The following is a 53,093-nucleotide window of genomic DNA, read 5'->3' as shown; positions in this document are numbered from 1 at the left end:
GTTCCCGTGGAAGACGAATCTCGAGAACGTTGCCTTCGGCCCGATGATGCAGGGCAAGCTGAGCAAGAAAGAGATCATCGAGAAGGCGCGCAGCATGATGGCCGATGCGGGCCTCAGCGGCACCGAGCACAACTATCCGGGTGAGGTGTCATCGGGCCTGAGGCGACGGGTCGAGATCGTGCGCGCACTGATGAACGACCCCAAGGTGCTGCTGTTCGACGAGCCCTACCGGGCGCTCGATTCGCTGACCCGGTCGGTGATGCACGAGTCGCTGCTCGACATCTATTACAAGAACAAGGTGACCATCTTCTTCATTACCCACGACCTGGAAGAGGCGATCTTCCTCGGCCACAAGCTGGTGATCATGACGACGCGGCCGTGTCGCCCGAAGAAGGTGCTCGAGGTCGACATACCGCATCCGCGGGACTACAGCGTGCTGACCAGCCCGCGTTTCCGCGAACTGCTCGAGGAAACCGCGTCGGTCGTGCATGAAGAGGCGCGCAAGTCCTTTGCTTCCGGCGAGAAGGAGGGCTGAGCAATGAACATGAAGAAGATACGGCGTTCGCTGTTCAGTCGCACGACGCTGCGCGCCATCGTGTCGATCACCGTTTTCCTGATTCTGTGGGAGGCGGGATCGCGGTCGAAGGAATGGGCGGGCTTCACGATGCCCTGGATCGGGCTGGTACCGCCGCCGACCAGCGTGCTGTCGGTGTGGTGGGACCTGCTGGGTGATACCGGCTACTGGCAGAGCTGGTACCTGAGCCTGATGCGCGTACTGAGCGGCTTCGTCGCGGCGATGGTGATCGGCATACCGCTTGGCCTGCTGATGGCGGTCAGTCGAACTTTCAATTCGATCACCTTCCCGTCGTTCGAAATCCTGCGGCCGATACCGCCGCTTGCCTGGGTGCCGGTCGCCATCATCTTCTGGCCGACCGAAGAGCTGTCGATTGCGTTCGTCACCTTCCTCGGCGCCTTCTTCACGGTGGTGATCAACGTGCTGGGCGGTGCGCGGTCGATCGACATGCGCTTCTACCAGTCTGCACAGGCGATGGGCTCGTCGCAGTGGGACATCTTCAGGCGCATCGTGCTGCCGGCGACCGTGCCGTCCATCGTGGTGGGTTCATCGGTGGGCATGGGCATCACCTGGAACGTGGTGGTGGCCGCCGAGATGATTTCCGGCGGCGGTGGCGGCGGGGGATCGGGCGGCGGTCTTGGGTTCTTCATCTGGAATTCCTATGTCGGCGGCTCCTATGAGCAGATCGTCATCGGAATGATCAGCATCGGCATCGCCGGCTATGCGTGCAGCGAGCTTCTGCGCGGCATCGGTGGCTTCTTCACACCCTGGCTCAGAACACGGTAAGGAGGCGAATCATGGCAAGTGCACAACACGGTGCGATGGCGCCGATCACCAGCAAGATCGCGATCAGTGCCGGGGAAATGATCGTCAGCAATGTCTGCAAGTCCTACGGCACGGGGCTGTTCGAGAAGAAGGTGGTGAAGGACTGTTCGTTCAACGTCGAGCGCGGCAAGCTCACCGTGATGATCGGTCCCTCCGGCTGCGGCAAGAGCACCCTGATCAAGTTGCTCGCGGGTTTCGAGAAGCCGACGACGGGCAACATCCTGCTGAATGGCAAGCCGGTCACCGGGCCGGGTCGGGATCGACTGGTGGTGTTTCAGGAGTCGGCGCTCTTTCCGTGGATGACGTCGTACGACAACATCATGTATGGACCGATTGCGCGAGGTGAGGACGACAAGAAGGCCCGCGATCTCGCCGAGTTCCTGCTCGACAAGGTGGGCCTGCGCGACTTCCGCAGCAAGTATCCGATGCAGCTGTCCGGTGGCATGCAGCGGCGGGCGGAACTCGCGCGCGCGATGATCAACAACCCTGAAGTGATGATCCTCGACGAGCCGTTCCGCGGACTGGACGCGATGTCGAAGGAACTGATGTGGGAGTACTACTCCGCGCTGTACGAGGAGTCCCGCCGCACGACCTTCTTCGTTACCACCGACATCGACGAGGCGCTGTTCCTGGCCGACCGCCTGATCATCATGAGCAACATCCCGACCCGGGTGAGAGCCACCATCGAGGTGGACATTCCGCGTCCACGCAAGCTGGCCGACTTCTTCCTCGGCGACCGCGCCAATGAAGTGAAGATGACCGCGCTGTCACTGCTGCACGAAGAGGCCATGAGGTCCTTCGCCGGCGGCAGCAAGGCGGCGGCCGACTTCGTCGAATCCTACGCAAGGAGATCACAGAGGGCGTGACGCATCGCGCCACACGGCGCGCGGCGGAACACCTTGACGTGCGTGCCTGACGGTACGCGCGCGGGGACCGCTCGCGCCAAGAAAACGCGGATTCGCCTCAAGGCATTTCCGCGCAACAGCCGGACGGGGCTCTGCCCCACTCTCAACGACTCAAGACAGGCGGACACCATGACCCAGACCGTGATCGACATGCGCAGCAGACCTTCCTACCTGCATGACTTCTATGGCGCAACGCCGGACACCCCCTCGTTCGAGGTGGTGAAGTGGCTGAATCGCCGGACCGGATCCCAGGACGAATTGCATTTCACCCGCTCGAAGAACGCCAGTTCCTTCGTCCAGGAGATCCGCGCAGCGGGGATAGCCCAAGCTGTCGTGGTTGGCCGTGACACACCGGGGATCAAGCATTCGAACGACGAGATCATGAAGATGGTGTCGGAGCACAAGGAGCTCGTGGGCATCGGCTCGGTCGATCCGCACGCCAGCGGCATCAAGGCGGCGACCGACGAAATCGAGCGCGCGGTCGGCAAGCTCGGCCTGAAGGGCATCAACATCGAACCCGGCTTCTGCAATCCGCAGGTGGCTGCCGACGATGCGCAGCTCTATCCGGTGTACGAGGCCTGCCAGGCGCTCGGCGTGCCGGTGACCATCATGTCGGGTCCGACCACGCCGCGCTTCGAACTGACCGATCCCGCGTCGATCGGCCGCGTGGCGAAGAATTTTCCTCAGCTCAAGATCGTCTGCTATCACGGCTTCTGGCCCTACGTGAACGAGATGGTGGGCATCGCCTTCCGCTGGGACAACGTGTTCGTCGTCGCCGACATGTACATCTTCCTGCCCGGTGGCTCGCTGTATGTCGAGGCGGCGAATGGCTTCATGCAGGACCAGTTGCTCTTTGGCAGTTCCTATCCTTTCCGTGCGATGGCGCAGTCCGTCGAAGACTACCGCGCGCTCGGCTTCAAGGAGTCAGTCATCGACAAGGTGATGGGTGGCAACGCGAAGCAGGTTCTCGGACTCTGATGCAATGGGCGGGGAGGCGGCGATGAAGTCATTAGGGCAGGCCATATCGATACGAAGAGCGGGAGATGAAGATCTCGACTGGCTGCTCGACATGTACACATCGCTCGACTTCTCGCCCGAGCCATCATTGCCGCTGACCGAGGCGCAGGTGCGGTTCAGAAAGATCATGCGGTATCCCGATTACCGCATCTTCGTCGCCGAATGCGACGGTGACCGGGTGGGGACTTTCGCCCTGATCATCGTCGATGGCCTGGCGCACGGAGGGCGTCCGCACGCGGTCGTCGAGGATGTAGTGGTCGCCCCCGGACATCGCCAGCGAGGTGTCGGCCAGGCGATGATGCGCTACGCGATGGATTGTTGTGCCGAAGCGGGGTGCTACAAGCTCGCGTTGTCCAGCCACACCAGGCGTGAAAAAGCGCACCGCTTCTATGAGCTCCTCGGATTTGAGCGCCATGGCTACAGCTTCATGGTCGAGTTCTGATGTGTCCGCACGAACGCGGATCGGGCTCCGGCTCGCGCTGCGCCACATTTTCCATCCTGTCACGCACGGGGCGGAGCATGGAGTGCCGGTGGCGGCGGGCGATCGATGGTGGCGAGCCCGCGGCAAGGTTGCAGGGCATCGGCGAGTGATGACGGCTTCAGCCGATCGCCAGCATGCGGAGCGCCATCTCATTGAAGCGCTCGGAAATCGTCTCTGCGCCGAGCGAGCCGTCCGGACGCATCCAGAGGTAGCTGTAGAAATACATGCCCAGTACGCCTTTCAGCACGACCGGGTCGTATGGCCTGAAGAGACCCTGTTCGGCGCCGGCGATGAAGGCGTCCTTCCAGACACGTTCGTAGCGCGTGTGCAGCGCCAGCACTTCCGCGCGGCGCGTATCTGTCAGCGACTGGACTTCCCGAAAGCACACCGTCAGCTCCGCCTGATGGGACGCGATCATCGAGATCAGGTGGTGACCCAGTATGCAGATGCGCCTTCTCGGGTCCGTTTCCTGTTCTGCGGTCACTGCAAGTTCGTTCAGATCGGTGATGTACTCGCGGGCAATGTCGTAGAGAAGGTCGTCCTTGCTGCGGATGTGGTGGTAGAGCGCCCCTCGGCCAAGCTGTACTGCGTTCTGCAGCTCGGTCATTCCCACCGCGTGATAGCCGCGCTCGGCAAAAAGGCGGGCGGCCGCCTTGACGATGCGTGCCCGCTGCGAACGGTCGTCCTTCGTGTCGACGCTCATGAGGTCGGCCCCGGAGGGGCCAGAGTCCAAAGATCTGCAGATCATAAATTACCCGCTGTGCCTTGCGTTCAAAGCATCGTGCCCAAAGCGATGCGTTGAGCGACATCCACGCGGTGGGGATGCCACGGAGCGAGTTTCGTCCGCCGCCCGCAGGAATTGATTGATCCAGCCAGTACGCCGACGTAGTATACCGACCGATCGGTACAGTCCGGTCATCGGAGATTCCCAACCACCTGGAGGTCATCGTGGATCAGAAGATTGACGGAGTACGTTTGGTCGCGGCCGCTCGAACCGAACTCGAAGCCCACAGTTCGATTACGCACAATCCGTCGCGACGCGCGCTGCTCGCGAAGACGGCCGCCGCCGCGGTGACCGGGCTGGCTGGTGTCGGTGTCGCGCGCGCGGAGCCGCTGTCGGTGCCGGAGTCGAACAAGACACTCGGACGCCCGCTGCCCCCTGAAGAGTACGGTGTGCCATCGAAGTACGAGTCGCACGTCAAACGACGGCGAACCGACGTGCTGGTGAACAAGCAGAACTATTCGGACTGGAGCTTCACGCCCCTGCATCAGCAACTGGGTACGGTCACTCCGAACGGGCTGATCTACGAAAGGCACCACAACGGGGTACCTGACATCAACCCCGATCAGCATCGTTTCGTCATTCACGGCATGGTCCGCCAGCCCTTGGTGTTCTCCATGTCCGACCTGATGAAGTATCCGTCGGTGTCGCGCTTCCACTTCATGGAGTGCTCGGGCAATGGCCTGACTGACTGGCTGAAGCCGGCTGCCCGCACCGTGCAGCAGACACACGGACTGCTGTCATGCGCGCAGTGGACCGGCATTCCGGTATCGACGTTGCTCGACGAGGCGGGCGTCTCCCCTTCGGCGACGTGGGCACTGGCCGAGGGCGGGGATGGCGCGGCGCATGCACGCAGTATTCCGATGAAGAAGCTGATGGAGGACGCGCTCATCGTCTATGCGGCAAACGGCGAAATGCTCAGACCGGAGAACGGTTACCCGCTCCGTCTGTTCATTCCGGGCTGGGAAGGCAACGTCAGCATCAAGTGGCTGCGCCGGCTCAAGCTGGGCGACCAGCCCTGGCACCTGCGCAGCGAGACCGCGCGCTACACAGACCCGATGCCCGACGGCAAGTGGCGTCAGTTCAGCTTCGAGATGGAGGCGAAGTCGGTGATCACCTCACCTTCGGGCAGCATGAAGATCCGCCCGGGGCCGATCGAAATCGTCGGCTTCGCATGGTCCGGCAAGGGGAGCATACGTGCGGTGGACGTCACGCTCGATGGCGGTCGTACGTGGCGCCAGGCGCAACTGGAAGGGCCGGTGATGGACAAGTGCCTGACGCGATTCCGGCTGCAGTGGAACTGGAACGGTGGTCCGACAACGATAGCGAGCCGCTGCGTCGACTCGACCGGCTATGTCCAGCCGACGGTCGAAGACATCCAAAAAGTACGCGCGATCACCGGCTTCGTGCAGCACCACAACGGGGTGTTCCCGTGGTCCATCAACGAAGCGGGGGAGGTGAAGAATGCGATCGCTTGAAACAGTCACGATGGCTCTGGCCACTGTCATGCTGCTGGCGGGCTGCGCGGGAAATACCGTGAGCTCGACGACGGCATCGCCTCATGCCCGCTCGATGGCGCTCGGCGCCCCCGTCGCAGAAGCGGATCTCGTCGCGTGGAATATCGATGTCCGCGGCCCGGACGGGCAGGGGCTGCCGCCGGGTTCCGGCAACGCGCGGACAGGCAAGGCGCTGTTCGACGCAAAGTGCGCGTCGTGCCATGGCGCCGCGGCGGCTGGTGGTCCGATGTTCGGAACCATGGTTGGCGGTATCGGCTCGTTCAAGACAGACAAACGTCTGCTCACGCCGGGCAGCATGTATCCGTATGCCCCGGCACTGTTCGATTACATCCGCCGCGCAATGCCGCTGACCGAGCCGCAGTCGCTCAGTAACGACGAGACCTACGCGGTGACGGCTTACCTGCTGCACCTCAACGGGTTGGTGGACCAGGACGTGGAAATGAACTCGACCAGCCTGGCGGCGATCCGGATGCCGAACCGGGACGGCTTCATCGTCGACGACCGGCCTGATACGAGCGCAGCCCGGTGCATGCAGGACTGCAAGCCGCTTCGCACGAGCGTTGCAGCACCTTGAGGAGGCGATGGCAGATACGTTCGCCATCTACACGGCAGACAGTGATCAGGACTGCACTCGCTGATACTGACTGATGGATTGCCGGGGTAGCGTCGGCGTGGCCGACCGCTCCGACGCCAGGAGGTGTGTCTATACCCGGCCGATCTCATCCGCCCCACGGGATCTGGTCGGCCGGGTGACGTTGGTCTCGTCCCGCAGTCCGACATCGCCCGGCGGGGCGCTACACAGGCATCCGCTTCGCCGCAGCAATCGGATTCCGCGCGTAAATGGAAAAGGCCCGCATCGCTGCGGGCCTTTTGTGTCTTGGCTCCCCGACCTGGGCTCGAACCAGGGACCTACGGATTAACAGTCCGGCGTCGGAATGCCTTGAAAGCCAAGCCTGATAAGGAATAGGCGTTTCCGCAGTCTAATATTCTCTGGCTTGGCGCCGCCCGGAAACCCGCTTCCAGCCTTGGTCCAGTGCGCTCTATTAGACGGCCGCCTTGACCTTGTTCGGCTGCACAACACCCCTCCAGCGCTGCTTCACGTAGCGCTCTGTCGTGGTCACCGAGTCGTGGCCGCACAGCACCTGGATGACCTCCAGCGGAACCCCGGACTGCCACATGTCCGTCGCGCCCTTTCCCTTCAGATCATAGAAGCCGAAGCTGGCCACTTTCGCGGCGGCCTGCCGGCGCTTCAGCATCGCGCACAGCCCGTCGTAGGTGTATGGCTTCCCGTCGCGGCGATGCAGCAGGGTCATCCCGCGCAGCTTGCCGGCGCCGGCCTTCAGGTTGATCAGGATCTCGTCGATCTCGGCCGTGACCTCGATGTCGACCATTGCCCCGGTCTTCGCCTGGTTGTTTCTGATGACGCGCACCTCCCGGCCATCCGGCAGGCGGCGCCGCACGATGTCCCGCTCGGTCCAGGTGATGATGTCCTCGGGTCGCTGCAGCGTGCGATAGACGAGGTGGGCCAGCGCCCAGACCATCAGCGGCGCGTTCTTCAGGGCCTTCGACATCTCCACGTCTTCAACGTAGCGCTCCCGCTTCTTCTCCGGGTTGCGGCGGACGCCGCGGCACGGGTTGGTCGTCACGCCGGCATGCCCCTTGCGGATCAGCCACGTGAACATCGACGACAGGCAGGCCTTCTCCCGGTTCGCCCGCACGCCTCGGCCGCCCTCGAGGTTCGTGTCCAGGAACTCGCCGACGTGACTGGGCGCGACGGCAGCCGGGTAGAGCGGGCCGAAGAAGATCTTCAGCACCTCCGCGTCGGTGGTGTAGTCATCCAGCGTTCGCTGGGCGAGGTCGACGACAGCGACGCGCTTCCGGCACCAGATCAGAAACTGGTCCAGCCAGTAGGCGACGGTCCCGAACCCTTCGTCCATCTGCTGCCGGATCCGGTTGGCGCGCTCCTTTGCCTGGCCTACATCCGTGCCAAGGTGCTCCCACCGGCCGGCCGGATGCGATTCCGTGGGCCGATGAAAGTAGTAGAACGCCCCGTGCTTGGCATACACCCGGTCCGGTAGGTCGAGCGGGTTGTGCTTGCGACGACGACCCATGTCAGGCGGCTCGCCTCCGGTTGATGAACTCGATCAATCCTGAGCGGTTCGGTGCCGCAGCTGGCGCTGTTGTGCCCTGCTGAGGCTCGCTATGCTTCCGCCCGGACAGTACCGCTTCTGCATGGCTGCGGACAACCAGCGCGCGGCCGTTGGGCTTCGTGGCCACGGTGAGGCCCAGTTCGCGCAGGAACCGCACCTGTGCCGCAGGCTGGACCAGCGGTTCGCAGATGCGCGCGATCTCGGTGTCAGACAGGAAAAGTCCGTCGTGCATCAGCTCTCCTTCGGCCCCGGCAGCAGATTCGCCGCCTCGGCATGTTCCAGCACGGTCTTCCCGCTGGGCAGCAGGATCTGCCCGAGGAAGGCTCCCTCGAACGACAGGATGCCGGTCTCGATCGCGGTGATCTGCCCCTTGATCCAGTCGCGCAGGATCGAATAGACGGCGGTGCTGGCGATCTCCTTCGCGCGCGCCTCGTGCTGCTGCTTCGATGCCTTGGTGCGCGGGCCGTACGGGTGTTCCTTCAGCCACGCGGCGGCGTAGCCATTCACAGATGCGCGCACGCTCACGGGCCGGCCGCGGTATTCGAACTGCACCAGCAGCTCGCCGGCTTCGAAGTCCAGCATCTGGCCGAACTTCGAGCAGCCGAAGCCGCGCAAGATCTTCTGCATGTCCTGCACCGCACGCTCGCCGCTGCTGGTGTTCTCGTAGGGTAGGGTCATAGCGTCGCTTCCTCCGTGCCGTCGCCTTCGTCGAAAATTAGCGCAGCCAGTTGCTCGATCGTGCTGATGTCTTGCAGCGGTCCGCCGTTGACGCTGGCGCGCATCGGTCGGGCGCCGAACTCGTCTTCCGACCACCAATCTTCAAGCCATGTAGGCGAGCAGCCGATCAGCCGCGCCGTGTGATTGGTCGCGATGATCATCACGTGCTGCACCGACAGCATCAGGCGCGATTCAGGATCGGCGCCGGTCAGTTCGGAGAACTCGTCCAGCGCTGCGTCGCAAGCCTTCATGCGCTCGTGCCAGTCGCGCAGGGTCTGCAGCTTCTCGTCGCGGGTCACGGCAGAAGCCCCGAGTCGCGCATTGCGTGCAGCATGGCGACGTGTTCAACCATGCGCTCGGCGTAGATCATCCAACGCTGTCGATACGTGCCGTCCTGGACGCACACCAGTTCATGCGGGCTTTCGGACAGGCGGAAACACATCTGCTCGGCCGCGAACTGGAACTGGGCGAGTTGCCATTCTTCGATTGCCATCACGCACCGCCTTTCGGAAAGGCGTCATGCGTCCGACCGTCGAGCAGGCGGCCGGCGGCCTTCTTGCCGATGCGGTGCATCCACAGATCACGAGCCTCAAGCGCGCGAAAGTTCTCCCACGCGTATGTGTTACCGCTTACGGGCACCAGGCGTGACGTTGCTGGCCAACGTTCTCCGGGCTTCACAGAGGCTGGCGGCGCTGCCGAGAACTCTCCCCACTGCTTGAACAGGAACGGCACGCCGGCTGCTGCGCATTGGTCGCGCAGGTCGCGAGCCCACTCCGGATGCATCGGCCGCGCGTGCGGGCCGCTCTCGCCGCCGACGATGACCCAGTCGATGTAACTAGCGGTATCGGCCTCGTCGTCATCAGCGTCATACAGGGCGGAGAAATGGTCCTCAGTTCCGCCGCCATGGCGGACAACGATGTCCGTCAGGTCGACCGGCCCCAGCATCGGCTCGATGGACACGAACCGCACCGCGGCCGGCACGTCCAGCAGCTTCGGGATGTCGCGGTCGGCCTCGGCCTGATTGCAGATCGTCGCGCCCAGCCAGACGTTCGCCGGCCAGCCGCCGTGGATGTTGCAAGGGTCCGGGCCGTGCTGGACCGGGCCGCCTAGCCAAGACACCGGAGCCATGCTCCGAACGTTGCCGATGCGCTTCGTCAGCAGCAACCAGTCGAGGTTTGGGCTCGCTTCAATGAGGCGGAACAGGTCTGCGCGCCACTGAGGGTCCACCTCGTTGTCGAACACGTCGGCGAGGCTGGCGCAGAACACGCGGCGGCGGGCCTCGTTCATGCTCCGGCTATTGCATCGCGGGCAGGCGTATCCGCTATCGGTCAGCCCCATGTTCGGGCCGACTTCCCTCCACTTTTCGCCATCGCTGCGGTGTCCGCAGTCCTCGCACTGGAAGAACGGCTTCGCATTCCACTTCCCCGGCTTCTTCCAGTTGTCGTCACCGGTGCGCTTCCGCGCCTGGCCGGCGCCCCACTGCACGACGTGCCGGCGCAGGTCGAAATCGCGCTCTGCGTAGCAGTGGTCGCAGGCCGGCGAAACCTTGGTGCAGCCGATCCACGGATTGAAGGTGACGTCGCACCACTCGATGTTCGAGCGCTCAGCCATTGCTCACCTCCGGCACATCGAAGAACCCCAGGCGCCCGTTCATCGGTATGAACTCCATCGGCTGCGGATCGCGTAGGACGAACCCGAACGGACCGACGAACCACGGCGAATCACTGTCCGCAACGCAGTCGGCGATCTCTACGCTGCCGACAATGCCGCCGCGCTTGATGGTGTTGGCGGTGATCCCGGCAAGTACGGCCTTCGGGCTCGCGCCGCTGCCCTGCGCGAAGTCCCACGCGGCACCCCACTCCGCCATCGTCATCCCCTTGCTGGCGTGGATGAGCACGCGGCCGCGGAACTTGGTCTGCCAGCTCCGGTTCTCGATGTCTTTCCCGCCGTGCAGGATCAGCCACGCCCACGGCTGGCGAATGGAAAGTGCGATCACGTCCGCACCTCCGACACCCACTCCGTCCCTTCCTTCTCCCTCGTTTTCCACCCGCATGCGATCGAGAAATTGCAGATCGCCTCACCGTTCGGTGCGTAGCGCGTCTCAGGGTCGCGGCCCAGTCGCCCGATGAAGTTGCATTGATTGAGGTCGTTGGCCATCAGGCAGCACCTCCCTGCGCTACGGTCAGAGCAGCCAACGCCGGCTGAACCCATATCGGCGCGCTGCTCAGGGTAAAGGTTTCGCCGGACCACGCCAGCAGCAGCGTGCGGCCCATCTCGCCGGCGATAGCCCGCGCGGCGTCCGGCGGCACTGCGTTGCCGATGCGCTCACGCCAGTCGCTGTCGCTGAGACCGTCCAGCTCGAGCACTTCCTCCGGATCCACCAGCGACTGCAACGCGGCCAGCTCAAGCGTGGTGAAGGGGCGGTGCCACGTGCCGTCCTCGGCACGCCGGCCAGCCGGCTGAAGTCGCGGATCGATGCCGGGTCGACGTCGATGCCGCCCAGGCAGCGAAAGCGGCCGACCATGTTGCCTACCCGGGCGCTCGCCGCGTTGAAGCCGCGTGCACCGCCGCCGAGACCGCAGAACAGGTGGAAGTGCCGGATATCGCGCACGTCGTCGGGCGCGGTGGTGATGGCGTCGCGCTTCATGCCTCACCTCCGCCGATGTCCTCAATCCGGACAACACGAATCCCCAGCCGATGCGCGACATGCACCTCGAGGTGTGCGCCCTTGCTGTTCTCCCAGCCGGGCAGCATTGCAATCGTGTCGCAGTCGCACAGGGCCTTGATGTCGGCGCGCAGGCACTCTTCCCACGATAGGTCGGTGTCGGCGTTGATCTCGGCCGGATTCACGGCCTCGATGCCTTGCGCACGCACCTTTTCCGCGGCGGCGTGAAAGGCCGGGAAGTTGTGATTGGGCAGCCCGGACATCGGTCCGCTGATGTAGATGCGCTTCATGCGGGCTGCCCTTCCTGCTGGTGCTGAATGCCCTGCGTGTATTCGTAGCGTTCCAGGCTGATGACGAATCGCAGCGCCATGGCAGCCGTCTGAATAGCCTCAGTTCGCACATCGTCATGGCTGGACTTGTGGGGCTCGTAGGTGGTCTGCAGAGTGGCTTTCGTCAGTTCGCCAAATTCCTCGCCGAGCACTGCCAACGCGTGCAGCGGATCGGTCGGCCAGGTTGGGAACTTGGTGACGGCGCGGCGGAGTTCGTCGAGGATCAGTGCGATCGGTCCATCGTTCCAGCACTCCGGATCCGCGCATCGCGGCCCGCCGTGGTTGCCGTCGCACTTCGCGGGCTTCGCCTCGCGGCGCAGGGTGGCGAACAAGTCTGGTCGTGCCGTTTCCAAATAGCGTTCGGCCTCCGCCCACGCCTGCCCGTCATCCCCAACCAGTACATCAAAAAGACGGGCCTGACACTTAGAGAGGCTGGCGTCGTCTGCCGAAGCGGGCGCAGGAGCGGCGGCGATCAGGGCACGGTAGCCGCAGTGAAACGCATCGATGTGGTCGTGCCCGGAAAGCAGTGCAGCCGTCTCAGCTTCGCGGAAGGCCCGCGCCAGCTCGTACGATCCGTTGACGGGCATCGGTTTCCACCACTCCGGCACCGCTCCGCGCTTAGCCTGCGCCGCCTCGACCATCCTCTCCAGCAGCGACTGGTGCGGCTCAACCGGCACGCCGAGGGCGTTCCGCATCACATCCAGATCCGAACGCGCGCTGCCCAGCATGTCGCGCAGAGCTTCTGACTCTTCATCGGCGTCCGACCTGGCAGAGAAATCCTCGGCCGGATCGAACCAGTCGTCCTTCACGATGTGGCCGATTGCGTAGACCTTCCCGTTATCAGCGCGCACACGAATCGTCCGGCCAGCCATGTCAGCCCAGTTGTCGACGCCAGCCACTTCCATGCAACGAAACATGAAATGGCCGGCGACGCTTTGCATGCTGTGGTGCGCGAAGCTCTTCGGAAGGTAGAGCGCGTAGCCGCCGAATCCTTGGCCCGATCCGCCGTAACTCAAGTGCAGCCAGCACTGGAGGAGTCCGCGGTCGCCCTTCTCCAGCGTCACGCTTTCGATGACTGCGTTCTTGATCTCCATCACGCAGCCTCCCGCATCTGACCCACGACACCGCCATCGATCCAGTGCGCCTGCATGCTGTCCGGCAGGCCACCGGGCAGCGCTTTGAGCGTCCCGAACACCAGCGCCGTGTCGATCTCGTCGGCCTCGGTCAGTGCGTCAAGCCACTCCAGCGCGTCGGCGCGGCCGGCCAGGTCCAGCACGTCGAATCGATCGAGCACCAGCAGGCGCAGCCCGGAGAGGTAGCTCACGGCCTCCGCGATCATCGCGTCGGCGCGCCACTTCTCGGACTCGCTGAGCAGCGCGTACGAACGCGGTCGGTTATCTGGACCGTGGTAGGCGGCGCAGACGGACATGTCGTCACCGATATAGACCTGCATCCACTGCGCACGCATCGACGTCGTGTCCAGTCGGTTGTTGATCGGTCCGAGCGCCTCGGCGAGCATGTCGCCCGGGATGCCGTCCGGCGACAGCGCGTCCGCGATCTCCAGCCAGGCGAGCACGTCGGCGTGGTGCCGGCCGGCGTCGGCGACGACCTTCTCCTGCCGCGCAGCCAGCTCGGTCAGCGCTTTGTACTTCTCGACATCGGCACGCCACGCATCGCGCGCCTCGATCTTCTGCTGCACGTCCTCGCGCAGCTCGTCGAAGTTCGGCGCATCGCCGGCGGCGGCGGCATCAAGGGCCTGCAGGGCGGCCTCTGCAGCTTCGGCTGCCGCCAGATCGCGCCGACCGTTGGCGACGGCGCTCTGCATCAGGTCGCGCGCCTTCTCGTACTCGGCGAGTTTCGCGGCGGCCTGAGCATCTTCGGCCGGAGCCGTTGCGCTCTGTGCTCGGTATTCGGCGACGTGCGCGCGAGCGCGGTTCAGCAACGCCTGGTCCCATTCGAGGATCTCGCCGGAGTCGCTCACCACGATGCCGGTGCTGGCCTCGGCGATGCCGAGAAACTCGACGGCGACCTCTGCGAGGCCGCGGAGCACGGCGTCCTCCAGCACGGCACGCACCTTCTTCACGCCGCCGGCTGCTGCCTTCGCGTCGGTGACCTTCGCCTGCCAGTCGGCCAGTTCGGCCTCGTCCTTGGCGAGCTTCGCGCGGATGCGCTCGATACGGCCGGCGCGCTCCTCCAGCTGCACGCGCTGCTGCTCCTGCTCCTCGCGTGCCTGGGCGGCGGACCGCGCAGCACCCAGCGCCTGCTGGGCCGTGGCCAGTGCGCCGTCGGCCTCCGCCAGCTTGGCGCGGGCGTTCTCCAGCAGCCCCGGCGCCTTCGCGGCACCCTCCGGCAGCGCAGCCGGGCGCCAGCCGGCCGCCTTGTCCTTGCCCCAGGTCTCGCCACCGGTGACGGTCTTCCACGCTGCCTTCGCATCGCGGGCGCGGTTCTGGGCTTCCTTGCAGGCGGCATCGAAGCCGGCGCGGAGCAGCGGCATCACCAGCGCGACGCGGGCGTCGTCGAAGCCCTTGTCGGCCAGGCGCTTCTTCACCGCATCGCCGGACGACGACAGACCCATCAGCCCGAACAGGAAGGCGCGGCGCTCGTCCGGCGACAGGCTGGCGAAGCGCTGGGCGTCCAGCAGGTAGGGCAGCGCGGACTCACTGCTCGCCACGCCCTTGCCACTGGGCAGCGCCACCGCGAACGCGCCGCCATCGGCCACAACTTCCACGAAGCCGGACTCGGCGCCCTCGGTGAGCAGCGACGCGTATTCCTTCTTCAGGCTGACGCGGACCGTTTCACCGGTGAGCGCGTGGCGGACGGCCTCCTGCAGGCTGGACTTGCCGGCGAAGTTGCGGCCGGCGAACAGTTGCACCGGGCGATCGAGCGCGATGTCGGCCGCGCGGATGCCCAGGTAGTTCTGTGCGGAGATTCGGGTGATTTTCATGTGATCAGCCCTCGTCGGCACTGGCGTTTCCCGAGCCTTCGCCGTCCTGCTCATGCCAGTCCTTCCAGCCCTTCACCCACTGAATGCACAGCGAGCCCGCCATTTGCGGGCAGTCGGATTCCGGCTTGCCGTCGGCAGCCGCCTCGTATCCGTCCTCATACGCTTGGTCGAGCTCTTCCTGCAGCGGCTGCTGCTCGATTGCGAGTGCCTCACCCTCGATGACATCGCCTGAAGCGTGGCCCTCCATGCCGCCGCCGTCGTTGTCGTCGTACTCGTGGCCGAGATCCATCGCGCGCTGGTCCGCCTCGCCCTTCACGTCGTCCATTCCACCGGTGACGGCCGCGGCGTCGGCGACCACCACCAGTACTGCCTTGCCGGCGCAGTCGTAGAGCTCATGGAGGTTGGGTGCGCTGAGGCCGAACTTCACAACGGCCTTTACGCCGTCCTTGATCGTCAGTTGTTCCAGATCGCCGGCCACGACGACACGGCCTTGAGCGGAGAGCAGATGCACGGCCATGCCTACGTTGTGCTCCACACGGGCGCGGAGGCGGTCGATGATGTCGTTCTGCTTCGCTTCGGCCAGCTTCGCCCAGGGCTTAGGAAGGAGCTTGATTTCGGTGACCAGGGCGGAGAGCAGATCCTTGCCGATGGTTTCGGTGGTCATTGCGCGGAAGTCGTGCGGTGCATTCATGGGTGAGTGCCTCTCAGGAATATGGTCAATCCAAGGCCCACGGCATCCGGCCATCAGCCGGGGTGCGCTGAACACCGTGGGGTTTCTTGGACGCTGCTGCGGTAATGGGAGCGGTGGCCACGGCGGACGGAGTGCCCGGCATTTCCTGTTGCGCGGCTCCCCGTGGCAGGTACTGCCCGCGCGTCATGCTTTCACCAGCGACTGAGTGCATCGCCTCGCTCCCTCTCGTGGGTTCGTTACTCGATGCTCATCTGGCGCTGGCCACGACCGCGCGGCGCGTTGGCGCGCTGCTGGTCGGCGGCTGCCTCTTCGGCGACGCGGCGTTCCATCTCGGCGGCTTCCTCGGGGGACGGCTGCCATTCCCCGGCCGGCTGTTCGACCGACATCGGCGGCACGCGGGAGGACTGCGACTGCTCCAACGCGCGGAGATCCTCATCCTGCTGGTCGAAGCCAGCATCGTCCTGTGCACCCTGCTCGGGCGGAGCGTCATCCTGATTGGCACCGTCGAACACCACCTGCTCCAGCGGCGCGGGCTCACGGATCGCCTGACCATCGACGGCCGATGCGAATGCCAGCGACTCGATGCTGATGGGCAGGTACTTGAACAGGCGGCGCAGGACGGTCTTCCGCCCCATCTCGACGTAGTTGTCCGCCCACGGCCCGGTGATGATCGGATTGCCGGCGGCGTCCTTCTTCGCGCGGTTCTTCTCGGCCGCCTTGTCGCGGATGTGGTTCACATCATCCACGCTCATGAACTCGAACGAGTAGCCACCGCCGGTGAGCTTGGCCACTGCGTAGAAGCCGATCACCGGGCCGCGGTCCTTCATGGCCGGACGGTGGACCAGTTCCTCGTTCAGGCCGTAGGCGAAGACGAACTCATCGTTCTGGCACACCTCGTGGGCGGCGATGCTGACGATCTGACCGCTGCGGCGGGCGAGGTCCAGCATGCCCTTGTAGCCGATGATCACCTGCACTTGGGTCTCGACCGTCACCCACTGGTTGCCCTGCTTCTCGCGCTTATCGAACGGCAGCAGGTAGGCGTGGCCGAGAGGCGTGTTCGGCTCCAGACCGAGCTGAGCGCAGGTCACGACCGAGCCAAGCAGCGACGACAGGCTGGCATTGGCCAGCTTCGGCGTGGTGCGCAGCGCGCCCAGTGCGAGCTTCAGCATGCGCTCGCTGTCGAAATGGCGCGGCAGCAGCGCTTCCAGCGTGCCGCGGTTCGCCTCGAAAAACTTCTTCACCGTGGCGGAGCCGGCCTGCTGCGCGGTCTGCTTCGCGGCTGCAGCCAGTTCCGGACCGGTCATCGCGGTTGCGACCGCTCGGAGTTGTTGGTTAGCGGTGGACATGTTCTCTCCTGTCATTTCACGAGGAAGGGGCGGTCGCCCTCGGTGGTCTTGGTGTGGGTCTCGATCAGCTGTCCGCACAGCTCGCCCACGTTCGCGATCTCGCACACCTCCTGGAAGGCAGCCTTCCAATCGGTCTTCGTGCCGTCCTTGTTGGTCTTCCAGGTGGCCAAGGGCTTTCCATCGGCGCCCAGCAGCACCGCGGCTGAACCCATGCGCGCCTTGATCTTGGTGGTGAGGATCTCGATGTCGCCGTCGATGATCTTGGCGTCACGCTTGAGCGCCTTCAGGGTCGCGCAGGCGCTGATCAGCTCGTCATCGGCCTTGATGGAGACGCCGCTGTCCTTCGGGTACAGCCACTTCACGTCCTCGGGCGTGACCGGATCGGGCGGCGTGCCGTCCTGAATGCGCTGCCAGAACTCGACCTCACGCGCACGGATCGCGGCGATGGTTTCGTCGTCGCGGTCGAGCCAGCGCACCATGGGGCTCTCGTCGAAGCCGGTGACGGCTGCCACAACGGCACGACGGCGGGGCTTCACCATCAGGCCGTGCATGACCTGGGCGGCGTAATAGATCGGCACTTCGTTGCTGTCGCGATCGCCCCAAGCGCCGGATGCGAAGTAGCTGGCCGTCTTCATCTCGGCGTTCGTTTCCTCGCCGTCGATCAGCAGCTCGGCGTCCAGCTCGCACGCGAGGAACGGAAGCTCGGCGTCCTGGTAGCGCTGGCCGGTGGCGAGCACTTCCACGTCGTGGCCACGGTCGCGCAGTTCGTCGACCAGCATCTCCAGCACGATGGGCTCCCAGCGGTGGCCGCGATCGAGAATCCGCTGCTTCGCCGGCGTGATGTCCTCGACATAGGCGCCGGTCTTCTTCTGGAAGAGCATGAACGGCGTGACCCACGGCGAGACGCCGAGGATGGCGGCGACGTCGCTACCACCCAAAAATTTCGTTCTATCAGCGGAGAAGTTCATGCTTTCCCTTCCTTGCGACGCTGCGCATCCCAGCGTCGGTGGCATTTCACGCACAGTCGGAGGTAGTCGGCGGGGTCGTGGTACTTACCGGAAACGTTCGCCCATTCGTAGCGAGTCTCGGAGTTCGTCGTGCCGCAGTGCTCGCAGTGCGACGGCCGACCACGTGCTGCATAAACGCGGCTGTGCGCTGGCTTGTACGTGACGTCCTCGCCCTTCCACGTCGAATTCTTCTCTCCGCGCTGATCGCGTTTCGACGCGACGCGCGCTGCGATACCGGCGCGCTTCATGAACAAGCAGACGCTTCGCTGCGACGTGCCGATTTCCTGGGCAATTTCCGCCTGCGTCATTCCTTTCTCATAAAGTGCGGAGACGCGTTCAGCAGTCATGGCTGGAACACGAGTGCTCCCGCCGATGAACTTCGAGCGGTCCGGGACCGCAATCCTTTCAGGCGCATTCATGCGCGGTACTCCTTCAGGTGGTTGAGGGCGCGCCGGCAGCGGCGCAGCTGGTGCTCGATTTCGCGGAGGGCCTCGGCCGTGGCGATCTGGTAGCCGGTCGCGCGCATCTGGGCGAAGCCGTCGGCGCCGACTGCCGCGATCTGCGAGGCGATGCTGTCGGCGGCCAGCACGCGCATGGCGGCATGCGCACGGCGCCAGCGCAGCCCGAGGATTCGAGCGCGCAGGGCGGTGGGGGAGGGGCGCTTATTCATCGTCCGGGCCTCCCATCTCGTCGATGCAGCGGCCGGCGATCTGCGCGACGGTCATTGCGATGACGCCGTAGATCAGCACGCCGAGCAGGATCAGCGGGGCGCTCATGCCGCACCTCGCATCGGGTCGCTGGCGCAGTCGGTAGCGCCGGCCGTGCGGTCGGTGTATTCGTAGGCGTCCAGCATGTCGCGGCTGACGATCCGTTGCGCCGCCCAGTAAAAACCCTCGCTTCCGCGCTGGTGGCACGATCCGAGCGGGATGAAATCCGTCGCATCCAGCGCGCCGAGATCAGAGAGCGACACGCAGACGCCAGCCGGCTCGCTTTCTTCGATCGCGTGCGGCAACAGCTCTTCTTGCGGGTAGAGACTGAGCACGCCGAGAATAGGCACTGCTGCGTTCCAGTAGGTCATCACACACCCCCTGCCAGAAGTGCCGCGATCACGAGTCCGCCGACGACCACGACGGCGATGTCGATTGCCAGCTCGCGGAGTTCGCTGCGGCTGGCGCGCCGGGTCAGCGGGTTCATGACGCCACCCCGTATTGCTGGAAGTCGTTCAGACGGGCGCGGGCCAGACGGTCATCGGTCGCGAATTCGTCGGCCAGGTCAGCCCCGCGCAGATCGATCTCGACGCGGGCGATCTGCTCGATGATGTGGGTGTCGCGAGCCGCACGAATCGCGGCAATCTGCTCGTCCCACGGCGAGCCAGATGCCAGCACACGCAGCACGTCGCGCGAGAACGCCTCAACGTCCGCACCGTGCCATTCCAGCGACTTGCCATCCGGCATGCCGCCCGTCTGTTCGATCGATTCCCGGACTCGGGCCTCGATCACCGCCTCTGCCTGTGCTCTGCTGTCCATGACCCCTCCATCGCGTGGTGCGCCAGTGGTGGCCGGTCGCCTACGGATGCCAGAAGAGGGCAGAGCCGGATCGGCTTAGGGCGCTGGCCCGCTCGGGGCTTTTGCTGGTGCTGCGCAGCGGGTGCTGCGATGGGTTGAACTATACGAAAGCGCATAGTTCATGTCAATGCGAAAGCGCATAGTTTTTCAGGCTCATCCTTTCGGATGACGACGAAGGTCGTACTCGGAGAGGGGATGGGCGTAAAAAAGCCCGCTCGGGGCGGGCTGTGTGGGGCCAGTGGGCGGGTTAGAACCAGCCGAATCCCTTGGCCATGAGGCCAGCGAGGCCGAGGGCGGCGGCGATGATCATGCCAAGCAGTATCCGGATATCGACCTTGATGCTGGAAACGTCCTCCCGGATGTGCTCGATGTGCGCTTCCAGCCGTGTGATGCGTGCTTCCATTCGATCAGACTCCTCGGGCAGCGCGCGGTCGTGGGTGACGGCCCGCCTTCTTTTCATCCTAGGCTCTTCGGCATCGGCTGTCATCTCGCCTTCCTCCATTCCCACGGCGGCACCGGCGCCGGCTCTGACCACAGGCCCCTGCCGGCGGCGCGGGCCTCATCCTGCAGCCGGAACAGGCTCCGATCGCTCGCGTACCGTTCGAACACCCAGGCCATGCCGGTGCGCACCTGGTGAGCGCTGGCATCCTGACCGCGACACGTCACCCGTGCAACGGTCCGGCCGTACCTGTCCGTCTTCTGCGGCCTGATCTCAGCACGCTCGCGGAAGCACAGATCAGACAGCGACCGCTTCGCCGCCGCACCGAACGGCTGCCGGCTCTCCGGCGCGTCGATCTCCGCCACGCGCACCCGCAGCTGCTCGCCGCCGTCTGGGCGCACCGTGAGCGTGTCGCCGTCGGAGATGGCGACGACGAGGGCGAAAATCACGGTGTTGATTCCGCGATTTCCTTGTCAAGAAGAATGCATTTGTATCCAGCCAAAGAAGAAATCAGTTTGCGAATATGCTCGCAAAGAACATACACGTTTTGGCCTTTTGTGAGTTTGGCTGCCCTGTTTTTCTCTGTGTCATCCAGCTGCGCAACAACAATTCTATAGGGGTCTTCGACTGATCCTATTCTTACAACGGCTTTGTTTGTAATGCTCATATCGATGGAGGCAACCGAGCCGTTGATTTTAACCAATGAATTCCCGTAGAGCATGTCTGCAGACACTTCATTTTCATCGTAAGCTGAGTGGAGGCTATTTACGGAAACCGAAGAAATTTTCCGCGTGGGTGCCTCGTCTAGATGAACAACCTCAGCGGAAGAGGGCCGCGACTCACTCTCCGTCTTCACACTACTACGCTCCTGTGATGGCATCTCCATGTGGCTTGTAGAGATGGATTGAGCATCTTGCTCTGTGTGAAAGTACCCGACTACAAATGGGAATAACAGAATCGTCGCAGTTGCCCAAAAAATGGCCTTTGCCCTGACTTTCGTTTTCGGAACAGGCGCTCCGCATAACGAGCACCGTTCAGCCTTTGTACTTACCTTCCCACCGCATTCGTTGCACTTGATGATCGACATCAGAGCTTGATCCCTTTCCAGACCCAGACCACGCGGCCGAGGATCTCCAACTTGTTGCGGTCCCCGTTCTCGACCACCATCGGCTCGTAGTGCGGATTGTCCGACTTGATGATGATTGCCTTGTCTGGCAGCCGGCGCTGCACGCGCTTCACGTAGAGCTCGTCGTCCAGCGCGATGACGAAGATCCCGTCTTCCCGAATTTCGCTGACCCCGCGATCCACCAGCATGGTGTCGCCGTCCTCCAAGGTCGGCTCCATGCTCCGTCCGAAGGCAGTGAGCACAGCCAGCCGCGAGGGATGGCTGATGCGCGGCAGTGAGTGCCGAACCCAGTCCATGCTGACTGTCAGGCCAGAGACGATCGCCTCATGCTCAGGCTGCGGGGCTCCCAGCCCCATAGAACCCCACGCATCAGTGACCGGGATGGACAGCGAGTCTCCCCTTGATGGGGTGGAAACCGGCGCGCCTTCGCCCCTTCTGGTTAGGTCGTCGTCAAACAGAGCGTCGACCGACACGCCATAGTAATCGGCGACTGGTTGCAGGCTTGACCGGCGCGGTTCTCTGGATGTGCCATCTAGGATTCGCGCAAGCGTAGGCTGGGTCGGGCTGGTGCCGTACCGCGCCTTCACCTTGCGCGCTAAGGAGTAGGGGTTGTCACCGCTGCGTTCCATCAGCGCCGCCAGGTTCTCGATCAGTTTCATTCCCCAAGTATTCGTGAATGCATAATACGATGGCGCATTGACAAAGCTATGCGTGATCGTATAGTTTTGGTTCATGGATACCCAACAGATCATCGCCGCCCTGCGGCAAGAGTTCGGCCTGAGCCAGACCGAGATCGCCAGCCGCGTGAAGGTGCCTCAGCCGCGCATATCCCGATGGGAGAACGGGGAAGTCCCGACCGCCGCGGATGACGCGCTTGCGCTTGCTCGGCTTCTCGATGACCTCCGCGGCACCGCCGCGAAGGACGCGTCCGGCGCCGACCAGGCGACCGCGTGATGAACGCCCTTTCAATTCGTCTGGTCGCCGACGCCTCTGCCGTGGAGCCGTTGATCGAAGAGCTATCTGGCCTTGCCGAAGAGCTTCCGGATCTGCGCGTCGAGTTCGGCAAGCTTTGCGTCGAGCGCGCCCAGATAGTCCAGATCGACGCTGACCTGGTGCCCACAGTTGCCGCACTGGAATATCGGCTCTTCCTGAAGCCGACGGACTTCCTGCTTGCTCTCGTGACCGCAGCCCGGGCACGGGATGTTCAAGGTGTCGCTCAGGTGATCGCTGCTCATGAGTCCTCCGTGTCGTGTGGAGTGGAAGGTGGCACTCCCATTCTATCGACATGCGAGGGCTCGCCCATTCGAGGTGCTCAGCCGTGCTGATGCCCAACGTTTCAGCCAAACCCACGTCGACCTCCTCCGGTCGTGGCCTTCAACCCCTGCCTGTTGAGGTTTGCCGCCGGTCGGCTGATTTCTGTGGAGCGGGCAGAGGTCTTTCTCTTCCCCGTCGTCGAAAAAATTTTCGGCAGCTTCCAACCTGTAACGCAACCTGTAATCCGGGCGCGTTGCATCAATTCCGCTGATGGTGGCAGCCATGCAACGTGAAATGCCGTTCCTCGACGCCTTGCCGAAATCCAGATGGGTGGCCGATTCCATCGTTACAGGTTGGCAGACCTACCGTGACGCGGTGGTCTGGTGCTGGCAGAACCGCCGGCGCAACAGCCGCGACGAGATCGGTGATCAGTCGATGTTCGCGCGGTCGTCCGGTGCGCACCGCCCGCACGTCAGCCGCATGCTGAACCCGGGCACGAAGGCGCCGATGGATCTGCCGCCGGACCTGGCCCCGAGCTTCGAAGCCTTCACGGGCTGGCGCGGCCTGACCCAGTACATGGCCAAGATCGGGCACACCACCGTGATGGAGCAGGTGATCGCGGAAAGGAATGCGGCATGAGCCAGTTCCTGCGTCGATACCTCCAGGCCTTCATGGACGCCGGCTCGATGGTAGGGCTCGTGATCGGTACCGTCGGCATCCCCGTCGCGGCTCTGGCGTTCGTGTGCTGGAGGGTGTTCGGGTGAGCCACGCCGACCATGATGTGATCTCCGCCGCGCGCGATGGCGAACTGATTGACGACATGTCGGCCTTCTTCGCGCCGACGTCGACCGACATGGTCGACGGGCTGGTGGCCAGCTACCGACAGGACCGCGCGCGGATCGAAGCTGCAGCCGCCTTCATCAACGGCCCGGAGTGCGCCGGAGTCCTGAGCTACTTCCTGGACGGCAATTCCGACCCGGACCGCGGCCGCACGTCGCTGTCCTCGGCTGCGAGCCAGCTGTTCCAGGAGGCCGGCGCCGTCGCGGCGCTCAATGCCGCCTACTGGTCGAAGGCGCTGAACCTGACCGACGTCTACGACGCCATGCCGCAGGCACGGCGGAACCAGTGGAACGAGCAGATCCGCTATCCGCAGGGCCGGAAGGCCGCGCGGCACAGCGGCGAGCCGGATCTTCCTCCCCTGCCGGATTTCGAGGAACAGACCGTCCGCGCAACGCTGCTGGACCTGCTGAACAGCCGCGCCAAGTTCCTGGCCGAGCGCGTCGACGGCATCTTCCGCGCGCTGTCCGGCGAGCACGTGACCAACTGCCCCGAGGGCTTCGGCCGCCGAATGATCATCGCGCGCCTCATCAACGGCTACGGCAGCACGGACCACGACCGCGTCGGATACATCAACGACCTGCGCAAGGTGATCGCGAAGTTCATGGGGCGCGACGAGCCGGGCTGGAATGCCACATCCGGCGTGGTCGATATTGCCCGCCGTCAGCACCGCGGCGAGTGGCTGACGCTGGACGGCGGCGCGCTGCGCCTGCGCGCCTACAAGTGCGGTACCGCGCACCTCGAAGTGCATCCAGACATGGCGTGGCGCCTGAACTGCGTGCTGGCGCACCTCTACCCGCTCGCGATTCCCGCCCAGTTCCGCCAGCGCCCGAAGAAGAAGTCGAAGGATTTCGTGATGATGGGCCGGCCGCTGCCGTTTGCCGTGATCGACGTGCTGGGCGACATGGTGCAGGCCGTGCGTCTGGAGAAATCGACGGACTACCGGCGCGAGTACAACCGCATCGATATCCCGCGGGCACTGGAGTTCAGGCATGGCGGCAAGGGTGAGTCAGCCGTGCATCAGGAGGCGGCCCAGGTGCTGGCCTATATCGGCGGCGTGAAGGTCTCGAACGACCGGGGCGGCGTCCGCTTCGATTTCGAATACGAACCCCGACCGGTGCTGAACGAGATCATCGCCACCGGCTGCCTGCCTGACCAGAAGGCGCACCAGTATTACCCGACTCCGGCCAGCGTCGCCGCGGCGGCGATCGAGGCCGCGCAGATCGGGCCGGACGATGTGTGCCTGGAGCCGAGCGCCGGCACCGGTGCGCTGGCCGACCTGATGCCGAAGGATCGGACGACGTGCATCGAGATCAGCCAGCTGCACTGCAAGGTGCTGGAGGCGAAGGGGTTCAAGACCATCTGCCGCGACTTCCTCGGCGTCAGCGCCGATGCCGGCGGATACGACCGCATCGTGATGAACCCGCCGTTCAGCGAAGGCCGGTGGCAGGCGCACCTTGAGCACGCTGCGGCCATGCTGGCGCAGGACGGTCGCCTCGTCGCCATCCTGCCGGCCAGCGCCAAGGCCAAGGACGTCCTGCCGGGCTGGGCCTGCGAATGGTCGCGCACCTACGACAACGAGTTCACCGGCACCAGCGTGTCGGTGGTGATCCTCACGGCGGTGCGCGCATGAACCTGACCTACCAGCTCAGCATGCACCTGGCCGCCCACATGCGACAGTGGCCGCAGTCCGACCGCGAGCAGGTCCGCCGCGAGATAGCGCGCCGGCTCAACAGCGGCGACGCCTGGCTCTGGCCTGAGCCGATGCAGATGGAGATGTTCGCGTGATCAAGTGGTCTGAATCCGTGATCGCCCGGGCCATCGCGCTGCAGACGCTGGCCCGGAAGTGCGTCGTGATGGTCGATAACTGCGGATGGACCGGTCACGAGTGTGACGTGCTGGCCGTCACGAAAGACCTGCGCATCATTGATGTCGAGGTGAAGATCAGCCGCGCCGATCTGAAGGCCGACGCCCGGAAAGATAAATGGTGGCAGCGCACCTTTCTCGGCTACGGAGAGCGTAAAGAGGTGTTCAACGATGCCGGCAGGTTGATCCGTGTCGAGCGGCCCAGTCTGTATGACGTCAAAGCGCTGCAGCACCCGCGCAAGGTCTGGAAGCACTACTACGCCATGCCGGCCGATATCTGGAAGCCAGAGCTACTGGACTGCCTGCCGAGCCCGGCGAGCGGCGTACTGCTGTTGCGCGCGATGAGGTCGCGCATCGACGTGGAGTGCATCCGCCGTGCAACTCCGGACAAGGATGCCTACAAGCTGACGCCTGAGCAGGTGATGGACATTGCGCGGCTGGCGAACCTTCGCATGTGGGAGGCCTATCACCGGCGCGACCAGTCGAAGCAGCGGGAGGTCGTGAATGCGTGACTACGCGAAGGTCTCCCCGAAGTTCTGGTGCGGCGCCACCGGAAAGGCGCTGCGCGCTCAGGGCCAGGAGGCGCTGGTCGTCGGCCTGTATCTGATGACCAGCCCGCACGCGAACATGCTCGGCCTTTACTACCTGCCGATCACCTTCATCGCGCATGAAACCGGACTGGGCATAGAAGGGGCTTCGAAGGGGCTTCGAAGGGCCATCGAAGCGGGGTTTTGCCTCTACGACGAGGCCTCCGAAGTGGTGTGGGTGATGGAGATGGCGAAGTACCAGATCGCCGAGTCCCTGAAGCCCAACGACCTGCGGGTAAAGGGTGTGCAGAACGACTACGCCGCACTGCCTTCAAACCCTTTCCTGTCGCCGTTCTTCGATAAATACGCGGACGCGTTTTGCATGTCGTCGCGCCGCGAATCAGCCGTTTCGAGACAAGCCCCTTCGAAGCCCCTTCGAAGCCAAGAACAAGAGCAGGAACAAGAGCAAGAACAGGAACCCCTCCCTTCGGTCGGGGGTGCAGGGGGTGGTCAACCGCCGCAGCCCGTGCCAGCCGATGCGTCGCCTTCGGCTCCGCCAGCCACCACAACCACGCCGCCATCGTCGCCGTCCGAAGGCCACGATCCTCGCCAGCCGGGCGAGCAGACAGCCGATGCTGCGCGCGGGTCACGGTTGCCGCGGGACTGGGTGTTGCCGAAGGCCTGGGGAGACTGGGCGCTGAGCGAGCGCCCGGACTGGTCGGCTGACGACGTGCGCCGTGCTGCCGATCGCTTCCGCGACCACTGGCTGGCGAAGGCCGGCCAGCAGGCGCGGAAGGTCGATTGGCTCGCCACGTGGCGGAACTGGGTGCGCGACGAGCCCGGACCCCGCCGGCCGCGCGCACCGCCTGTCGCTCCGCCTCGAGGCACGGAGAACCTCAGCCCGGCAGGGCAACAGACCGCCGCAGCAGTGCAGCGCTGGCTGGCGAATTCCAACCCGCAGGAGGTGGTGTCCGATGATCGAAACGGATAAGGCGCGGTTCGCGCAGGCGCTGATGGCGCTGGCCGAGTACTACGGAAAGCCGCTGTCGGACGGCGTTGTGGCGCTGTACTGGCAGGGGCTGCAGGAGCTCGATATCGCCGCGGTCGAGTCGGCGATCGGCCGGCACATGTGCAACCCCGACACCGGGCAGTTCATGCCCAAGGTGGCGGACCTGCGCCGCATGATCGGCGGCCGCACGACGGACGCCGCTGCTGTGGCCTGGTCGAAGGTCGATCGCGCCGTGCGCTGTGTCGGGCCGTACCGGTCCGTGGCGTTCGACGATCCGCTGATTCACGCCGTCGTGACCGACATGGGCGGCTGGGTGCTGCTGACCGGCAAGAGCGAGGACGAGTGGCCGTTCGTGGCCCGCGAGTTCGAGAACCGATACCGCGGGTACGCCATGCGCAGCGAACGGCCGGCCTATCCGCCGGTGCTGATCGGCATGCAGCAGGCCGACGCCGAAAGACGGGGCTTCAAGCCCGAAGCGCCGACGCTGATCGGCGATGCCGGCACCGCCCGCCTGGTTCTCGCCGGTGGCTCAGCAGCTGGCGTGCTGCGGATCACCCACGAGGCGAGCGCGGCATGAGGCGCGAGGCATCGATCCCGAAGATGTCCGCCGACGCCGGCGACAAGGAATGGGCGAAGCGCCTGCGCCGGATGTACCTCGCCGGCGAGCGGCTGAGGTCGGCGCAGATCGCCATGGCGTCGGCGGCATTGGACGAGGTGTGGAGCGGTGGCCGGTGTGCGCCGAGGATCAGCGAGGAAGCGTGACGGACTGCGATTGCTGCGCGAGGGCGGTGGCGAACAACGGGAGATCGGGATGGTATCGGGAGGGATGCAAGAGATGCAGGATCAGATGGATTTCGGAACAGCCGCGGCATGTGAGGGACGCGCTGGCGGCCACGATGTCACCGGACGAGCTGGAGAAGGTCAGGGCGGCGGTGGTCGAGTTGTGGCAGGCGAGGAAGAAGCCGTGATCAGCTTTACCGTGCCTGGCGCCCCGGTCGGAAAGGGCCGCCCGAAGGTGGCGAGTCGCGGTGGAAAGTTCGCGCAGCTCTACACGCCCGAGAAGACGGCGAACTACGAGGGCCTTGTGGCGCATTCCGGGCAGGTCGCAATGAACGGGCGCGATCTGATCGCCGGTGCAGTGAGCGTGAGGCTGGATATCCGATTGCCGGTCCCGGCCAGTTGGTCCAAGCGCAAGCAGAGCCAGGCTCTTGACGGACAGGTGCTGCCTACGAAAAAGCCGGACATCGACAACGTCGAGAAGGCGATCTTCGACGGCTTGAACGGCGTGGTCTGGAACGACGACGTGCAGGTCGTGGAGGTGACGAAGCGAAAGCGCTACGGCGCGGTGCCGGGCGTCCAGGTGGTCATTCGTGAAGTGACGGGGGGCGAGTAATGGTTGCAGTTGCAGCAGAGATCGAACCGCTGTTCTCCAGCACGCACGCCGCGCTCGTGTTCGCCTTCAACTTCAGCCATCAAGCGTACGACCGGCCGGTGATGAACCGCATGGCCGACGGCCCCAAGCGCAGCGGCAAGGGGCTGGTCGGACTGGATGGCGCCGGCCAGGCCGGGATGATCCGGGCGGAGGTGGCGACCCTGAAGCCCGAGGAGCAGCACCTCCTGATCACGAAGTTCTCGCCGCGCACAGAGCAATGCGAATGCCGCGCACCTTGCTGCGCTGGCCGCCGACCCGCGAACGAGTGGTTGGAATCCATCGAATGGCTGATCCAGTACGTGCTGCGCGCTGGTCTGACCGGACAGGTCAGCCACTACCAGATGCGCCGCATGCTCGTGATGAAGTCGTGTGGAGTGAAGACCACCCAGCTGGAGATAGCGGACCGCTGCGGCGTGAGCAGAGCTACGGTCGCCGAGTACATGGAGCGAATCGGGAAGCACTTCTCCGCTGCGATGAACCGCGCCGAGGCGGCGATCGACGCGAAGCTGAAAGCCAAGGGAATCGTCGAATCGTGAAGATGACGGCCGAAGAACGCCGCGCCCGCGAGCGCATCAAGAAGGAGGAGTGGCAGCAGGAGATCGCACGCCTCAACGCGCGGAAGCATCGGACAACTGAGCCTGATGCAAGAGACCGACGCAAGGCGGCGGAGCGCCGAGCCTTCGAACAAAAGCTGGCGGAGCGCCTGCATAGCCGGGAGTTCAAGTCGTGGTACGAGTCGACCACCGGGGAGCCAGTTGGCGTCTTCCTCGATGCTGCGGCGGAGATCGAGGCAAGGCGTCTCGACTGCACGTCAAGAATCGACTGGACGGAGTGGGTGCAGGATCGAATCCAGGGCATCACCGATCGGCACATCTGGACAAATCCCGAGACGAAGGCGTTCTGGGCAGAGCAGGTCGCAGCTGCACGGTCACCAAGGGAACGAAGGTTCCTGCTTCATCGGTTGGCCACGCCAACATGGGCGAATCGAGAGGCGATGCTCGCGATATATCGGCAGCGCGATCAACTTGTGGCCCAGACAGGCATTCCTCATGACGTCGACCACATCATTCCGCTGGTCAGCCGATATGTCTGCGGGCTGCACTGCGAATTCAACCTCAGAGCGATACCAGCGACAGAGAACAGAAGGAAGTCGAATCGCTTCACACCGGGTTGAAAAACGGAAAATGTAAGGTTATAGTGATTTCAGATAGGCACCAAAAGCCCGCCCGGAGAGATCCCGGCGGGCTTTTTGTCGTCTGTCGTTCGTGACATCTCCTCCTTGCTGTCCTTGTCCGGGGCCGGTTTCCGCCGGTTCCGGGGCCTTCTCTTGTCCGCGGAAGCGGACCATACGTCTCGCCGTGGAAACGGCCACCGCACCCCGCATGCGGTCACCAGGAAAGGTGCCGACATGGACCTCACCCCCCGACAGCAGCGCTTCGTCGATGAGTACCTGATCGACCTGAACGCCACCCAGGCAGCAACCCGCGCCGGATACAGCGCCAAGACGGCCGCGTCACAGGGCGAGCGACTGTTGAGGAATGTTGATGTGGCCGCCGCTATAGCCGCGGCCAAGAAGGCACGCGCCGAGCGCACGGAGGTCGATGCCGACTATGTGCTGAAGCGGATGATCGAGATCGACCAGATGGACGTTCTGGACATCATGGACGACGACATGGCGATCAGGCCGGTCAGCGAGTGGCCGAAGGTCTGGCGCCAGTACCTGAGCGGCTTCGACTTGGCCGAGATGTTCGAGGGCCGCGGCGAGCAGCGCGAGATGATCGGCATCCTGAAGAAGATCAAGTGGCCGGACAAGGTGAAGAACCTCGAGCTGCTGGGCCGGCACTTCGGCATGTTCAAGGACAAGGTGGAGCACACAGGCCCGAACGGCGGACCGGTGCAGGCCGTGACGATGACCCCTGAGCAGTTCCGCGAGATCGCGAAGGGGATGGCCGACGAGGTGTGACCATGCGCCAGTTCAGCGAGGACGAACGCTTCGCTGCGGCGCAGATGGCACGGGAGGACCTGTACTACTTCGCCCGCTGGATGTTCTTGCAGCGCAAGGGCTTCAAGTGGATGCGGGCGCCGCACCACAGGGTCATCTGCGCAGCGCTGGAGCGGGTGTTCAACGGAGAGAGCCGGCGGCTGATCATCAACATTCCGCCGCGGTACTCGAAGACAGAGCTGGTGATCAACTGGGTTGCCTGGTGCCTGGGAAAGGTGCCGGACAGCGAGTTCATCATGACCAGCTACTCCGGCGCGCTGGCGACGAACAACGCCTGGGTGGCGCGAGAGCTGATCCAGCACGAGGCGTACCAGCAGATCTTCCCGGGCACGCGGCTGCGAACCGACAGCAGCGCGAAGGGCGAGTGGCGCACCACGGCGAACGGCATCGTGTATGCCTCAGGGGCGGGCGGCACGATCACCGGCTACGGCGCCGGCAAGCACCGGCCCGGGTTCGGCGGCGCGATCATCATCGATGACCCGCACAAGCCGGACGAAGCCACCAGCGATGTGATGCGCCAGAACGTCATCGACTGGTTTCAGAACACGCTTGAGTCGCGGAAGAACGACCCGGCGAAAACACCGATCATCCTGATCATGCAGCGGGTCCATGAGAAGGACCTGGCCGGCTGGCTGATCGGTGGCGGAAACGGCGAGCAGTGGGAGCGCGTCACGCTGCCGGCGGAGTGCGACAGCGAGGACGACCCCCTGGGCCGCGAGATCGGCGCCGCACTCTGGCCGGAGAAGCACGACGAGCGCGCACTGGCGGTGCTCAGATCGGCGAGCAGCTACGTGTATGCCGCCCAGTACCAGCAGCGGCCGGCGCCTCTCGGTGGTGGCCTGCTGCGGGGCGAGTGGTTCCGCCGGTACCGGACGCTGCCGCGGATCATGTACCGGAAGATCTACGCCGACACGGCGCAGAAGACCAAGGAACACAACGACTACAGCGTGCTGGAGTGCTGGGGACGCGGCGAGGACGGCAACGCCTACCTCGTCGACCTCATCCGCGGGAAGTGGATGGCGCCGGAGCTCAAGCGTCGAACCGTCGATTTCTGGGAGAAGCACAACGCCTGGGACACGGTGCAGTACGGCGGCCTGCGCGCGCTGATGGTGGAAGACAAGGCGAGCGGCACGGGGCTGATTCAGGACCTGTCCATGACCAGCAGCATCCCGGTGCTGCCTATCGAGCGTCACACGGACAAGTTGACCCGGGTGATGGACGTGCAGGGCTACGTCGAGTCAGGGCGGGCCTACATCCCCGAGGAAGCGTCGTGGGTGTCAGAGTTCATCGCCGAGTGCGAGGCCTTCACGCCGAACGACACGCATGCGCACGACGACCAGATCGATCCGATGTGTGACGCACTGAAAGACATGGTGGCCGCGGGCAACATCCTCGAGGTGTTCGCACGGCTGGCGGAAGGATGAGACACATGAGCCGACAGAGCGCCCGCCGACAGAAGCTGCGAGCCGCGGCGCGCGATGCCGGCGTTGGCATCCGCACCGGAGACAGCTTCCAGAACTTCATGACCCGCACCGGCGTCGGCGCGGGCAGCGCGAACGATGGCGCGAAGTACGGATTCAACCCGGTCAGCCGCAACCGCGTGCAACTGGAGTTCGCGTACCGCTCAAGCTGGGTGGTCGGCCAGGTGGTGGACACCGTCGCCGAGGACATGACCCGCGAGGGTGTCGAGATCCAGTCCGACATGGAGCCGGACGAACTTCAGCGTCTCGAGAAGGAAGCCGGACGGCTGGGCGTGTGGCCGCAGCTGTGCGAGGTCGTGAAGTGGTCGCGCCTCTACGGCGGCGCCATCGGCGTGCTGATGATCGACGGCCAGGACCTGAAAACGCCGCTGCGCATGGCGTCGGTCGGCAAGGGCCAGTTCCGCGGCGTGATGCCGCTCGATCGCTGGATGGTCCAGCCCAGTCTTCAGGATCTGGTAACGGATTTTGGGCCGGGGCTTGGCAAGCCGCGGTTCTACGACGTGCTCCCCGATGCGTCCGGCCTCATGGGCATGCGCATCCACCACAGCCGTGTCGTGCGGCTGGATGGCATCGAGCTGCCGTACTGGCAACGCATCTCCGAGAACGGCTGGGGGCAGTCGGTGGTGGAACGCCTGTGGGACAGGCTGGTGCCGTTCGACAGCGCGACGGCCGGCGCTGCGCAACTGGTCTATAAGGCGCACCTGCGCACGATCAAGATCGAGGGCTTGCGCGAAATCATCGCGATGGGTGGCCCGGCCTTCAACGGCCTTGTGGCGAACATCGAAATGATCCGCCGCTACCAGTCGAACGAAGGCCTGACGCTGCTGGATGCCAAGGACGAGTTTCAGACCGAGAGCTACACCTTCACCGGTCTGGACAACGTGCTGCTCCAGTTCGGCCAGCAGATCAGCGGCGCGACGGGCATCCCGCTGGTGCGCCTCTTCGGTCAGTCGCCGGCCGGCCTGAACGCTACCGGCGAGTCGGACCTGCGCAACTACTACGACAACGTGCGCGCCCAGCAGGAAGCCCGGCTGCGCGCCGGCGTGGAGCGCATCTACGGCCTGCTGTACCGGTCCGTGTTCGGGAAGGAGCCGCCGGACGACTGGGACATCGAGTTCGCCGCGCTCTGGCAGATGACCGACGAGCAGAAGGCGACCGTGACGAATCAGCGCACCGCTGCGGTGGTGGCGGCGTACGACAGCCAGATCATCGACAAGCCGACGGCGCTGCGCGAGCTGCGCCAGATGGCGAGCACCACCGGCGCCTGGTCGAACATCACCGACGAGCTGATCAAGCAGGCCGAGGACGAGCCGCCGCCCCCGATGGAGGGTGACGTCCCGCCCGGCGCGCCCGGACAGGAAGGGAAGAACGATGCTGGCTCAGATGATCCCAGCGCCGCTGGTCCTGACGCTGGACAGGAAAAAGCGCGGGCAGCCGCAGAGGGCAACGCGGGCTGAAGAGCAGTACGGCCGCAGCCTGCGCATGCTGGCGCGGCAGGTCGGCGAGCTGATCAAGGCGTTCCCGGCCGGTGACCCGCAGGCGCTGCCTACCATCGAAGACATGCTGCGCCGCTACGCCGAGGCGCTGACGCCGTGGGCGCTGGGTGTGGCGCAGCGGATGCTGTCGGACGCGAACGCGCGTGACCTTGCGAACTGGCGCGTGCTCACCGCCGAGATGAAGACGGAGCTGCGCCGCGAGATCCTCGAAGCGCCGACCGGCGAGCGCATGAAGGAGCTGCTGGGACAGCAGGTGACGCTGATCAAGAGCCTGCCGCTGGACGCCGCGCAGCGCGTGCACGAACTGACCATCCGGGGGCTGGAAGACGGCACCCGGGCAAAAGAGATCGCCGCCGAGATCATGCGCAGCGGCGAGGTCGCAGAGAACAGGGCGATGTTGATCGCCCGGACCGAGGTGGCGCGCACGTCCAGCGTGCTGACCCAGTCCCGCGCAGAGCACGCGGGCTCCACCGGATACATCTGGCGCACCGCCCGCGATGGCGACGTGCGGCCGTCACACAAGGCCATGAACGGCCGGTTCGTCCGCTGGGGCGAGCCGCCGACTATCGACAACCTCCGGGGACACGCCGGCTGCCTGCCCAATTGCAGGTGCTACGCGGAGCCCGTCATTCCTGATTGAAGGGGATTCCCATGTTGATCTCCAACACCGGCCAGTCCCTGGTCGTGATGAATCTCAGAACCGGTGAGCAGGTGCAGTTGCCGCCAGGGCAGCGGACCCCCGTGCTGGATTCGAAGATCCCGTTCATCGATGACAGCTTTGTGCTGATCTCGATGTTCAATGCGGGCGTGCTGGTGGCCTACACCGATGCTGGCGCGGCATATCCGGGGTTCCCGACCACGGCGAACCCGGCCGACTCGAAGCGGATTCCGCCGGTGGATCCGGACTACGCCGCCGCGGTGGCGGGGGCGGCTGGGTATTCGACTATTGCGCTGTCATCGTCCGAATCTGATGCGGCGGCAAATCTTGCGCGCCTGCAGGCCGCCTATCTCGCGTCGGCGGGGCGACTGGTTATCGCGGGCGGCACGGTTTACATCAATGATCGTTTCCTCGTCGACGATGACGCGCATGTTGTCACTGCGCCGGGAACCACTATCAAGTCTGCCGCTGGCAGCAATACGCTGCTTATCGGAACGGCGCCGCTTGACGAGTCGTGGGCTACAGTTACCGTCACTTGGGCTGCTGGGCGCACCGCTTCTATTGCCTGGACCGGACACGGCCGTCAAGTTGGCGACGACGTGGTTCTTCAAGGCGGTACGCCTGCCGCGTCGTGGGACAACATCTTTACCGTAACGTCTGTCACTGACGCGAACAATATTGTTGTTGATCTGCCGTTCCTCCCTTCTGTAGGGCCGGGCGGCACCGTTACCGCAAAGCGCTGCATCCGCAACCCGTATGTCGATGTGTCTCTCGACTACAACTTTGCGAACAATCCGGGCGGGACCGACATGGACCGCATGGCGTCGATATTCGCTTTCGTCAGTCGGGGCGAGTTCCACATCAAGACGAAGGACGTCTACAAATACGGCTCTATGCTGGCTGGCGCAGCAGATTGCGATCTGTATGTTGAGTCGTTTGTCCCGGTCAATTCCGACACGGTTAAAGTGTATGGCCCGTCGCGCAACGTTCGCGTGCATGCCGTCGGCCAAGCAGCCGAAGACACTATCTCATCGCAGGGCTTGGAGCCTGCCGCGTTCATCGGGTATATGCCGTGTAAGGGCGTGATCAACGGCGTTGAGTTCATTGACTCATACTGCCGCGCAACGACGGCAGGAAGCGGCGCTGCGGTCATCTACTCCGACGACACGTACTCGCAACGAGGCATCAAAATCAGCGGCGGTGAGATATACGCCGGGGGGGCTATCCCGGCGGTGACGATCAAGAACGGATCGGGGTTTAGCCCGGCGTCTACGCTACTTGGTGACGTTGAGGTGTCTCCGGCTGTAATCGGAGCGCGTGGTGCCCCGGCTCTTGATGTGCAGACTCGCGCCGGCCGCGTGATTTTTGCGCCGTCCGTAATTGTTCCGCCTGATGCGGCTACGACTCGAATTGTGCGAGTCCCAAACGGTGGCGTTGTCGAAATGCTGCACCTCCGCGGAAAGCGGTTTGATATGGCTGGCTGGCCGAGCGCGACGGGTTACTTTGCAGAGATCGCTGGCGGCGGGATTGCGAGGGAATTGCTGATCGAGGATTGCGTGTTCCTCGGCGGTAGCGCGCTGCGGCTAATCCTTTCTGCTGCGTCTTCGTCGTGCAACACGATCACGCTGCGCAACTGTGTGGCGACTGGCGTAGATGGGCTGGTCCGCATTGATGCGACCCCCACCATAACCCCCAAGGTCATCATCGACGGAGGCGATTACAGCGGCGTCCCTCAAGGTGTCAATGCGCGCACAAGCATGACCGTTGTTATTTGCAATTCACCCAAGTTCGCGGATATGAACCTGGGCGTGCTGCGCGCGGAGCTTGCCGGAACGGTGGTCGAGTACATCAATGACGGATCACGAATCCTCACCGGGACAAGCGTGGATTTTGTCGCGCTGACTTCGGCTGTCATCAATTTCAAAGCGCCCAATCTCGGTGTTGATATCGGGGCGACAGGCGTGAATAAAGCGGCCGGTAATGCCTGTTTCAACACGGGCACGGGGCGCGGAACGATCCCGCAGAATCGTCCGGTTGTGTGTGATGGTACGAACTGGTTCAACGCGACGAACCTGAGCCACACGTTCTGATAACCCCACAGCCCGCCGCGCGCGGGCTTTTTCATTTCCGGAGCCCCCCCATGACCCGAACCGCTGACCGCCGCGCGGTGCAGGTGATCGACCGCGGGCGCTACTACACGACCAACCAGCTCGGCCAGAAGCGAAGCACGACGCCGGAGGGATTCCTCGTCTGCCACGACGTGCCGATCGCTCGCACCGGTGTGCAGCTGTACCTCGACGAAGAGCTGGTCGGCGAGGACGGGAAGCCGCTTGTGAAGGGCGGCCCGGACGGTCTGGTGCGCGTCGAGCGCGAGGCAGATCAGGTCTTCCGCGACGACACGCTGAAGTCGTTCGAAGGCAAGCCGGTCACCGTGAATCACCCGGAGAGCTTCGTGACGCCGGAGAACTGGCGAAACCTGACCATCGGGTTCGTGCAGAACGTGCGGCGAGGTGACGGCATCGAGGACGACCTGATGCTGGCGGATCTGGTGATCACCGACGCCGACGGCATCGAGTACGTGAATCGGGACCTGCCGGAAGTGAGCGCCGGCTACGAGGCCGAGTACGAACAGCTGGCACCCGGGCGCGGGCGTCAGCTCAACATCGTGGGCAACCACGTCGCGCTGGTGGAGCGAGGCCGCGCCGGCCCGCGCTGTTCAATTCAAGACGGAGTACCTGACATGACGACGAAGAAGAAGCGCAGTTTCTGGGACCGGCTGATGACCGCCGTGAAGGCGCAGGATGCCGAGGCGATCAAGGCCGAGATGGAAGACATGGACGACGAGGAAGACGAGGGCGAGGAAGGCAAGAAGAAGCCGACCGGCGACTCCGCTGTTCTGGCCTCGATCAACGCCCAGCTCAAGACCCTGACCGCCGATGTCGCCACGCTGAAGGCGCGCGCGCATGACGCCGATCCGGACGACGAGGACGACGAGGACGACGAGTCGAAGAAGAAGACCGACGACGAGGTTCTCGACCCGGAGCCGGCCGAGCACAACGGCGAAGCCAAGGGCAAGGTGCTGTCCGGCGACTCGCTGAAGGCCGTCGTCGCGCGCGCCGAGATTCTGGCGCCGGGCATCCAGATCCCGACCGGTGACAGCGCCGCGGCTCCGGTGGTGGACGCGCTGATGCGCAACGCCCTGACCACGGCAATGGCGAGCGAGAGCGGCAAGGCCTGCGTCGCGCCGTTCCTGGCCGGCCGCGAGGTCAAGGCGCTGACCGGTAACGCGCTGCCCGCGGTCTTCACCGGTGCCGCCGAGCTGGCGCGCGTGAAGAACAACGACGCGCAGCGCGGCAAGGGGAATCTCCCCACCCGAGACTTTGGCCGGGCGACCGACCCGAAGTCCATCAACGAGCGCAACCGCGAATTCTGGGCGAAGGCCCGCTAACCCGAGGAGCATCACCATGGCTGCATACCAGTACCGCATTCCTGCCGGCATCCCGGGCGACGTGACCCGCCAGTCCGCCGCCAAGATCGAGTCGCAGGTTCTCAACTCTTCCCTCCCGTTCGCCGGCTACGGCCTGTTCGGGAAGCTGGCCAGCAACAAGTTCGTGCCGGTCGGCAGCGGTGACGCCGCCAGCGCCGTGTATGGCCTGCTGGTCCGCCCGTACCCCATCACCGGTGCGAACGCCAGCGACCCGCTGGGCACCAGCGTGCCGCCCACCACCGGCCTGGCCGACGTGCTGCGCAGCGGCTACGCCAACGTGAAGATCAACGCCGGTACCCCGGCAGCGGGCGGCCAGGTCTATATCCGCGTGGCAGCCGCTGCGGCGGGTAAGCCCATCGGCGGCATCGAGGCGGCGGCCGACAGCACCAACACCATCGCGGTGGTCGGCTGCATCTTCATGTCGGCGGCGGACGCCTCCGGCAACGTCGAAATCGCCTTCAACATCTGAGCGGAGCCCACATCATGAGCAAAATCATCCTGGCCGCGTCCATGGGCGCGGCTCTCGCACCGATCCCGGCTCCGTCCGTGATCACCCGTCGTCGCGGTCGCGTGGAATTCCGCGACGGCCTGATGACCTTCGATGCGCAGACCATCGACTCGGCCGGCGTCTTCCTGGTCGGCGAGCTGGAGCGTCTGGACCCGCGCATCCACGAGCCGCTGGCGGCCGTCACCTGGTCGCGCGACATCGACCTGCGCAGCGATGTGAGCATCGCCGACGAGTTCTCCAGCTTCACGAACTCCAGCTTCGCCGCTGCCAACGGCGTGCCCGGTTCCGGCAAGGCGTGGGTCGGCAAGGACGCGAACGCCATCACCGGTATCAGCCTGGATCTGGGCAAGACCACCAGCCCGCTGCCCCTCTGGGCGATGCAGCTGGGCTGGACCATCCCGGAGCTGGAGAGCGCGCAGAAGCTGGGCCGCCCGATCGACCAGCAGAAGTTCAGCGCGATGCAGCTGAAGTACCAGATGGACATCGACGAGCAGGTCTATATCGGCGACACCGCGCTGAACCTGTTCGGCCTGGTGAATTCGCCGCTGGTGACCGCGACCAACGTCGTCAATGGCGCCAGCGCGTCGCCGCTGTGGTCCAGCAAGACGCCGCAGGAAATCCTGAACGACGTGAATACGCTGCTGAACAACGTCTGGACGGCGTCCGCCTGGGCGGTGTGCCCGTCGAAGCTGCTGGTCGATCCGGTGAACTACAGCCGCCTGGTCTCCACGCTGATCTCGTCGGCCGGCAACATCTCGGTGCTGGAGTTCCTGAAGGTGAACAGCCTCTGCAACAGCATCAACGGCCGTCCGCTGGACATCCAGCCGCTGAAGTGGCTGACCGGCCGCGGTGTCGGCGGCACGAACCGTATGGTGGCGTACTCGCAGGCGGAGGACCGCGTCCGCTTCCCGCTGGTTCCGCTCCAGCGCACGCCGCTCGAGTACCGCGACCTGCGCCAGCTCACGACCTACTTCGGCCGCCTGGGCGCCGTCGAGTTCGTGTATCCGGAAACCGTCGGCTATGCTGACGGCCTCTGAGGAGACGGCCATGCGGACCTTTCACACGAAGTGCGTCCTGACGCTGGACAACGGCGAGCGCCTGACTTTCGAGCCGGGCGCGGAGGTGCCGCCGGAGCACGCCCGCCACTGGTACGTGCAGCTGCACAGCCACGAGCCGGCGCCGGTCGTCGATCTGGAGGCCGAGCGTCTGGCAGCCGAGCAGGCCGCAGCCGCCGAAGCCGAGGCCCAGCGCATCGCCGCCGAACAGGCGGAAGCGCAGCGGATCGCGGACGAGGAAGCAGCGGCCGCAGCGGAAGCCGCTGCTGCTGCCAAGCCCGTCGCCACCTCCAAGAAGAAGGCAGCCGCCTGATGGACGTCGCAGGTTTCCGCAGCCGTTACCCGGAGTTCTCGGACTCCTCCGAGTACCCGGACGCAATGGTTCAGATGCACCTGACGGTTGCGGGAATGCTGCTGCTCGAAGAGGTGTGGGGCGAGCTCATGGACATGGGTCACGGCCTGTTCGTGGCCCACAACATGACCATCGGTCGCCGCAATCAACAGGCCACAGGTGTCGGCGGCACGCCGGGGGAGGTCACCGGTCCGAAGACCGCGAAGGCGGTGGACAAGGTCTCGGCGAGCTACGACACGTCGGCGGTGACGCTGGCAGACGGCGGTTTCTGGAATGCGACGTCCTACGGCGTGGAGCTGCTGTACTGGGCGCGCCTCATCGGCATGGGTGGTCGCCAGCTGTGAAAGCCGTCCTCGTCCGCAAGGCGGACAAGATGGGCGCGGTACTGAAGGCACTGGACAAGCTCACGCGGCGTGACGTGCTGGTCGGCGTGCCCGGCGACACCGCTGACCGCGATCAGGACGAGTACGGGCCGATGAACAACCCGACGCTCGCCTACATCCACGACAACGGCAGCCCGGCCCAGAACATCCCGGCGCGGCCGTTCATGGCGCCGGGTATCGAGGCCGCGCGCGAGCGCATTAGCACCGGTCTCGGAAAGGCGGCCAGCGCGGCGCTGGATGACCGCGACGACCTGGCCATGCGTCACCTTGAGCGCGTGGGGCTGGCCGCGCAGAGCAGCATCCGGCGGTACATCTCCACGGGCAACTTCGCACCACTTGCGGCCGCCACGCTGCGGGCACGCGCTGCACGCGGCAGGAAGGGCGCGCTGCTGGAACTGGCCAGCCGGGCCGCCGGCAATGCGCCGAACAACGAGAGCGCGCGGCCCCTGATCGACAGCGGGCAGCTGCGCAGGTCGATCAACTACGTGATCCGGGGGCGATGATGGCGCTGCTGGACGTTTCCGACATCCTCTGCGACCCGGACTTCATGGACACCGGACTGGTCTGCGAGCGCCTGACGCAGACCATCGGCGCGAACGGTCGCGCCACCAACGCGCCGGCGCAGACGTCCTTCGCGGGCGTCGTGACCAGCGACAAGGGCGACCTGCTGATGCGGATCGCCGAGGGCGAGCGCACGGTGGGCAGCATCATCATCCACACGCGCTTCGCGTTGCAGGACGGCCGACCCGGCCAGACTGCGGACGTGGTGATCTGGCAGGGTCGGCGCTTCACGGTGTCGGCGGTGCAGGACTGGTCGCACTTCGGCCGCGGCTTCGTGATGGCGAACTGCGACCTGCTACCGCTTCAGGGGTAACTCCATGGCGAACAGCTCGGCAACCGGCGGATATCTCCAGCCGGCGGGCACCCCTGCGCCCGCAGAAGACGATGCACTGGACGACATCATCCAGGCGGCCGTGGTCGGCATCACCGGCCTGTCGGGTGATTTGGTGCGGCCGCGGTTCCAGCCCGGCCACCCGCGCCACCCGGAGCACGGCACGAACTGGTGCGCGGTGGGTGTCGTGGAATCGACGCGAGATGCCGGCCCGGCGATCGAGCACCAGGCTGCCGGTGACGGATTCGACCGCTACACCCGGCATCAGGAGATCCGCGTGCTGGCCAGCTTCTACGGTCCGAATGCTCACCGCTTCGCGGGCCTGCTGGCCGACGGACTGGCAGTGCCGCAGAACCTCGAAACACTGGCCGCGCAGGGCGTGGCGTTCATCGACGCCGATGACGCGCGCCGCGTGCCGGAGCTGATCAATCAGCAGTGGGTGAATCGCTACGACGTGCCGGTCCGCCTGCGCCGCGCCATTCGCCGCAGCTACCCGATCCTGAACATTCTTTCCGCCGACCCGGCGTACTCCACCAACTGAGGACACACCAATGAGCACTCTCGGACTGCCTGTCAGCGACATCGTGAATGTCCAGGTGGTGCTGGCGCCGCTCGCCGCGCAGACGCGCGACTTCGGATCGCTGCTGATCCTGGGCGACAGCGACGTCATCGACACCACCGAACGCCTGCGGCTCTACACCACGCTGGATGCCGTGGCCGACGACTTCGGCACTCTGGCCCCGGAATACAAGGCCGCGGCCCTGTACTTCGGCCAGACCCCGCAGCCCTCCACCCTGTACCTGGGCAAGTGGGCGCGCACGGCGACCGCCGGCAAGCTGCGCGGCGGCGTGCTGTCGGCAGCCGAGCAGACCCTGACGAACTTCACCGCCGTGACCACCGGCGCGATGAAGATCAGCGTCGATGGTGTCGAGCAGTCGCTGACCGGCCTGAATTTCATCGCCGCGCTGAACCTACCCGGCGTGGCCGCCATTCTCGACACCGCGCTGACCGGCGCGACCGTTGAATGGGATGCGGTCAATCAGCGCTTCGTGATCACCAGCAGCACCACGGGTGCCTCCTCGACGATCAGCTTCGCGACCGCGCCGTCGTCCGGTACCGACGTGAGCCAGCTGTTCAAGCTGCGCAGCACTAACGGCGGCTATGTGGCGCCGGGTGTGATCGCGGAAACGCCGGTGGCGGCAGTGCAAGCGCTGGCGAACATGAGTTCGGCCTGGTATGGCCTGTACATCGCCGGCGGGGCTGCACCGACCGACGATCAGGCGGTGGCCGTCGCTGAGTTCATCGAAGGCAGCGGCCTGTCGCGCATCTACGGCATCACCACGCAGAACGCGGGCGTGCTCAACGCGGTGACCACGAACGACATCGCGTCGCGCCTGAAGGCGCTGGGCTACAAGCGCACCTTCGTGCAGTACAGCAGCAGCAACGAGCACGCCGCGGCGTCGATCTTCGGGCGCGCCTTCACGGTCGAGTTCCAGGGCAGCAACACCACGCTGACCATCAAGTTCAAGCAGGAGCCGGGGGTTACCGCCGAGACGCTGACCGCCAGCCAGGCCGTGGTTTTGCGGGGCAAGAACTGCAACGTGTTCGTCCGCTACAACAACGACACGGCCATCATCCAGGAAGGCGTGATGGCCAACGGCTACTTCTTCGACGAGGTGCATGGCACGGACTGGCTCCAGAACGACGTGCAGACGGCCATCTACAACCTGCTCTACACCTCCACCACCAAGATCCCGCAGACCGACGCCGGCATCAACACCATCCTCACCACGATCTGCCAGCGCCTGGAACAGGGCGTGGTGAACGGCCTCATCGCCCCCGGACAGTGGAACGCACCGGGCTTCGGCACGCTGCGTCAGGGCGACTTCCTGCCGACCGGCTACTACGTCTATGCACCGCCCGTGAGCGACCAGTCGCAGGCCGACCGGGAGGCGCGCCGCGCGCCGGTGATCCAGTGCGCGATCAAGCTCGCCGGCGCCGTGCATTTCGTCGACGCCATCATCAACGTGAACCGCTGAGGTCTGAACCATGAGCACCTATTCGTTTCAGGACGTCGCCGCCACCCTCGTCGGCCCGACTGGCATCGTCGATCTGGGCTACGGCGCGGCCGTGGCCGAGGAGGGCATCACGATCGAGCCGGCCGGCGACAAGAACACCATGCTGATCGGTGCCGACGGCGAGGGCATGCACAGCCTGCACGCCGACAAGAGCGGCACGATCACCGTGCGGCTGCTCAAGACCTCGCCGACGAACCTCAAGCTGCAGGCGATGTACAACGCCCAGACGCTGAACGGCGCACTGCACGGGCAGAACGTCATCACCGTGCGCCAGAAGACGGCCGGCGACCTCACCGTGGCGCGTTCGTGCGCCTTCAAGCGCAAGCCGAACCTCGCCTATGCGAAGGACGGCGACATCGTCGAGTGGGGCTTCGACTGCATCAAGATCGACACCCAGCTGGGCGAGTACTGAGGTAGCCGACATGCGAGAGCACACCATCGGCGCGAGCACCTACCGCCTGAACAAGCTGTCCGCGATGCAGGCGTTCCACGTGAACCGCCGCATCATGCCCATCATCCCGACGCTGATTCCGATCTTCGCGAAGCTGGCCAAGGAAGGCAGCTTCGGCGCCGACCTGCTGGGATTCGCCGAGGTGGCCGAGCCGTTCGCACGCGGCATCTCCGAGCTGCCGGACGACGTCTGCAACTACGTGTTCGCGGCGTGCCTGGGCGCTGTTCAGCGGCAGACCGTGCCGGGCACGTGGGCGCCGGTCTGGAACCAGTCGGCCGGCGTGATCATGTTCGACGACCTCGGCCTGGACGTGATCCTGGAGCTGGTGGTCGAAGTCATCAAGGACAACCTCGGGCCTTTTATAGCCGGTCTGCTTACCAGCCAGCAGAGCGGACCGAAGCTGGCGGCTGGCTGACCCTCCCGGGCGGAGAGGACTGGGTGCTGTCACCCGTGCTCGCCGGCCTCTGCAAGTACGAATCCCTGATCGACGGAACGATGAGCCTGGCCGACGTGGCCCTGCTCAACGACGCGCTGCTGGTGCGCACCGATAACCAAGACATCGCCCGTCGGCGCATGGAGAGAGCACATGGCTGAGAAAGACATCCTCCGCGAGTACCTGGTCAAGCTGGGCTTCCAGATGGATCAGGCCAGCGCGAAGAAATTCACCGACTTCATGGCCGGCGCCGACAAGGCGGTACTGAGGTTTATGAGCGGCGTTGCCGCCGCAGCGGTCGCGGTCACCGCTGGCGTGTCGAAGTTCGCCGCCCAGATGGAGCGCCTGTACTGGGCTGCCCGGCACGGCGGTTCCTCGGCATCCGGTTTCAAGGCTTTCGAACGCACAGCGGAGAACCTCGGGGCTTCCGTCGAGTCGGCGCGCGGCGCCGTGATCGGGCTGGCCTCCAGCATCCGGAACAACCCGGTGATGGAGGCGTTCTTCAAGCAGTTCGGCATCCAGACCCGCGACGCCAAGGGCAACATCCGCGACACCACGGATCTGCTGCGCGACATGTCCCGGGTGTTCCAGGACATGGACTATCTGGTCGCCAATGCCTACGCCAAGCAGCTGGGTATCACGGAAGACCTGCTGATCGCCATGCGAGACCCGGCCTTCTCCGAGATGTACGACCGCCAGAAGAAGATCGCCGAGGCCAGCGACACGGCCTCCGAGGCGGGGCAGCGCTTCATGGTCAAGCTGCGCGCGCTCGAGGATCGCATCACGGCAGTGGGTACCGTGATCGGCGAGAAGCTTATCGACGTGCTCGGACCACGCATGGACGCCGCCGCGCGATGGTTCGAACAGAACTCAGATTCGATCGTGAAAGTGGTCGATCTGATCATCACCGCGGTGGTGAACGCGGAGCGGATCATCATGCCCATCATCAACAAAATCATCGAAGGCTGGCGGCTGCTCATCAAGCTGGGGCAGGACGCCCTGGCCATGGTGCCGACTGACATCCTTGAGAAGGGATTTTCGAAGCTCGACAAGGGCTTCGAGTGGCTGGGGATCAAGGATGCCATTCATGACATGCTCGGGATGGGTGGCGGTGCGCCGGCTGGCAGCGGCATGGACCCCATGGCCTTCTTCCAGAGCATGGGGTGGTCGAAGGAGCAGGCGGCCGGCATCGTGGCCAACCTGCAAGCCGAGTCGGGCATGAACCCGCGCGCGGTCGGCGACAACGGCAAGGCGGTGGGCATCGCCCAGTGGCACCCGGATCGGCAGGCGAATTTCCGCCGGTGGGCTGGCAAGGATCTGAAGGACGCGACCGTCGAAGAGCAGATGCGCTTTGTCCATTACGAGCTGACGCAGGGCTCCGAACAGAAGGCCGGTGCGCTGCTGCGCGCCACCCAGAACGCGCGGCAGGCCGGCGAGGTGGTGAGCCGCTACTACGAGCGCCCGCTGGCCACCGATGCCGAGGCGTCGCGCCGCGGAACGGCTGCCGCCCAGATCGCCCAGACCACGACCATTCAGGTGATCGGCGCCGGTGATCCGGTGGCCACCGCCAACCGCGTGGCCGACGCACAGTCTCGCGTGAATCAGGACATGGTGCGCAACTTCACGCCGGTTCTGAACTGATGTCGCTGCTCGACTTCATCCAGCTCACGCCGCGATCGAGCATCGGTGGCATCGAGATTCAGGCCACGCTGGAAGAGATCCACAACTCGACCGTCCAGATCACCGAGCATCCGGTCGAGCTGGGCGCCGAGATCACGGACCACGCCTTCAAGAAGCCGGACGAAGTGGTCCTGCGCTGCGCGTGGTCGAACAGCTCGCCGCAGGCGCTGCTGGGCACCGTACAGCGGCTGTTCTCCGGTGAGCTGAGCGGCGCCGACTACGTGTCGGACGTCTATTCGCAGCTGCGCGAACTTCAAGAGGCGCGCACGCCTTTCGAGATCGTCACGACGACGCGCCGCTACCAGAACATGCTGATCACCGCGCTCCAGGTGACTCGCGACCAGAAGACTGGCAACGCCCTGGTCTGCACGGCGACGTGTCGCGAGGTGATCATCGTGCAGACCAAGGCGACGACGCTGCCGCCGCGGCAGGATCAGGCCAGCCCGGAGGAAACCGCCGAGGTGGAAGACCGCGGCACGGTGCAGGCTGTGCCGGCCACGCCTTCTCCGGGTGGCGCGGTGTCGCCGCTGGACATGGTGCGCCAGGCCACCGGAAACCCGCTCGCCACGAGCATCAATCCGGGCGACTTCTTCAGCGTGCCGGCGCTGCCGACGCCGCAGAGCTTCGGCATCTCGCTGGGAGGTCTGGACCTGAACATGAACCTCGCGTTCAAGGGCGCCGCCGGCTGGGTCATGGACGTGGCCAACAACGTGGGTGACACCCTGCTGTCTGGCGTGCCGCTGGTCACCGGAGGCAACCTGCTCGAGCAGTTCGAACACCTGGGCATCCCGGGCGGGCTGTGGGTCCAGACCAAGAACGCGCCGGACGCCGTGCCGACCTTCGACAATCTGGGCGTCGAGAGCTTCCTGTTCTATGTGGCGGGCCGCGCATGAGCGTCGCCCAGTACCTGCGCAAGTTCAGCCTGATCGTCGGGCCGGACAGCGGAGAGGCGCGTGACCTGTCGGACCTGCGCTGCTACTTCAGCGTGCGCCGCGGCGACAACGAGACGCCGAACACGGCCGACATCCGCGTCACGAACCCGGCGCCGGCGACGGTCCAGCAGGCGATGAGCAGCGAATTCACGCGTGTGGTCTTGCAAGCCGGATACGAGGGCAACTTCGGAGCGATCTTCGACGGCCAGATTAAGCAGACGCGGTACGGTCGAATCTCCAGCACCGAGACCTATCTGGACATCCACGCCGCCGACGGCGACCGGGCCTACAACTACTCGACCATGGCGCTGTCGCTGGCAGCCGGAGAGAACGGCCAGCGCCGGCAGCTCGATGCCGTGCTCGGCTCCATGGCCTCGTTCGCCGTGTTTCAAGGCTATGTACCACCGGACCTGCCGGACAACCCACTGCCGCGCGGCAAGGTGATGTTCGGCCAGTGCGCGGACGAACTCCGCATCATGGCGCGCAACTCGCTGACGAACTGGAGCATCCAGAACGGCAAGCTGCAGCTGGTGCCGGAGACGGCATACCTGCCGGGCGACGTGCCGGAGATCAACGCCTCCACCGGCATGATCGGCATTCCGGAGCAGACGCAGAACGGCATCAAGGTGCGCGCGCTGCTGAACCCCGCGCTGAAGATCGGCCAGGTGATCCGGCTGAACAACGCGAGCATCCAGCGCTACCGGCGGCCGATCAGCCTGGGCGCGACGGTCCAGAACGACACCTTCGACATCCGCAACCCGATCAACCCGGACGGCCTCTACTACGTGATGGTGGCGGACTACTACGGCGACAGTCGCGGCGACAGCTGGTACTCCGACCTGACCTGTCTGTCGGTCGACGCCACCATCGACCCCGAGTACCTGAAGACCCAGCCGGTCGGCGTTCCAGTCGTGTCGGCGATCAAGAGGCGAGGCTGATGGATCGCAGAGAGAGATTCAGCGACGAACAGGCCGCAATCCGCGCCGCGATGGCACGCCTGCAATCCCGCCTCTGGACGGCCATGCCCGGCATCGTCGATTCGTTCGACCCGGTGCGCATGGTCGCTAACGTGCAGCCGGCCATCACCGCTCAGCTGCGCACGCCGGAGGACATCGTGCAGGACGTGCAGATGCCGTTGCTGCTGGACTGCCCGGTGGTGTTCCCGGGCGGCGGCGGCGTGACGCTGACCTTCGCACTCGCGCCCGGCGACGAGGTGCTGGTGGTGTTCGGCAGCCGCTGCATCGACAGCTGGTGGCAGCAGGGCGGCGTGCAGGGCCAGGCCGAGCTGCGCATGCACAACCTGTCCGACGGCTTCGCCATCCCGGGCCCGCGCTCGCTGCCGCGCCGCTTCAACGTGAGCACTACGGCTGCGCAACTGCGCTCAGACGACGGCGAGACCTATGTCGAGCTCCAGCCCGGCGGCAAGGTACGCATCCAGGCGACCGACATCGAGATGCACGCGCGCGAGTCATGGTCGTGGGATGTGAATGGCTTCGGCGAGCGCTGGGAGCACACCGGCGGCGCGAACTACACGCGCACCCGCTGGCAGACCGGGGCGACCGTCACGAACGTTGATCTGCCCATCAACCCGCCCGAAGGCCCCTGACCATGCGCTATCGGAAACTGGATGCTGCCGGCGACTACGTCCTCGGCGGGCAGGCCGCCTTTCACACGAACACGCCCGAGGCCGTGGCCCAGGCCATTCGCACGCGGCTCGCGCTGTGGCGCGGCGAGTGGTTTCTCGACGCCAAGGAAGGCACGCCATGGAATCAGGAGGTGCTGGGCAAGCGCGTGCGCGGCCGCTCGCCAGACGCTGCTGTCCGGTCCCGCATTCTTGGAACGCCGGGCGTGATCGAGATCGCCAGCTACAGCAGCGAGTTCAACGGCGACACGCGCGCCCTCTCCATCACCGCGACGGTGCGCACGCAGTACGGCACCACGACCATCACGGAAACCCTCTGATATGGCCTCCCAGACTGCACCGACCATCGACGCGGCCGGCATCCGCGCGCCGCAGTTCGCCGACATCCTGACGTGGCTTCAAGACCAGTACCGCGCGATCTATGGCGCCGACGTGTATCTGGAAGCCGACTCGCAGGACGGCCAGTTCCTGGCGCTGGTGGCCGCCGCCATCAACGACAGCAACACGGCGTGCATCGAGGTCTACAACTCATTCAGCCCGGCCACCGCGCAGGGGCACGCCCTCAGTCTGAACGTGAAGCTGAACGGCATCCGCCGGCTGGTGCCGACCGCTTCCACGGTGGACCTGCTGCTCGGCGGCACCGTGGGCACGACGATCACCGGTGGCTTGGTGACTGACGCCGACGGCACCCAGTGGCGCCTGCCTGACACCGTCACCATCCCCGGTACCGGATCGATCACCGTGACGGCTACGTGCGTCAAGCTGGGTGCGATCGAGGCCGCCGCCGGCACGATCACCAAGATCGCCACGCCCACCTTCGGCTGGCAGACCGTCACCAACCCGTCGGCCGCTGTGCCCGGAAGCCCGGTCGAGACGGATGCTGCACTGCGCTTGCGCCAGTCGCGGAGCGTGGCGGTGCCGTCGCAATCGATCTTCGAAGGCATCGTTGGCAGCGTCGCGAACCTGGCCGGCGTGACACGCCTGCGCGGCTATGAGAACGACAGCGATACGCCGGACGCCAACGGCGTGCCGGGGCACCACATCGCCCTCATCGTCGAAGGTGGCGACGTGGCGGCGATCGCGAACACCATCGCGATCAAGAAGACGCCGGGAACCGGGACGGCCGGCGACATCGTGCAATCGGTCGCCGATGCGTTCGGCGGCAGCCACATCATCCGCTTCAGCCGGCCAACCGTCGCCGACATCAAGATCAACATGACGATCCAGGCGCTCACCGGCTACTCGTCGGCGATCCTTCCGCGCATCCGCCAGGCGATCGCCGACTACCTGAACGGCCTGTCGATCGGCGAATCGGTTCTCTACAGCAAGCTGTTCGTACCGGCGAACCTCGGGAACGACAGCGTGGGCATGACCTACGCCATCACGGCCATGACGGTCGCGCGCGATGCCGGTGCGTACGGCACGTCGAACGTCGTGCTGGCATTCGATGAGGCTGCGGCCTGTGACGTGGCCGACATCGCCATCACCGTGGTGACCTGATCGTGGCCCGCGACTACACCGCGCTGATCACCAGCGAGCACCGGACGGCGCCGCGCTTCGTTGCGACTGCCGGAGCCGTCACCGGTGCACTGGCCATGACGGCTGACGTCACGCGCTCGATTCCGGATGCGTTCGACGTCGAGACGGCGGTCGGAGCGCAGCTCGACATCATCGGCCTGTGGATCGGCCAGTCGCGGCTGATCCCGAACGTTCTGCTGCTCCAGTTCTTCGGCTTCTCGGGCAACCCAGCGGCGCTGCCATTCGGAGAAGAGGACAACCCGTCGGGCGGCGGCCGTTGGTACGAGGAGGGCGAGGACTATACGGCCACGACGGTGCTTGGCGACGCCGAGTACCGGACGCTGATCCTCGCGCGCATCGCTCGCGACATGTCCAAAGGCACGACGGCCGAGCTGCTGGGTTCGTTGTCCTTCATCTTCGGCGGGGCACTGGTCGCGCTGGACGACCCGGGCGACATGACCATCAGCGTTGCCATCGGCCGGTATCTGACGCTGGTGGAGCGGGCAATCATCGCCAACCTGGACATCCTGCCGCGGCCGGCCGGCGTTCGCATCAGCCGCCGCGTGATGTTCAACAGCGAGCGCTACTTCGGTTTTGAGGGACAGGCAAACGCTCTGTCATTCGGTGAGGAAGGGCTGCCGGAGGTCGGTGGCCTGTTCGCAGAGGAGTTCTAAATGGCAATCACGAAACCGGACGTCCTGCCGCCGTGGGCGGAGAGTGGCGACGCCGTCCAACCAACGAACGCAGAGATTCAGGTCGGATGGCCAGCGGGCGCCACGCCGCCGTCGCGGCAGCGCTTCAACTGGATCCTGAACTACTGCATGAACGGCGTCCGCTACCTCGTACGTCGCGGGCTGTCTGATTGGGACGCCGCGGAGACGTATGCCATCGGCGACCGCGTCATTGGCCCGACGGGTTCGACTTATCAGGCCCTGACCGCAAACACCAACAAGACGCCAGCCTCCAACCCGTCGGACTGGGCGTTGTGGGCGTTCGGACCCAGCGATGTTGCAACTGATTCGAGCGACAACTCGGGGAAGATTGCGACCACGTCGTGGATCCGGAGTGCGATGTCCAACATTGCTAGCGTTGCAGGGTTCGAGTCTCTGTTCGCGCCGGCTGGATATGTAGTTCTGCCGAGTTGGCTGGGCGGCTTGATCATTCAATGGGGAAACATCTCGGCGGTGGCGTCGGGCGCGAGTGCAACCATCACCTACCCGATCTCATTTCTTAATGCCCGGTACGCATTCTCAGCGATCGGGAACAGCCCGAGCCCTGGCGCCATAACTTTCGAGAACGTTACCCCACTAGTGTCAGAGCGCGTCTGGAATCAGTCCGGCGCATCCAGAAACGTATTCTGGTTCGCCGTTGGGCACTAAAGGAGGAGTGGTCTATGGGAATTTTATACTCTGCTGAAACCGGGGGCTTCTACCTGACGCGCGTTCATGGAGACAGCATTCCTCAAGATGCCGTAAATATCACTGCCGACGAGCACGTATCGCTATTGTCCGGGATGTCTTCCGGATTGCGAATTGTTCCCGGAGACGGCGGAGTTCCATTGCTGCAGTCTCCCGACGAGGCGTCGATAGACGAACTTCGTGGCCGCAAGATGCTCGAGATCGAGCAGGCTCGCGACGCGGCCATCGTCGGCGGATTTGACTTCAACGGCACCCGCTTCGACTCCGACGCCAAGAGCATTCAGCGGATCAATGGTGCCGTGACACTCTCTCTGCTGAACCCCGCCTTCGAAACCGACTGGATCACCTTCGACAACAGCCTCGTCACGCTCAACGCCACCCAGCTTGCCGGCCTCGGCGTTGCCGCGGGACTGCACGAAAAAGCGCAGATCTTCCGGGCGCGACAACTGAAGGATCAGGCGCTCGCCGCCACCACGCGCGAGCAGCTCGCCGCCATCACCTGGTAGCGGTCGTTCCACCCCAGCCCATCAGGCCGCCTTCGGGCGGCTTTTCCATTTCTGGAGACGCAATGACTGAACCCACCGCCACCGCGGCAGGGGCCGCTGCCGGCGCCCTCACGGTGCTGCCTGTCGCCATGCTGGGCGCCCAGACGGACGCGCTCGGGCTTGGCCTCTTCGGCGCGCTGCTGGTCTGCATGTGGCTGCGCTCCGTGCGCACCCGCTCGCGCGCATTCAGTGCGGTGCTGCTGTCCGGCCTGCTCGCGGGATACGGCTCTCCGATCGCCGCGTCCGTCGCCTCCGGCTACCTGAGCGGGATGAATGTGGACGCCTTGCGGCTACCCATGGCGCTGCTGATCGGCGTGCTGTCGCCGACCCTCGTCCCCATCCTGCTGCGCGTAGCGGCGGCGCGCGTCGATCAAGGCGGGGTGCTGTGATGGACGCGCTGCACGTCTGTGGCATTGCGGCTGCCGTGGTGGTGCTGGTGCGCGTGGTCTGCCTGGCCAGCCACCTGTCACCGGACGGCTGGAAGGGCATGCTGCCGCGCTTCTTCGCGTTCTCCGTGTCGCTGGCCGCCTTTGGCGCCTCGGCCTTCGCGGTAGCCGCGGACCTGCCGTTTTCTGGACAGGCGCTGCTGGTCAGCGTCGCGGGGCTGATCGTTTCGGACCGGAGGATGACCCGATGATCCTCTCTCCTATCCAGCTCATGCGCATCGTGCCGCGCTGCCCGGACGAAATCGCATGGACCGCCGGCCTGAACGAAGCGCTGCGCGAGTTCGGCATCGAATCGAAGCTGCAGGTCGCACACCTGCTTGCCCAGCTCGCTCACGAGAGCACCGAATTCACGCGGCTTGTTGAGTCGCTGACTTACACCAGCGCGGGGCGCATCTTGGCAGTCTGGCCGTCCCGCTTCTGGCTGCCCAGCCCGCAGCAGCCGACGTGTCCGGCCGGCAAACGTGACGCCCGCGGTTTCGTGCGGGCGCCGGTGCTGCTGGCGAGCTACGTCTATGCCGGTCGCAATGGCAATGGCGCAGAGAGCACGTCGGACGGCTTCCGCTTCCGTGGCCGCGGCCCGATCCAGATCACCGGCCGCAGCAACTACGCGCGCTGCGGCCAGGCGCTCGGCCTGCCGCTGATCGAGCAGCCGGATCTGCTGACCGATCCCGACGTCGGCGCGCGCGCTGCCGCCTGGTACTGGACTGACCGGAAGATCGGACCGCTCGCGGACGCGAACGACATTGAGGCCGTCACCCGCAAGATCAACGGCGGCACACACGGCATCGAGGACCGGCGCCGGTATTTCCAGACCGCGATGCGGGTGCTGTCGTGATCGCCGGCACCTTCGTGCGCGCGCTGCCCTCGTGGGTGCTCTGGCTGGCGCTGGCCGCGCTGGTCGCGGCGTCGGCTGGCTGGGGATACACGCGCGGTCTGTCGGCCGAGCGCGAGGCTCGCGACGACCTGGTCGCCGCATTCGCACAGTTCCGCGCCGAGGTGGCCGCCCAGGGCCGGCAGGCACAGGCCAGAACCGAGGCCGAGATCACACGACAGGAGACCATCAATGCCCAGACTCATACCGCCTACGGTGTCGTTGTCGATCGCTTGCGCGCTCTGCACGCTGCTGACCGCCTGCGCCTCACCGCCGGTTCAGCACGTGCCGGTGGCAGTGCAGTGCCCGCCGATGCCCCGACCGCCAGCCGAGCTGATGCAGCCGCTGCCGACGCTGGACCTGATCCCGGTGGAGATGCAGCCACCGAAGCTCCGGGCTCGCTGACAGAGCGTTGTCAGGCGGCGACACTGCAATGCGTCTGGCTCCAGCACTGGATCGATGAGCAGGCCGCAGCCGTGCCCTGAGTGCGCGCGGCTGCGCGACAAGATCGCCGCGCTGAGGGAAGATCGCAGCGCGTGGCGTGCGATCGCCGTCATGCTCATGGGGCTGTGCCGCACGCTGCGGGACATCGCGATCCGGCGGTGAGGGCGGGGCGGGGGAACCGGAAAATATTAGACAACCGTCTAATATTCGCCCCACCAGCGGCATAAATGAAAACGGCCCGCATCGCTGCGGGCCTTTTGTGTCTTGGCTCCCCGACCTGGGCTCGAACCAGGGACCTACGGATTAACAGTCCGGCG

The 53,093-nt window shown here is 65.1% G+C and carries 76 protein-coding genes (1 of these 76 running past the window's edge); 50 read left to right on the top strand and 26 right to left on the bottom strand.

Annotated elements, in window-relative coordinates:
* The 5 genes from IV112_RS08705 to IV112_RS08685 all read left to right on the top strand — a co-directional run.
* Positions 1–535: the 3' portion of an ABC transporter ATP-binding protein gene (locus IV112_RS08705; RefSeq protein WP_020164173.1), read on the top strand. Its footprint begins 329 nt before the window's first position; only the last 535 of its 864 coding nucleotides appear in the window; its start codon lies beyond the left edge, outside the window; the stop codon is at positions 533–535.
* A 3-nt stretch (positions 536–538) separates the two neighbouring features.
* Positions 539–1,360 (top strand): ABC transporter permease, encoded by an 822-nt coding sequence (locus IV112_RS08700; RefSeq protein ID WP_304002958.1) that lies wholly within the window; start codon positions 539–541, stop codon positions 1,358–1,360.
* Positions 1,361–1,371: 11 nt separating this feature from the next.
* A complete protein-coding gene (locus IV112_RS08695; protein ID WP_304002956.1) occupies positions 1,372–2,265 on the top strand; it encodes an ABC transporter ATP-binding protein in 894 nt (297 codons plus the stop codon).
* 168 nt (positions 2,266–2,433) lie between these two features.
* Positions 2,434–3,282 carry an amidohydrolase family protein gene (locus IV112_RS08690; RefSeq protein WP_304002954.1) on the top strand — a complete coding sequence of 283 codons (849 nt, stop codon included), beginning with the start codon at positions 2,434–2,436 and terminating at the stop codon, positions 3,280–3,282.
* 4 nt (positions 3,283–3,286) lie between these two features.
* Positions 3,287–3,763, top strand: a complete 477-nt coding sequence (locus IV112_RS08685) for a GNAT family N-acetyltransferase (RefSeq protein ID WP_304002952.1) — start codon at positions 3,287–3,289, stop codon at positions 3,761–3,763.
* A gap of 157 nt (positions 3,764–3,920) precedes the next feature.
* On the opposite strand, the gene IV112_RS08680 is transcribed toward IV112_RS08685, so the two are convergent.
* Complete coding sequence (locus tag IV112_RS08680; RefSeq protein WP_304002950.1) at positions 3,921–4,505, bottom strand: TetR/AcrR family transcriptional regulator; 585 nt, start codon at positions 4,503–4,505, stop codon at positions 3,921–3,923.
* 245 nt (positions 4,506–4,750) lie between these two features.
* Between IV112_RS08680 and soxC the strand changes: the two genes are divergently transcribed.
* Complete coding sequence (gene soxC / locus IV112_RS08675; RefSeq protein WP_304002947.1) at positions 4,751–6,061, top strand: sulfite dehydrogenase; 1,311 nt, start codon at positions 4,751–4,753, stop codon at positions 6,059–6,061.
* The gene (locus tag IV112_RS08670) at positions 6,048–6,674 is read left to right on the top strand and encodes a c-type cytochrome (RefSeq protein WP_304002945.1); all 627 of its coding nucleotides are present in this window, start codon (positions 6,048–6,050) and stop codon (positions 6,672–6,674) included. The genes soxC and IV112_RS08670 overlap by 14 nt, the downstream gene beginning before the upstream one ends.
* A 469-nt stretch (positions 6,675–7,143) precedes the next feature.
* Here the strand turns inward: IV112_RS08670 and IV112_RS08665 are convergent, their stop codons facing one another.
* The 24 genes from IV112_RS08665 to IV112_RS08555 all read right to left on the bottom strand — a co-directional run bounded on the left by IV112_RS08665 (position 7,144) and on the right by IV112_RS08555 (position 21,738).
* The gene (locus IV112_RS08665; protein WP_304002942.1) at positions 7,144–8,211 is read right to left on the bottom strand and encodes a site-specific integrase; all 1,068 of its coding nucleotides are present in this window, start codon (positions 8,209–8,211) and stop codon (positions 7,144–7,146) included.
* Position 8,212: 1 nt separating this feature from the next.
* Complete coding sequence (locus IV112_RS08660; protein ID WP_304002940.1) at positions 8,213–8,482, bottom strand: DUF4224 domain-containing protein; 270 nt, start codon at positions 8,480–8,482, stop codon at positions 8,213–8,215.
* Positions 8,482–8,928, bottom strand: a complete 447-nt coding sequence (locus tag IV112_RS08655) for a hypothetical protein (RefSeq protein WP_304002938.1) — start codon at positions 8,926–8,928, stop codon at positions 8,482–8,484. The genes IV112_RS08660 and IV112_RS08655 overlap by 1 nt, the downstream gene beginning before the upstream one ends.
* Positions 8,925–9,266, bottom strand: a complete 342-nt coding sequence (locus IV112_RS08650; protein WP_304002936.1) for a hypothetical protein — start codon at positions 9,264–9,266, stop codon at positions 8,925–8,927. Before IV112_RS08650 ends, IV112_RS08655 begins: the two co-directional genes overlap by 4 nt.
* The gene (locus IV112_RS08645) at positions 9,263–9,460 is read right to left on the bottom strand and encodes a hypothetical protein (protein ID WP_304002934.1); all 198 of its coding nucleotides are present in this window, start codon (positions 9,458–9,460) and stop codon (positions 9,263–9,265) included. The genes IV112_RS08650 and IV112_RS08645 overlap by 4 nt, the downstream gene beginning before the upstream one ends.
* Complete coding sequence (locus IV112_RS08640) at positions 9,460–10,578, bottom strand: phage Gp37/Gp68 family protein (protein WP_304002932.1); 1,119 nt, start codon at positions 10,576–10,578, stop codon at positions 9,460–9,462. The genes IV112_RS08645 and IV112_RS08640 overlap by 1 nt, the downstream gene beginning before the upstream one ends.
* Entirely contained in the window at positions 10,571–10,963 is a 393-nt protein-coding gene (locus IV112_RS08635; RefSeq protein ID WP_304002930.1) for an ASCH domain-containing protein, read from the bottom strand. The genes IV112_RS08640 and IV112_RS08635 overlap by 8 nt, the downstream gene beginning before the upstream one ends.
* Positions 10,960–11,124 carry a single-stranded DNA-binding protein gene (locus tag IV112_RS08630; protein ID WP_368500403.1) on the bottom strand — a complete coding sequence of 55 codons (165 nt, stop codon included), beginning with the start codon at positions 11,122–11,124 and terminating at the stop codon, positions 10,960–10,962. The genes IV112_RS08635 and IV112_RS08630 overlap by 4 nt, the downstream gene beginning before the upstream one ends.
* Entirely contained in the window at positions 11,124–11,360 is a 237-nt protein-coding gene (locus tag IV112_RS08625; RefSeq protein ID WP_304002927.1) for a hypothetical protein, read from the bottom strand. The genes IV112_RS08630 and IV112_RS08625 overlap by 1 nt, the downstream gene beginning before the upstream one ends.
* Positions 11,361–11,610: 250 nt before the next feature.
* A complete protein-coding gene (locus IV112_RS08620) occupies positions 11,611–11,922 on the bottom strand; it encodes a DUF4406 domain-containing protein (RefSeq protein WP_304002925.1) in 312 nt (103 codons plus the stop codon).
* Positions 11,919–13,055 (bottom strand): hypothetical protein, encoded by a 1,137-nt coding sequence (locus tag IV112_RS08615; RefSeq protein ID WP_304002923.1) that lies wholly within the window; start codon positions 13,053–13,055, stop codon positions 11,919–11,921. Before IV112_RS08615 ends, IV112_RS08620 begins: the two co-directional genes overlap by 4 nt.
* Complete coding sequence (locus tag IV112_RS08610; protein WP_304002921.1) at positions 13,055–14,905, bottom strand: AAA family ATPase; 1,851 nt, start codon at positions 14,903–14,905, stop codon at positions 13,055–13,057. Before IV112_RS08610 ends, IV112_RS08615 begins: the two co-directional genes overlap by 1 nt.
* Before the next feature lie 4 nt (positions 14,906–14,909).
* Positions 14,910–15,596 (bottom strand): ribosome modulation factor, encoded by a 687-nt coding sequence (locus tag IV112_RS08605; protein WP_304002918.1) that lies wholly within the window; start codon positions 15,594–15,596, stop codon positions 14,910–14,912.
* Between the two features lie 236 nt (positions 15,597–15,832).
* Entirely contained in the window at positions 15,833–16,942 is a 1,110-nt protein-coding gene (locus IV112_RS08600; protein ID WP_304002917.1) for a recombinase RecT, read from the bottom strand.
* Positions 16,943–16,953: 11 nt separating this feature from the next.
* Entirely contained in the window at positions 16,954–17,910 is a 957-nt protein-coding gene (locus tag IV112_RS08595; RefSeq protein ID WP_304002915.1) for a YqaJ viral recombinase family protein, read from the bottom strand.
* Complete coding sequence (locus tag IV112_RS08590) at positions 17,907–18,368, bottom strand: hypothetical protein (protein ID WP_304002913.1); 462 nt, start codon at positions 18,366–18,368, stop codon at positions 17,907–17,909. Before IV112_RS08590 ends, IV112_RS08595 begins: the two co-directional genes overlap by 4 nt.
* Entirely contained in the window at positions 18,365–18,619 is a 255-nt protein-coding gene (locus IV112_RS08585; protein WP_304002911.1) for a hypothetical protein, read from the bottom strand. The genes IV112_RS08590 and IV112_RS08585 overlap by 4 nt, the downstream gene beginning before the upstream one ends.
* Positions 18,620–18,721: 102 nt before the next feature.
* Entirely contained in the window at positions 18,722–19,027 is a 306-nt protein-coding gene (locus IV112_RS08580) for a hypothetical protein (RefSeq protein ID WP_304002909.1), read from the bottom strand.
* Positions 19,027–19,143, bottom strand: a complete 117-nt coding sequence (locus IV112_RS21475; protein WP_368500401.1) for a DUF6408 family protein — start codon at positions 19,141–19,143, stop codon at positions 19,027–19,029. The genes IV112_RS08580 and IV112_RS21475 overlap by 1 nt, the downstream gene beginning before the upstream one ends.
* Positions 19,140–19,475: a hypothetical protein gene (locus tag IV112_RS08575; protein ID WP_304002907.1), complete on the bottom strand. Its 336-nt coding sequence runs from the start codon at positions 19,473–19,475 to the stop codon at positions 19,140–19,142. The genes IV112_RS21475 and IV112_RS08575 overlap by 4 nt, the downstream gene beginning before the upstream one ends.
* Positions 19,476–19,761: 286 nt before the next feature.
* Entirely contained in the window at positions 19,762–19,917 is a 156-nt protein-coding gene (locus tag IV112_RS08570; protein WP_304002905.1) for a hypothetical protein, read from the bottom strand.
* A gap of 80 nt (positions 19,918–19,997) precedes the next feature.
* A complete protein-coding gene (locus IV112_RS08565; protein ID WP_304002903.1) occupies positions 19,998–20,402 on the bottom strand; it encodes a thermonuclease family protein in 405 nt (134 codons plus the stop codon).
* Entirely contained in the window at positions 20,399–21,040 is a 642-nt protein-coding gene (locus tag IV112_RS08560; RefSeq protein ID WP_304002901.1) for an OB-fold protein, read from the bottom strand. Before IV112_RS08560 ends, IV112_RS08565 begins: the two co-directional genes overlap by 4 nt.
* Positions 21,040–21,738 carry a S24 family peptidase gene (locus tag IV112_RS08555; protein WP_304002898.1) on the bottom strand — a complete coding sequence of 233 codons (699 nt, stop codon included), beginning with the start codon at positions 21,736–21,738 and terminating at the stop codon, positions 21,040–21,042. Before IV112_RS08555 ends, IV112_RS08560 begins: the two co-directional genes overlap by 1 nt.
* A 73-nt stretch (positions 21,739–21,811) precedes the next feature.
* On the opposite strand from IV112_RS08555, the gene IV112_RS08550 reads away from it, so the two are divergent.
* Positions 21,812–22,033, top strand: a complete 222-nt coding sequence (locus IV112_RS08550) for a helix-turn-helix domain-containing protein (RefSeq protein ID WP_304002897.1) — start codon at positions 21,812–21,814, stop codon at positions 22,031–22,033.
* 62 nt (positions 22,034–22,095) lie between these two features.
* On the opposite strand, the gene IV112_RS08545 is transcribed toward IV112_RS08550, so the two are convergent.
* Positions 22,096–22,314: a hypothetical protein gene (locus IV112_RS08545; protein ID WP_304002894.1), complete on the bottom strand. Its 219-nt coding sequence runs from the start codon at positions 22,312–22,314 to the stop codon at positions 22,096–22,098.
* Between the two features lie 289 nt (positions 22,315–22,603).
* On the opposite strand from IV112_RS08545, the gene IV112_RS08540 reads away from it, so the two are divergent.
* The 42 genes from IV112_RS08540 (at position 22,604) to IV112_RS08335 (ending at position 52,938) form a co-directional block, all read left to right on the top strand.
* The gene (locus tag IV112_RS08540; protein ID WP_304002892.1) at positions 22,604–22,972 is read left to right on the top strand and encodes a hypothetical protein; all 369 of its coding nucleotides are present in this window, start codon (positions 22,604–22,606) and stop codon (positions 22,970–22,972) included.
* Entirely contained in the window at positions 22,969–23,097 is a 129-nt protein-coding gene (locus tag IV112_RS08535) for a hypothetical protein (protein ID WP_008060735.1), read from the top strand. The genes IV112_RS08540 and IV112_RS08535 overlap by 4 nt, the downstream gene beginning before the upstream one ends.
* Positions 23,094–24,803 carry a class I SAM-dependent methyltransferase gene (locus IV112_RS08530; RefSeq protein WP_304002887.1) on the top strand — a complete coding sequence of 570 codons (1,710 nt, stop codon included), beginning with the start codon at positions 23,094–23,096 and terminating at the stop codon, positions 24,801–24,803. The genes IV112_RS08535 and IV112_RS08530 overlap by 4 nt, the downstream gene beginning before the upstream one ends.
* Positions 24,800–24,958, top strand: a complete 159-nt coding sequence (locus IV112_RS08525) for a hypothetical protein (RefSeq protein ID WP_304002885.1) — start codon at positions 24,800–24,802, stop codon at positions 24,956–24,958. Before IV112_RS08530 ends, IV112_RS08525 begins: the two co-directional genes overlap by 4 nt.
* Positions 24,955–25,548 carry a hypothetical protein gene (locus tag IV112_RS08520; protein WP_304002882.1) on the top strand — a complete coding sequence of 198 codons (594 nt, stop codon included), beginning with the start codon at positions 24,955–24,957 and terminating at the stop codon, positions 25,546–25,548. The genes IV112_RS08525 and IV112_RS08520 overlap by 4 nt, the downstream gene beginning before the upstream one ends.
* On the top strand, positions 25,541–26,554 hold the full coding sequence (locus IV112_RS08515; RefSeq protein ID WP_304002880.1) for a hypothetical protein: 1,014 nt from the start codon (positions 25,541–25,543) through the stop codon (positions 26,552–26,554). Before IV112_RS08520 ends, IV112_RS08515 begins: the two co-directional genes overlap by 8 nt.
* Before the next feature lie 22 nt (positions 26,555–26,576).
* Positions 26,577–27,149, top strand: coding sequence for a DUF6475 domain-containing protein (locus tag IV112_RS08510; RefSeq protein WP_304002878.1), 573 nt, complete (start codon positions 26,577–26,579; stop codon positions 27,147–27,149).
* Entirely contained in the window at positions 27,146–27,334 is a 189-nt protein-coding gene (locus IV112_RS08505) for a hypothetical protein (protein ID WP_304002876.1), read from the top strand. The genes IV112_RS08510 and IV112_RS08505 overlap by 4 nt, the downstream gene beginning before the upstream one ends.
* Positions 27,335–27,344: 10 nt before the next feature.
* Positions 27,345–27,965, top strand: coding sequence for a RusA family crossover junction endodeoxyribonuclease (locus tag IV112_RS08500; protein WP_304002874.1), 621 nt, complete (start codon positions 27,345–27,347; stop codon positions 27,963–27,965).
* On the top strand, positions 27,965–28,540 hold the full coding sequence (locus IV112_RS08495; RefSeq protein WP_304002870.1) for a hypothetical protein: 576 nt from the start codon (positions 27,965–27,967) through the stop codon (positions 28,538–28,540). Before IV112_RS08500 ends, IV112_RS08495 begins: the two co-directional genes overlap by 1 nt.
* On the top strand, positions 28,537–29,178 hold the full coding sequence (locus IV112_RS08490) for a hypothetical protein (RefSeq protein WP_304002867.1): 642 nt from the start codon (positions 28,537–28,539) through the stop codon (positions 29,176–29,178). Before IV112_RS08495 ends, IV112_RS08490 begins: the two co-directional genes overlap by 4 nt.
* A 105-nt stretch (positions 29,179–29,283) precedes the next feature.
* Entirely contained in the window at positions 29,284–29,967 is a 684-nt protein-coding gene (locus tag IV112_RS08485) for a terminase small subunit (RefSeq protein WP_304002865.1), read from the top strand.
* A gap of 2 nt (positions 29,968–29,969) precedes the next feature.
* Positions 29,970–31,430 carry a phage terminase large subunit gene (terL, locus tag IV112_RS08480; RefSeq protein WP_304002863.1) on the top strand — a complete coding sequence of 487 codons (1,461 nt, stop codon included), beginning with the start codon at positions 29,970–29,972 and terminating at the stop codon, positions 31,428–31,430.
* Positions 31,431–31,435: 5 nt separating this feature from the next.
* Complete coding sequence (locus IV112_RS08475) at positions 31,436–32,944, top strand: DUF1073 domain-containing protein (RefSeq protein ID WP_304002860.1); 1,509 nt, start codon at positions 31,436–31,438, stop codon at positions 32,942–32,944.
* On the top strand, positions 32,859–33,623 hold the full coding sequence (locus tag IV112_RS08470; protein WP_304002858.1) for a phage head morphogenesis protein: 765 nt from the start codon (positions 32,859–32,861) through the stop codon (positions 33,621–33,623). Before IV112_RS08475 ends, IV112_RS08470 begins: the two co-directional genes overlap by 86 nt.
* Before the next feature lie 11 nt (positions 33,624–33,634).
* Positions 33,635–35,731 (top strand): hypothetical protein, encoded by a 2,097-nt coding sequence (locus IV112_RS08465; RefSeq protein WP_304002856.1) that lies wholly within the window; start codon positions 33,635–33,637, stop codon positions 35,729–35,731.
* 50 nt (positions 35,732–35,781) lie between these two features.
* Positions 35,782–37,089 (top strand): DUF2213 domain-containing protein, encoded by a 1,308-nt coding sequence (locus IV112_RS08460; protein WP_304002854.1) that lies wholly within the window; start codon positions 35,782–35,784, stop codon positions 37,087–37,089.
* Positions 37,090–37,105: 16 nt separating this feature from the next.
* Positions 37,106–37,597 (top strand): structural cement protein Gp24, encoded by a 492-nt coding sequence (locus IV112_RS08455; RefSeq protein WP_304002853.1) that lies wholly within the window; start codon positions 37,106–37,108, stop codon positions 37,595–37,597.
* Between the two features lie 14 nt (positions 37,598–37,611).
* Positions 37,612–38,673, top strand: coding sequence for a DUF2184 domain-containing protein (locus IV112_RS08450; protein WP_304002851.1), 1,062 nt, complete (start codon positions 37,612–37,614; stop codon positions 38,671–38,673).
* A gap of 10 nt (positions 38,674–38,683) precedes the next feature.
* On the top strand, positions 38,684–39,004 hold the full coding sequence (locus IV112_RS08445; protein WP_304002848.1) for a hypothetical protein: 321 nt from the start codon (positions 38,684–38,686) through the stop codon (positions 39,002–39,004).
* Positions 39,004–39,387 carry a DUF4054 domain-containing protein gene (locus tag IV112_RS08440; protein WP_304002846.1) on the top strand — a complete coding sequence of 128 codons (384 nt, stop codon included), beginning with the start codon at positions 39,004–39,006 and terminating at the stop codon, positions 39,385–39,387. Before IV112_RS08445 ends, IV112_RS08440 begins: the two co-directional genes overlap by 1 nt.
* Positions 39,384–39,929, top strand: a complete 546-nt coding sequence (locus tag IV112_RS08435; protein WP_304002843.1) for a hypothetical protein — start codon at positions 39,384–39,386, stop codon at positions 39,927–39,929. Before IV112_RS08440 ends, IV112_RS08435 begins: the two co-directional genes overlap by 4 nt.
* Positions 39,926–40,300 carry a hypothetical protein gene (locus tag IV112_RS08430; RefSeq protein WP_304002840.1) on the top strand — a complete coding sequence of 125 codons (375 nt, stop codon included), beginning with the start codon at positions 39,926–39,928 and terminating at the stop codon, positions 40,298–40,300. The genes IV112_RS08435 and IV112_RS08430 overlap by 4 nt, the downstream gene beginning before the upstream one ends.
* A 4-nt stretch (positions 40,301–40,304) precedes the next feature.
* Positions 40,305–40,859, top strand: a complete 555-nt coding sequence (locus IV112_RS08425; protein WP_304002838.1) for a phage neck terminator protein — start codon at positions 40,305–40,307, stop codon at positions 40,857–40,859.
* 10 nt (positions 40,860–40,869) lie between these two features.
* Positions 40,870–42,357: a DUF3383 domain-containing protein gene (locus tag IV112_RS08420; RefSeq protein ID WP_304002836.1), complete on the top strand. Its 1,488-nt coding sequence runs from the start codon at positions 40,870–40,872 to the stop codon at positions 42,355–42,357.
* Positions 42,358–42,367: 10 nt separating this feature from the next.
* On the top strand, positions 42,368–42,808 hold the full coding sequence (locus IV112_RS08415) for a phage structural protein (RefSeq protein WP_304002834.1): 441 nt from the start codon (positions 42,368–42,370) through the stop codon (positions 42,806–42,808).
* 10 nt (positions 42,809–42,818) lie between these two features.
* Positions 42,819–43,262 (top strand): phage tail assembly chaperone, encoded by a 444-nt coding sequence (locus IV112_RS08410; protein ID WP_304002831.1) that lies wholly within the window; start codon positions 42,819–42,821, stop codon positions 43,260–43,262.
* Positions 43,263–43,285: 23 nt separating this feature from the next.
* A complete protein-coding gene (locus IV112_RS08405; RefSeq protein WP_304002828.1) occupies positions 43,286–43,441 on the top strand; it encodes a DUF6889 family protein in 156 nt (51 codons plus the stop codon).
* A 79-nt stretch (positions 43,442–43,520) separates the two neighbouring features.
* Complete coding sequence (locus IV112_RS08400) at positions 43,521–44,921, top strand: phage tail tip lysozyme (protein WP_304002826.1); 1,401 nt, start codon at positions 43,521–43,523, stop codon at positions 44,919–44,921.
* Positions 44,921–45,853, top strand: coding sequence for a phage baseplate plug family protein (locus tag IV112_RS08395; RefSeq protein WP_304002824.1), 933 nt, complete (start codon positions 44,921–44,923; stop codon positions 45,851–45,853). The genes IV112_RS08400 and IV112_RS08395 overlap by 1 nt, the downstream gene beginning before the upstream one ends.
* On the top strand, positions 45,850–46,830 hold the full coding sequence (locus IV112_RS08390) for a phage protein (RefSeq protein ID WP_304002822.1): 981 nt from the start codon (positions 45,850–45,852) through the stop codon (positions 46,828–46,830). The genes IV112_RS08395 and IV112_RS08390 overlap by 4 nt, the downstream gene beginning before the upstream one ends.
* Complete coding sequence (locus IV112_RS08385; RefSeq protein ID WP_304002820.1) at positions 46,830–47,498, top strand: Gp138 family membrane-puncturing spike protein; 669 nt, start codon at positions 46,830–46,832, stop codon at positions 47,496–47,498. The genes IV112_RS08390 and IV112_RS08385 overlap by 1 nt, the downstream gene beginning before the upstream one ends.
* A 2-nt stretch (positions 47,499–47,500) precedes the next feature.
* On the top strand, positions 47,501–47,854 hold the full coding sequence (locus IV112_RS08380; protein ID WP_304002817.1) for a hypothetical protein: 354 nt from the start codon (positions 47,501–47,503) through the stop codon (positions 47,852–47,854).
* A gap of 1 nt (position 47,855) precedes the next feature.
* Positions 47,856–49,034: a baseplate J/gp47 family protein gene (locus IV112_RS08375; protein WP_304002815.1), complete on the top strand. Its 1,179-nt coding sequence runs from the start codon at positions 47,856–47,858 to the stop codon at positions 49,032–49,034.
* A 2-nt stretch (positions 49,035–49,036) separates the two neighbouring features.
* Positions 49,037–49,726: a DUF2612 domain-containing protein gene (locus IV112_RS08370; RefSeq protein ID WP_304002814.1), complete on the top strand. Its 690-nt coding sequence runs from the start codon at positions 49,037–49,039 to the stop codon at positions 49,724–49,726.
* The gene (locus IV112_RS08365; protein ID WP_304002813.1) at positions 49,727–50,431 is read left to right on the top strand and encodes a gp53-like domain-containing protein; all 705 of its coding nucleotides are present in this window, start codon (positions 49,727–49,729) and stop codon (positions 50,429–50,431) included.
* 14 nt (positions 50,432–50,445) lie between these two features.
* Positions 50,446–50,976 carry a DUF4376 domain-containing protein gene (locus IV112_RS08360; protein WP_304002811.1) on the top strand — a complete coding sequence of 177 codons (531 nt, stop codon included), beginning with the start codon at positions 50,446–50,448 and terminating at the stop codon, positions 50,974–50,976.
* A 62-nt stretch (positions 50,977–51,038) separates the two neighbouring features.
* The gene (locus tag IV112_RS08355; protein WP_304002809.1) at positions 51,039–51,404 is read left to right on the top strand and encodes a hypothetical protein; all 366 of its coding nucleotides are present in this window, start codon (positions 51,039–51,041) and stop codon (positions 51,402–51,404) included.
* On the top strand, positions 51,404–51,652 hold the full coding sequence (locus IV112_RS08350; RefSeq protein ID WP_304002807.1) for a hypothetical protein: 249 nt from the start codon (positions 51,404–51,406) through the stop codon (positions 51,650–51,652). Before IV112_RS08355 ends, IV112_RS08350 begins: the two co-directional genes overlap by 1 nt.
* Entirely contained in the window at positions 51,649–52,296 is a 648-nt protein-coding gene (locus IV112_RS08345) for a glycoside hydrolase family 19 protein (protein WP_304002804.1), read from the top strand. Before IV112_RS08350 ends, IV112_RS08345 begins: the two co-directional genes overlap by 4 nt.
* Positions 52,293–52,817, top strand: coding sequence for a hypothetical protein (locus IV112_RS08340; protein ID WP_304002802.1), 525 nt, complete (start codon positions 52,293–52,295; stop codon positions 52,815–52,817). Before IV112_RS08345 ends, IV112_RS08340 begins: the two co-directional genes overlap by 4 nt.
* Positions 52,792–52,938: a hypothetical protein gene (locus IV112_RS08335; RefSeq protein WP_304002800.1), complete on the top strand. Its 147-nt coding sequence runs from the start codon at positions 52,792–52,794 to the stop codon at positions 52,936–52,938. Before IV112_RS08340 ends, IV112_RS08335 begins: the two co-directional genes overlap by 26 nt.
* Positions 52,939–53,093 lie beyond the last annotated feature (155 nt).

Source organism: Methyloversatilis discipulorum (assembly GCF_018780585.1).
GTDB classification, from domain to species: Bacteria; Pseudomonadota; Gammaproteobacteria; order Burkholderiales; family Rhodocyclaceae; genus Methyloversatilis; species Methyloversatilis discipulorum_B.
The sequence above is the reverse complement of the archived record's forward strand: the minus strand, read 5'-3'. Positions and strand labels throughout refer to the sequence as shown.

Bases quoted from the DNA above. Each gene is read 5' to 3' on its own strand.
- IV112_RS08475 (WP_304002860.1), top strand. From the start codon at position 31,436: ATGAGCCGACAGAGCGCCCGCCGACAGAAGCTGCGAGCCGCGGCGCGC.
- IV112_RS08640 (WP_304002932.1), bottom strand. From the start codon at position 10,578: ATGGCTGAGCGCTCGAACATCGAGTGGTGCGACGTCACCTTCAATCCG.
- IV112_RS08555 (WP_304002898.1), bottom strand. From the start codon at position 21,738: ATGAAACTGATCGAGAACCTGGCGGCGCTGATGGAACGCAGCGGTGAC.
- IV112_RS08610 (WP_304002921.1), bottom strand. From the start codon at position 14,905: ATGAAAATCACCCGAATCTCCGCACAGAACTACCTGGGCATCCGCGCG.
- IV112_RS08390 (WP_304002822.1), top strand. From the start codon at position 45,850: ATGAGCGTCGCCCAGTACCTGCGCAAGTTCAGCCTGATCGTCGGGCCG.
- IV112_RS08400 (WP_304002826.1), top strand. From the start codon at position 43,521: ATGGCCGGCGCCGACAAGGCGGTACTGAGGTTTATGAGCGGCGTTGCC.
- IV112_RS08455 (WP_304002853.1), top strand. From the start codon at position 37,106: ATGGCTGCATACCAGTACCGCATTCCTGCCGGCATCCCGGGCGACGTG.
- IV112_RS08415 (WP_304002834.1), top strand. From the start codon at position 42,368: ATGAGCACCTATTCGTTTCAGGACGTCGCCGCCACCCTCGTCGGCCCG.
- IV112_RS08385 (WP_304002820.1), top strand. From the start codon at position 46,830: ATGGATCGCAGAGAGAGATTCAGCGACGAACAGGCCGCAATCCGCGCC.
- IV112_RS08630 (WP_368500403.1), bottom strand. From the start codon at position 11,124: ATGGCCAACGACCTCAATCAATGCAACTTCATCGGGCGACTGGGCCGC.
- IV112_RS08600 (WP_304002917.1), bottom strand. From the start codon at position 16,942: ATGTCCACCGCTAACCAACAACTCCGAGCGGTCGCAACCGCGATGACC.
- IV112_RS08550 (WP_304002897.1), top strand. From the start codon at position 21,812: ATGGATACCCAACAGATCATCGCCGCCCTGCGGCAAGAGTTCGGCCTG.
- IV112_RS08645 (WP_304002934.1), bottom strand. From the start codon at position 9,460: ATGGCAATCGAAGAATGGCAACTCGCCCAGTTCCAGTTCGCGGCCGAG.
- IV112_RS08655 (WP_304002938.1), bottom strand. From the start codon at position 8,928: ATGACCCTACCCTACGAGAACACCAGCAGCGGCGAGCGTGCGGTGCAG.
- IV112_RS08345 (WP_304002804.1), top strand. From the start codon at position 51,649: ATGATCCTCTCTCCTATCCAGCTCATGCGCATCGTGCCGCGCTGCCCG.
- IV112_RS08660 (WP_304002940.1), bottom strand. From the start codon at position 8,482: ATGCACGACGGACTTTTCCTGTCTGACACCGAGATCGCGCGCATCTGC.
- IV112_RS08670 (WP_304002945.1), top strand. From the start codon at position 6,048: ATGCGATCGCTTGAAACAGTCACGATGGCTCTGGCCACTGTCATGCTG.
- IV112_RS08460 (WP_304002854.1), top strand. From the start codon at position 35,782: ATGACCCGAACCGCTGACCGCCGCGCGGTGCAGGTGATCGACCGCGGG.
- IV112_RS08375 (WP_304002815.1), top strand. From the start codon at position 47,856: ATGGCCTCCCAGACTGCACCGACCATCGACGCGGCCGGCATCCGCGCG.
- IV112_RS08620 (WP_304002925.1), bottom strand. From the start codon at position 11,922: ATGAAGCGCATCTACATCAGCGGACCGATGTCCGGGCTGCCCAATCAC.
- IV112_RS08510 (WP_304002878.1), top strand. From the start codon at position 26,577: ATGGCGCTGGCCGAGTACTACGGAAAGCCGCTGTCGGACGGCGTTGTG.
- IV112_RS08450 (WP_304002851.1), top strand. From the start codon at position 37,612: ATGAGCAAAATCATCCTGGCCGCGTCCATGGGCGCGGCTCTCGCACCG.
- IV112_RS08615 (WP_304002923.1), bottom strand. From the start codon at position 13,055: ATGGAGATCAAGAACGCAGTCATCGAAAGCGTGACGCTGGAGAAGGGC.
- IV112_RS08560 (WP_304002901.1), bottom strand. From the start codon at position 21,040: ATGTCGATCATCAAGTGCAACGAATGCGGTGGGAAGGTAAGTACAAAG.
- IV112_RS08395 (WP_304002824.1), top strand. From the start codon at position 44,921: ATGTCGCTGCTCGACTTCATCCAGCTCACGCCGCGATCGAGCATCGGT.
- IV112_RS08545 (WP_304002894.1), bottom strand. From the start codon at position 22,314: ATGAGCAGCGATCACCTGAGCGACACCTTGAACATCCCGTGCCCGGGC.
- IV112_RS08365 (WP_304002813.1), top strand. From the start codon at position 49,727: ATGGCAATCACGAAACCGGACGTCCTGCCGCCGTGGGCGGAGAGTGGC.
- IV112_RS08695 (WP_304002956.1), top strand. From the start codon at position 1,372: ATGGCAAGTGCACAACACGGTGCGATGGCGCCGATCACCAGCAAGATC.
- IV112_RS08335 (WP_304002800.1), top strand. From the start codon at position 52,792: ATGAGCAGGCCGCAGCCGTGCCCTGAGTGCGCGCGGCTGCGCGACAAG.
- IV112_RS08605 (WP_304002918.1), bottom strand. From the start codon at position 15,596: ATGAATGCACCGCACGACTTCCGCGCAATGACCACCGAAACCATCGGC.
- IV112_RS08425 (WP_304002838.1), top strand. From the start codon at position 40,305: ATGGCGAACAGCTCGGCAACCGGCGGATATCTCCAGCCGGCGGGCACC.
- IV112_RS08470 (WP_304002858.1), top strand. From the start codon at position 32,859: ATGCTGGCTCAGATGATCCCAGCGCCGCTGGTCCTGACGCTGGACAGG.
- IV112_RS08350 (WP_304002807.1), top strand. From the start codon at position 51,404: ATGGACGCGCTGCACGTCTGTGGCATTGCGGCTGCCGTGGTGGTGCTG.
- IV112_RS08525 (WP_304002885.1), top strand. From the start codon at position 24,800: ATGAACCTGACCTACCAGCTCAGCATGCACCTGGCCGCCCACATGCGA.
- IV112_RS08700 (WP_304002958.1), top strand. From the start codon at position 539: ATGAACATGAAGAAGATACGGCGTTCGCTGTTCAGTCGCACGACGCTG.
- IV112_RS08445 (WP_304002848.1), top strand. From the start codon at position 38,684: ATGCGGACCTTTCACACGAAGTGCGTCCTGACGCTGGACAACGGCGAG.
- IV112_RS08410 (WP_304002831.1), top strand. From the start codon at position 42,819: ATGCGAGAGCACACCATCGGCGCGAGCACCTACCGCCTGAACAAGCTG.
- IV112_RS08515 (WP_304002880.1), top strand. From the start codon at position 25,541: ATGCGTGACTACGCGAAGGTCTCCCCGAAGTTCTGGTGCGGCGCCACC.
- IV112_RS21475 (WP_368500401.1), bottom strand. From the start codon at position 19,143: ATGAACCCGCTGACCCGGCGCGCCAGCCGCAGCGAACTCCGCGAGCTG.
- IV112_RS08570 (WP_304002905.1), bottom strand. From the start codon at position 19,917: ATGGAAGCACGCATCACACGGCTGGAAGCGCACATCGAGCACATCCGG.
- IV112_RS08535 (WP_008060735.1), top strand. From the start codon at position 22,969: ATGAGCCAGTTCCTGCGTCGATACCTCCAGGCCTTCATGGACGCCGGC.
- IV112_RS08540 (WP_304002892.1), top strand. From the start codon at position 22,604: ATGGTGGCAGCCATGCAACGTGAAATGCCGTTCCTCGACGCCTTGCCG.
- IV112_RS08665 (WP_304002942.1), bottom strand. From the start codon at position 8,211: ATGGGTCGTCGTCGCAAGCACAACCCGCTCGACCTACCGGACCGGGTG.
- IV112_RS08590 (WP_304002913.1), bottom strand. From the start codon at position 18,368: ATGAATGCGCCTGAAAGGATTGCGGTCCCGGACCGCTCGAAGTTCATC.
- IV112_RS08495 (WP_304002870.1), top strand. From the start codon at position 27,965: ATGGTTGCAGTTGCAGCAGAGATCGAACCGCTGTTCTCCAGCACGCAC.
- IV112_RS08440 (WP_304002846.1), top strand. From the start codon at position 39,004: ATGGACGTCGCAGGTTTCCGCAGCCGTTACCCGGAGTTCTCGGACTCC.
- IV112_RS08420 (WP_304002836.1), top strand. From the start codon at position 40,870: ATGAGCACTCTCGGACTGCCTGTCAGCGACATCGTGAATGTCCAGGTG.
- IV112_RS08430 (WP_304002840.1), top strand. From the start codon at position 39,926: ATGATGGCGCTGCTGGACGTTTCCGACATCCTCTGCGACCCGGACTTC.
- IV112_RS08505 (WP_304002876.1), top strand. From the start codon at position 27,146: ATGAGGCGCGAGGCATCGATCCCGAAGATGTCCGCCGACGCCGGCGAC.
- IV112_RS08465 (WP_304002856.1), top strand. From the start codon at position 33,635: ATGTTGATCTCCAACACCGGCCAGTCCCTGGTCGTGATGAATCTCAGA.
- IV112_RS08360 (WP_304002811.1), top strand. From the start codon at position 50,446: ATGGGAATTTTATACTCTGCTGAAACCGGGGGCTTCTACCTGACGCGC.
- IV112_RS08580 (WP_304002909.1), bottom strand. From the start codon at position 19,027: ATGACCTACTGGAACGCAGCAGTGCCTATTCTCGGCGTGCTCAGTCTC.
- IV112_RS08685 (WP_304002952.1), top strand. From the start codon at position 3,287: ATGGGCGGGGAGGCGGCGATGAAGTCATTAGGGCAGGCCATATCGATA.
- IV112_RS08690 (WP_304002954.1), top strand. From the start codon at position 2,434: ATGACCCAGACCGTGATCGACATGCGCAGCAGACCTTCCTACCTGCAT.
- IV112_RS08575 (WP_304002907.1), bottom strand. From the start codon at position 19,475: ATGGACAGCAGAGCACAGGCAGAGGCGGTGATCGAGGCCCGAGTCCGG.
- IV112_RS08680 (WP_304002950.1), bottom strand. From the start codon at position 4,505: ATGAGCGTCGACACGAAGGACGACCGTTCGCAGCGGGCACGCATCGTC.
- IV112_RS08380 (WP_304002817.1), top strand. From the start codon at position 47,501: ATGCGCTATCGGAAACTGGATGCTGCCGGCGACTACGTCCTCGGCGGG.
- terL (WP_304002863.1), top strand. From the start codon at position 29,970: ATGCGCCAGTTCAGCGAGGACGAACGCTTCGCTGCGGCGCAGATGGCA.
- IV112_RS08585 (WP_304002911.1), bottom strand. From the start codon at position 18,619: ATGAATAAGCGCCCCTCCCCCACCGCCCTGCGCGCTCGAATCCTCGGG.
- IV112_RS08355 (WP_304002809.1), top strand. From the start codon at position 51,039: ATGACTGAACCCACCGCCACCGCGGCAGGGGCCGCTGCCGGCGCCCTC.
- IV112_RS08595 (WP_304002915.1), bottom strand. From the start codon at position 17,910: ATGAACTTCTCCGCTGATAGAACGAAATTTTTGGGTGGTAGCGACGTC.